This window comes from Burkholderia puraquae, from assembly GCF_002099195.1.
GTDB classification, from domain to species: domain Bacteria; phylum Pseudomonadota; class Gammaproteobacteria; order Burkholderiales; family Burkholderiaceae; genus Burkholderia; species Burkholderia puraquae.
Map to the genome: position 1 here is coordinate 56,856 of NZ_NBYX01000011.1, position 56,593 is coordinate 113,448.

The window sequence follows — 56,593 nt, forward strand, 5'->3', positions numbered from 1 at the left end:
CACGCGATGCGCTGCTCGACCTTCATCGTCGGCCACTCGCCGCGGCCGGCGTCGTACGCGCGTACCGCGGCGTCGAGCGCCGCGTCGCTTTCCGTTTCGCCCATCACCGGGTAGCTGCCGATCTCGACCTGCTCGACGCTGCCGTCCGCTTGTCGCACGCACACGGGCGACAGCACGGTCTTGGTCGCGCCGTCCCACGGCCGCAATTCGCCGTCGACGAGCGACACGCGCTGGTGGATCGGTGAAGCCAGCCGGTACTCGGCGGGAATGTCCTGAAAGGCGGGAAACAGCTGCTGCAGGGAGGCGGAATCGGGCATGACGGTCTCGTTTGACGGGGTGTCCGGGAAGGACGGGCGATGCGAATCCTGAGCTGAATGATCCTCGATCCTGAATCGGCATGATGACGCGCGGACGACGACGCGTCACGCATGAACATGGCTGAATCAATGGATGGAACCAGTTCCATTAAAAAGGAACGCCGACGCGAATGCAAGATTTACCGAACCGTGCCGCAAGCACCGTAAGCATTCAGAAAGACTGTTGCCGAAAGCTTGGTATAACACGCCAACAGCGTTCGCAAACGTTTCCCTGTGGCCGGATTGCGCGGATAATGGCCCAGCGCGGTGAAGAAAAAAATGAAGCGAGCCTGAGAGCATATGTAGTGAAGAACGGAAGAAGGTCCGCCGCGCTGCCGATGCGAGGTCGGCTGCCCGGAGCGCCGGGTCGGGGTTGCCCGGTCCGGCGCGCACCGGACTTTTGTGCCTGTCCCGCCTGCTTCGACGCATGCTTCGCGATCCTCTCCAGTCTGTTCGTCGTCGTCTCCCGAATCCCGCCTTTTGCCTGACCGTCATTGCCAGATGCGATCGATCCATTTCTTTCGTTCTTATTACGTGCATGGCGCGGCGACCCGCAAAACGGAAAGGCATTCGTCAGGAATGCAGAGCGCAGTGCGCATGGCCGTTGCTGGCAGGCGACATGTTAAAAATTAACTAAAAACGCGAATCATTCTCGTTTAATATTTCGCTCCGTTACGAACCGTGACAGGACGTCACGGTTTTTTCGTGCCGGTCGTGCCGGCCGGCATCCACCCGCGCCGGCCGTTTGGCGGCCGGCCCGCGCGACGGGGCGATCCCCCGCGCGCCGCTTCGTCTTCCCGGAAAGGCGTTCGCCAGCCGATTCACCGTGTGATTCACGCGCTGGCCGGACCTGTTTCCGTTCGCCGATTTTCCTCAGCTTCTACTTCAACGATGAAACTCAACAAGCGCGCGTGCCATGCGCTTCTGATCGCCGCGTCGCTGGCCGGCGCACGCACTTCGTTCGCACAGGCGAGCGCCGCCGCGGCGACCTTGCCCGCGATCAATGTCAATGCGGCTGCCGAGCATGCGACGTACGACGGCGGCCACTCGCGCGCGGCGACCAAGACCGACATGTCGCTGATGGACGTGCCGCAAACGGTGAACGTCGTCCCGCACGCGGTGATCGAGGACCAGAACGCAACATCGATGCAGGATGCGTTGCGCAACGTGCCGGGCGTCGGCTTCTCGGTCGGCGATGGCCAGCGCGACCAGATCACGATCCGCGGCTTCAACAGCATCACGGATCAGTACGTCGACGGTATTCGCGACGATGCGCTCTACTATCGCGACCTGTCGAACGTCGATCGCGTCGAAGTGCTGAAGGGGCCGGCGGCCGTGCTGTACGGGCGCGGCTCGGCGGGCGGCATCGTGAATCGCGTGCTGAAGCGGCCGGAGGCGAACCCGGTGCGCGACGTGGGCGTGACGCTCGGCACGCGCGGCGAACGGCGCGGCGAATTCGACCTCGGCTGGAACGCGAACGACGCGGCGCGCTTTCGTATCACCGGCGCGGCCGAGAACTCGAACAGTTTCCGCGACCAGTTCCAGCTTAACCGCCAGGCGATCGCGCCGTCCGCGCAGTTCAAGCTCGACCGCGACACGGTGCTGAACGTCGAATTCGACTACCTGCACGACCGCCGCACGTCCGACCAGGGCCTGCCCGCCTACCGCGGCCGGCCGGTCGACGTGCCGATCAACACGTACTACGGCTCGGCCGACGCGGCGAACAGCTCGTACAACGACATCGCCGCGAAGAGCGCGACGGTGTCGCTCGATCACCGCTTCAGCGATTCGCTGTCGTTCCATGGCGCGATCCGCGCGTACGACTTCTCGCTCGAGCGCAAGAACTACGTGACGTTCGAGCCGATCAAGACCGCCGCGCACCCGGTCGTGACGCTCGACCAGTCGACGCGCCAGCGCACCGACCACGGCATCGACGGGATGTTCGAGCTCACGCAGAAGACGTCGTTGTTCGGCATGCGCCACGAGCTGCTGTACGGGCTCGAACTGTCTCAGCAGCAGAAGTTCGACACGATCTACAGCGTGTCGAAGGTCGCGACCTACGATCTCTTCAATCCGCAGCAGGTGGTCCTGCCCGGTGTGCCGACCGGCGCGCGGGCGAAGACGAACGCGTCGACCGTCGTCGGGCTCGCGGGCGTCTATGCGCAGGACCTGATCTCGCTGACCGAGCACTGGAAGGTGCTCGCGGGGCTGCGATTCGACTACCTGAACCAGATCCGTCACGACTACACGTCGTCGAACGTCAACCTCGACCGTACCGATCACGCGTGGAGCCCGCGCGTCGGCCTGATCTACGAACCGCTCGACTGGCTGACGCTGTACGGGTCGTTCAGCCAGTCGTTCTCGCCGCTCGCCGATACGCTGATCAGTGCCGGCGCGTTCGCGAACGGCGCCGCGCTCGCGCCGCAGAAGACCACCGCGTATGAAATCGGCTCGCGCTTCGACCTCGGCGGCAAGGCGACGGCCAGCGTCGCGCTGTTCGACATGCGCCAGACCAACCAGCAGATCGGCGACCCGGCGAATCCCGGCTATGCGCTGCCGATCGGCACGCAGCACGTGCACGGGATGGAACTGGGCTTCACCGGCGAGATTGCGCCGAAGTGGTCGGTGTATGCGGGCTATGCGTACCTGAACGGGACGGTCGACGGCTCGCCGCAATCGACGGCGGCCGGCGTCGCGGTATCGAGCAACACGCCGGGGCTGATGCCGCGCCACAGCGCAAACCTCTGGCTGAAACGCGAGCTGCCGTACGGCTTCTATGCGGCAGCCGGCATGCAGTTCCAGTCGGCGCGCTATGCGTCGGCGAGCGATCTCGTCACGCTGCCGTCGTTCACCGTGTTCAACCTCGGCGCAGGGTATCGCAGCAAGAAGGTCGACGTGACGCTCACGCTCGACAACCTGTTCGATCGCCGCTACTTCATTGCCGCGCACGGCAATGCGGACCTGTACAACATGCCGGGCGATCCGCGCACGCTCACCGCCACGGTGAAGTGGCACATGTAACGCACGTGATGCACGCGCCAGGCGACAATGCGGGGCTTCGTCACGACGACCTGCACGTTACTGCCCATGATCCGCCAATCGCTTGATGTGTCGAGCATGACCGGCCGCGCTCGCGTGCTGTTTCTATTGTTGCTGGCGTGCGGCCCGGTCGCGGCGGCCGCACAGACGATCCCGGCGGATGCCGAACCCGAATGCCATTCTGTGCATGTCGGCCGTGCGATCACGCTGTCGGGCCGTTACGCGCTCGACTACGGCGACGAAACGATCGGGCCGGAGGTGTGGTTCGAGGAGGACGACGCATCGGCGCGGCGCCTGCCGGACCGTTCGCAACGTGCCGGTGTGATCCGGTTCATGAACCAGCGCGATGCGCGGCGCAGTCTGCGGCTGCCCGCCGCGCAGCCCGACGGCGTGTGCCGGCTCGACGGGCGCGCGACGCTCGTGATTCGCGATCTGGATACGGTGTGCCCGGGGCTGGAGGAGCCCGATCACGCGCGGCTGGTGAAGGTCGTGAAGGCCAGTCCGCCGACGCGACACGCGTGCGAGGCCGCCGCGCCCTGACGCCGCCGCAACCGCGCCGTTATTCGATGTCCTCGTCGTCCTCGTCGTCGTTCATTTCGCCGCCATCCGCATCTGGGTCCGGCGACGCATACGCGCTGGCCTGCTCGAGCAGCCAGCCGCGAAACAGCTCCAGCGGCTTGCTGTGGCTGAACTCCGTCGGATACACGAGGTAGTACGCCGAATCGCCGACGGTTGCCGCGTCGCACGGCACGACCAGCCCGAGCTGCTGCAACTGTTCCTCGACGAAGAATTTCGGCACGAGCGCGACGCCGAGCCCGGCCGCGGCCGCGCTGATCAGCATCGTGTGCAGCTCGTAGCGCACCCCCTGCATCGTGCGGATGTCCTCGACGCCGTGCGTCTCGAACCACTGCGCCCACGCGCCGGGGCGCGTCGTGGAGTGCAGCAGCGGGTACGCGAGCAGATCCTCGACGCGCTCGACGGGCCCGTGGAGCAGCGCGGGCGAGCAGATCGGCACGACTTCCTCGCCGAACAGGTAATCCGACGACGTGCCGGGCCAGGTCGGCTTGCCGTAGTGGATCGCGGCCTCGAAGTGCGTGTCCTCGAACGAGAACAGGTCGGTGCGGCTGCCCATGTTCACGCGCACGTCGGGCGTGCGGTCGTAGAAGCTCTTGATGCGCGGGATCAGCCAGTGCGACGCGAAGGTCGGCAGCACCGCCAGCTCCAGGTAGCCGCCGCCGCTGCCGTGCGCGATGATCGACAGCGTGTCGCGGTCGAGCGCCTCCAGCGCGCGGCGCACCTGCGTGCCGTACAGCTTGCCGGCGCGCGTCAGCACGACGCGCTGCTTCACGCGCGCGAACAGCCGCACGCCGAGGCTGGCTTCCAGCGTCGCGATCTGCCGCGATACCGCGCTTTCGGTCAGGAACAGTTCCTTGGCCGCGTGCGTGAAGCTTTCGTGGCGCGCGGCGGCTTCGAAAGCCACGAGCGCGCCCATGTTGGGAATCTTGAATTTGCGCATGATGTTCGATTCGTCTGACGATCGGTTCCGCACGACACAAGGCGGAGGGCGGAGCAGGGGAGCGGCTGATAATTCCAAAAACTCATCACATATCAATTTAATCTCGCTTTACGCCCCGCTGCAACCCTTTGAATAATGCTCCCCACGCAAGGTCAGGCGCCCGCTGGGCGGCCGGCCGACGAGTTGCCGGCACGTTTGCCGGCGGTCCCCCGAGAGAATCCTGATGCGCAATCCGAATATCGAGAGCTTGCTGACGAAGCTGCTGGGACAGGCGAAGACCGACGCCCTGTTCTCGACCCTGAACATGCCGGCCATCCTCGAAGAATGGGAAGAAGGCGTCGTGACGCGCGCGGAAATCGCGCAGGCGATGAACATGGCGCTGTTCGAAGGGCTGCTCGAACGGTCGGCGAACGGCCGGGCGTATACGGCCGACGCGATCGAAAGCGGCGGCTCGGTCTATTTCGACCACGGCGCGCTGCGCACGGTGCGCTGGCCGCACACGGGCGCGCTGCCGCCGGGCGAGGCCGCGTTCACGCGCATCCTGCGTCCGCTCGGCTTCCGCCTGAACGGCCGCTACCCGCTCGACAAGCTCGGCATGACGGGGCGCGCGTATGCGCATGAAGACGCGCCGGACGAAATCGCGCAGTTCTTCGTGAGCGAACTGCATCCGGAACGTTTCTCGAAGGAATTCCAGCAGGCCGTGACGAACGTTGTGAGCACGTCGCGCGATCCGCTGTCGCCGGCGGCCGTCGCGCTGCTGTGGGAAGTCGAGCGCGAAGGCTGGCTGCCGCTCGACGCCGCGCACGCGCTGCTGCCGGAGATCGTCGGGGCGTTCGCGCGCCAGCACGACCTGCCGAACGAGCTCGACTACGAAACGCTGCTGCTGGAATCGGCGGAAATGGCGTGGATCTCGACCGAAGGCAACGCGTTCAACCATGCGACCGACCGCGTCGCCGACGTGTTCAAGCTGTCCGACGACGAGAAGGCGAAGGGCCGGCCGATGAAGCCGGAAGTCGAGCGTTCGCGCTCGGGCCGCGTGTTCCAGACCGCGTATCGCGCCGATACCGTCGAACGCGAATTCCGCACGCGCGACGGCGGCACGGTGAAGCGCAACGTGCCGGGTTCGTTCTACGAGTTCATCACGCGCAAGCGCACGTTCGACCAGGCGGCGCGCCGCTGGGTGACCGACCTGCGTTTCGATGCGGGTAACGCGCAGGGCATCTTCAAGATGACGGCGAACGCGGCGAAGTAACGCCGAGAACGCAGGGCGCGCCGCTTACGGAAGAAGCGAGCCGATCGGGCAGGATGCATGCGCGTCCTGCCCGATTTGCGTTGGGCGGCTCGTGATACGGCGGAACGCGCGCGGCCGGGCGCACGCCGGGTCACGACGTCGTGGTCGTCGGTGGGATGGGAAGAGGGCGGAAGGAGGCTGGCGCGTGCCGCGCGCCGCACCGTCAGAAGAGGTGCGTGATCAGGTAGAACAGCACCAGCAGCCCGACCGGCACGCCGAGCAGCCAGGCGATCAGGTATTTGCCCATGTCGTTGTCCTGGTGGCCGCGGCGCCGTGGGCGCCGCGGCGGGTGATGTCGATGTGCGATCGCGTCACAGCTCGCGATCGAATTCCTTCAACTGCTTCTCGGCCGCGTCGCGAGCGATCCCGTACCGCTCCTGGATCTTGCCGGCGAGATACTCGCGATTGCCGTCGGCCACCTTCAGGTCGTCGTCGGTCAGCTTGCCCCACTTGGCCTTCAGCTTGCCGGCGAGCTGCTTCCACTGGCCCTTGATCTTGTCCTCGTTCATCGTGTGCTCCTTGTCGTGCAGGGATAAAAGGCGCGGCGGCGGGCCGCGCCGGGAGGTCAGGCCTTCGCCTTCAGGCCGGATGCGTCGACGTGCTTCACGCCCTTGACCGCGCGCGACACGGCGATCGCCTTCTTCACGGCGATCTTCGTGGGCAGCACGCCCGTGAGCGTGACGACGCCGTCGACCGTCTTCACGCTGATGTCGACGCTCTTCAGGCCGTCGATCGTGGCCAGCCGGCCCTTCACCTTCGTCGTGATCCACGTGTCGGTGACGGGCTGGTTCGATTCGGTCTTCATGCCGTTGCCGGCGGATGCGTCCTGCGCAACCGCGTTCGTGAGCGGCGCGGCACTCAGCAGGAAAGCCGCGCTGACGGCGAGCAGCGTCGAAAGATGCGGGGTCTTGTTCATTGATGTTCTCCTTCGATTGGCGTGGTGAATGGATCAATCGCCGAGCACGGATCGTGCCGCGTGTTACCGGGCGATCGGCGTGTCGTAGCCAGGCTCGCGCGGCGGCATGTCCGGGCGCGGCACGTCGGGCGGCAGCGGAACCGGCGGATCGGTGCCGGGCGGCGGTTCGGGCGGGCTGTCCGGAGGCGGTTCGGGCCGCGTCGGATCGGGTGTCTGATGCAGCTTCATCGTGCTTCTCCTCTGCGGTTCGGCAGGCAGCGCATGAGCGCCGATGCAGTACCAGCGTACCGGGGCGAACGCATGCGGACATCGCGCAAATTCACCTGATCGGCTAGTGCGTTTGCACGGGGTGTCGGAACGGGGGAGGAGGCGGGCCCGTGGGCTGCGACGCGCGCAAAGCCGGGGCAGTGAGTGCTTCCGGGATCGGCGGGATGCCGCACGGTGGCGCGCGCCGTGCGAATGTACTATGGCGGATAGTGCATTCGCGCCTGTCGTGCCGCAGCACGGCACGCGATCATCGCCACACGCGCCGGCCGGCGCGTGTGGGGCGCGTGTGGACGAAGCGGCAACCGGGCCGGCGGTCATCCTGACGACATGGACAACCATTCGATGAACGAACAGGTAAACGAACAGGCGCTGAAGTCGCATACCGACCGGCGCCAGCTGCACCAGATCATCGCGGGGCTCACCGAGGGCGTGATCCTGGTCGAGCCCGACCAGCGGATCGTGTGGGCGAACGAGGCCGCGCTCGCGATGCACGGCGTGACCGAGCTGAAGGCGCTCGGCGCGACCGTCACCGATTACCGCGAGCGCTTCCGGCTGCGCTACCGGAACAACCATCCGGTGCGCGACGGCCACTATCCGATGGATCGCGTGATCGCGGGCGAGGAGTTCAGCGACGTGACGGTCGAAGTCGAATCGGCCGCCGACGAAACCGTGAGCTGGGTTCATCGCATCCGCAGCCTCGTGCTGACGAACGCGGCCGGTGAACCCGACTGCCTCGCACTCGTGCTGCACGATGCAACCGAATGGGCGAGCGCGGAGGAGCGCTTCGAGCGCACCTTCAACGCGAACCCGGCGCCTGCCGTGATCTGCCGGCTCGACGACCTGCGCTACGTGAAGGTCAACCAGGGCTTTCTGGACATGACCGGCCACGCGCGCGACGACGTCCTCGGCCGCTCGGTGTACGAGATCGACGTGCTCGAACAGGCCGAGCGGCGCGAACTCGCGATCGAGCGGCTTGGCGAAGGCGCGACGATCCCGCAGATGGAGGCCGTGCTGAAACGCGCGGACGGCAGCGCGAAGGCCGTGGTCGTCGCCGGGCAGCCGATCGACATGAACGACGAGGCGTGCATGCTGTTCACGTTCATGGATCTCGAGCCGCGCAAGCAGGCCGAGCGCGCGCTGCGGCAGAGCGAGGAACGCTTCGCGACGGCATTCCGGATGGCGCCGGTCGCCACCGCGATCGTCACGGCCGACCGCTTCGAGCTGCTCGACGTGAACGGCGCGTTCGCCGAGATGACGGGCCATGCGCAGGACGACCTGCTCGGTAAATCCGCGGACGAGATCGGGCTCTGGGCCGAACGCGGCGCGTGGCAGCGCATCGAGGGCCGGCTCGCGCACGACGGCAACGTGCGCAATGCCGACGTGCAGATCCGCACGCGTGAAGGCGACGTGCGCGATTGCGTCGTGTCGGCCGACCCCGTCGCGATCCACGGGCGCGACTGCCTGCTCGTCGCGCTGCTCGACATCAGCGATCGCAAGCGCACCGAGATGGAGCTCGTCTACGCGATCGAAACGGCGATGCAGGATGCGTCGTGGTTCAGCCGCACGCTGATCGAGAAGCTCGCGAACGTGCGGCGCGCGAATGCGCCGGATGCGGGTGCACAACTGTCGGACCTGACCGCGCGCGAACGCGACGTGTTCGACCTGCTGTGCCATGGCCTGGCCGACAAGGAGATCGCCGGCCGCCTCGGGCTCGCGCCGAACACCGTGCGCAATCACGTCGCGACGATCTACGCGAAGCTCGACGTGCACAGCCGCGGCGAGGCGATCGTATGGGCGCGCGAACGCGGGATCGTCGGCGCGGCCGAAGCGAACGGCGCGCGCGGCGAGAAGGGCGGTGCGAAGGGCAAGGACTGATGCCGTCGGTGCGAATGCACCATGCGCGCTGGTGCATCCGCATCTGCCGCGCGCGGCGCCCGCTTGCGATCCTGTCCACTCGGCGGCGCGGCGCTCGCCGTCACGTCGCCGGTTCTCCCCAACCATCGCAGGAGGCGACCATGGACAGGAATCGCATCGAAGGCAAGCTCAAGCAGGTCAAGGGTTCGGTCAAGGAAGCGCTCGGCAAGGTGACGGGCGACCGCAAGACGGAAGCGGAAGGCGTCGCCGAACAGCAAGCCGGCAAGATGCAGGAGCAGGCCGGCGAGGCGGCCGATGCGGTGCGCAAGCACACGGGCACCGATCGGCACTGACCGATGACGCGGCGCCGCGGGCGTCGCGATGGCCGGCCGGGCCGTCATCGCAACGATGATGCGCCGCCGGCATGACCGCGGCCGGCCTTGATGGACGGGGGCCGGCGCGGCATCCCGTCGAAGCTGTCCGTGCAAGGCTCACCGTTGCACGGGCCGCGGGCCGGCTGCGAACACGGAACTTGATGACAAATCCTCACTACATAATTCCGATATTTCGTTTGCTGCACGGCTATTGGCTACCCACAATCCATTCACCTCTTTCGCGATGAAAGGTTCTTCGGAGACGGAGCCGCGGCGATCGACCAGCCGGCTGGGGGCGTTGCATGACGCCCCGGCGGCGGACGAGATGACCGGCACGCGGGAGGTTGCCGACGCGCGGCCGTCGCGCGTTGCATCCCGGCCCCCAGAACAAGGATTGTCATGACGTTCCGCATTCGTTCGCTTTCCGGCGTCGCATTGACCGCCGCGATCCTCGCGCTCCAGACGGGCGCGGCTCATGCGCAGGAGACGGTTGTCAAGGTCGGCGTGGCCGGCCCGCTGACGGGCGGCGGCGCCGCTTACGGCAAGGACATCGAGAACGGCGTGCGCATGGCCGTCGACGAAGCGAATGCCGCACATACGACGGTGGGCGGCAAGCCCGTGAAGTTCGTCGTCGCGTCGCAGGACGACCAGAGCGATCCGCGCACCGGCGTGCAGGCCGCGCAGCAGCTCGCCGACGCGCAGGTGGCCGTCGTGATCGGCCACTTCAACTCGGGCACGACGCTGCCCGCGTCGAAGATCTACGCGAAGGCCGGCATTCCGATGATCACGCCGTCGGCGACCAATCCCGACATCACGCGCGCCGGGCTCGGCACCGTGTACCGCGTGATCGCCACCGACACGCAGAACGCCGGCAATGCAGGCGCCTATGCGGCGAGCGTGACCAAGGCGAAGCGCATCGCGATCATCGACGACCGCACCGCGTTCGGCCAGGGCGAAGCCGACGAATTCGAGCAGGCCGTGAAGACGAACGGCGGCACGATCGTCGCGCGCGAATTCACGAACGACAAGGCGGTGGACTTCAGCGCGCAGCTCACGAAGATCAAGAGCACCAATGCCGATCTTGTGTTCTTCGGCGGCCTCGACGCACAGGCCGCGATGCTCGTGAAGCGCATGCGCCAGCTCGGCATCCGCGCGCAGTTCCTCGCGGGCGGCGGCGTGATGAACGCGAACTTCATCAGGCTGGCCGGCAACGCGGCGGAAGGCGCGTCCGTGTGGGAATACGGGCAGCCGCTGTCGCGGCTCGCGAAGGGCAAGCAGTTCGAAACGAAATTCAAGCAGAAGTACGGCATCGACATGCTCGCGTACGCGCCGTTCGCGTACGACGCGACGTGGATCGCGATCAACGCGATGCAGAAGGCGAACTCGACGAAGCCGGCCGATTTCAACGGCGCGCTGAAGGGCACGCGCTACGACGGCATCACGGGCACGATCGCGTTCACGAACACGGGCGACCTGAAGAACCCGAGCTCGACGCTGTATGAGGTGAAGAACGCCGCGTGGCAGCCCGTCACGACGAAATCGGCGGATTGAACGCAACAGGCGCGCGCGGACTTTCGCGGCGATGCCGGACGTGCTGAAATGCCATCGGCGATCGGTTGCGATCGCGGCGCACACCGGAGTTGCAGCCGCCCAGGTCTGCCCGCGCGACGCCGCGTGTGACGCGGCACGAACAACCCACGGGCGTGGCCGGCTGGCCGCGCCCAACATGTGCAACTGGAGTCAGTCGTGAGTTCTCAAGTCGTCATCGTCGGCGGTGGTGTGATCGGCAGCTCGATCGCTTATTTCCTGCGCGCCACCGATCCCACGGTATCCGTGACCGTCATCGAGCGCGACCCCACCTATGCGCGATCGTCGTCGGCGTTGTCGGCCGCGTCGATTCGCCAGCAGTTCTCGACGCCGCTGTCGATCGAGATGTCGCTGTTCGGCATCGACTTTCTGCGCACGATCGGCGAACGGCTCGAAGTGGACGGCCACCAGCCGTCGATCGATCTGCACGAAGGCGGCTACCTGTTCCTCGCGACGCCGGCCGGCGATGCGACGCTGCGCGAGAACCATGCGCTGCAGACGCGCCTCGGCGCCGATATCCGGCTGATGGATCGCGATGCGCTGCGCGCGAAGTTTCCGTGGCTGAACGTCGACGATCTCGCGTCGGGCGCGTATGGCGTGAGCGGCGAAGGCTGGTTCGACGGCTACGGGCTCGTGCAGGCACTGCGCAAGAAGGCGCAGGCGCTCGGTGCGCGCTACGTGCCGGCCGATGTGAAGGACGTGGTACGCGACGGCCGCAAGATCACGCATGTCGTGACGGGCGACGGCGAGCGTTATGCGTGCGACACGCTCGTCAACGCGGCGGGTGCATGGACGCGCACGCTGTCGTCGATGATGGGGATCGACATTCCCGTCCATGCGCGCCGCCGCAGCATCTTCAACGTGTCGTCGCCGGCGAAGCTGACGGATTGCCCGCTGCTGATCGATCCGACCGGCGTGTATTTCCGGCCGGAAGGGCGCACATATATCTGCGGGACGTCGCCGAGCCCGGACCGCGACCCGGACGACCTGCCGCTCGACGAAGTCGACCACGACCTGTTCGACGAGGTGATCTGGCCGACGCTCGCGAATCGCGTGCCGGAGTTCGAGGCGCTGCGCGTGGAGAATTGCTGGTCCGGGTACTACGAGTACAACGTGTTCGACCACAACGCGATCATCGGGTATCACCCCGAACTCGACAACGTCGTGTTCGCGAACGGCTACAGCGGCCACGGGCTGCAGCAGGGGCCGGCGACGGGGCGCGGGGTCAGTGAACTCATTCTGGGCGGGCGTTATGACACGCTCGACCTGTCGTCGCTCGGCTGGGCGCGTGTGCTGGAAAACCGGCCGATCGTCGAAAAGAACGTCGTGTAGCACGGCGTAACCGCCCGGCAGTGGGGTGGGCGGGATTCTCCTTGTGTCTCAAACCCATTGGCCCGACTGCGTCGGGCCTTTTTTTGTTGCGCGTGTGGTTGCACGGGTCAGCCGACGCCGTAGACCGCATCGCGCAGGTCCAGCGTGTACGGACCGTTCATCCCTTCGTAAAGCGTATTCGACAGCGATACGACGGTGAGCCCGCGTGCGCGGTCGACGAACCACGAATGACCGTAGACGCCGCCCCAGCGCCAGGTGCCCGGAGACTCCGGCGACAGCGCCGCGCGCGGGTCGCGCAACACGGAAAACCCGATCCCGTAACCCGCACCGGGCAGGTCGGGCAACTCGAGGTTGCCGGTGTGGACGCGGCCCATCTCGTCGACCAGCTCGGCCGGCAGAATTGCGCCGCCACCCGCCCGTAGCGTGTCCAGCACGTTCAGCACATCGCCGGCGGTGCCGACCATGCCGGCGCCGCCCGATGCGAATGCATCCGCGTTGAGTGCGCGCGACGGCGAGTACGTCACGCCGACGGATCCGTCGTAGATGGGTACGGCTTCGTTCTCGGCGAGCCGGTGCGGCTGCGGCGTGTCGTTGACGTAGGGCGTCGCGAGCCGCGCGGGATCGCGTGCGACGAAGCCCGTGTCGCGCGCGCCGAGCGGGCGGAGCACGAGCGCATCGACCGCATCGGCGAGCGGCAGCCCGCTGACGGCCTCGATCACCGCGCCGACCACGTCGATGGCGAGCGAATAGTTCCAGCCGGTGCCGGGCGCGTACTGCAACGGCACGCTCGCGATCCTGCGCATGTTCTCGGCGAGTGTGATCGATGCGCCATCGAGCCCGTCGGAGACGCCCGCACGCGCATACGCGCAAGTCGCGTCGGCTTCCGCGTAGCGATAGCCGAGGCCGGCGGTATGCGTGAGCAGGTGGTACACCTTGATCACCGGCACGCTGCCGTCACGCAGCGCCGGACGGAACTCGGGCAGCCAGCGCGTGACGTCGTCGTCGAGCGACAGCTTGTGCTGTGCAACGAGCGCCATGGCGGCTGCCGCGACGATCGGCTTTGTCACCGACGCGAGCCTGAACAGCGTGTCCTCGCACATCGGCGTGCGCGCTTCGCGGTCGGCGAACCCGGCCGCGCGGCGATAGACGAGTTCGCCGTCGCGTGCGACCAGGACGACCGCACCGACGAGGCGTTGCGTGTCGAGTTGACGGGACAGTACCGCATCGACGCGCTCGGCAAGCGCGGGATCGGCCGACGGCTGCTGTGATGATGCTCGGTTGGGGATCATCGGAGACTCTGTCGTGAGGGGGAGCCGACATGTTAGGCGGCACGTGGCGGACGTGCCATTTATCCATACATGGAGCAGGGCTTCGTGGGCTTAGTGCGCTGCAACGGTCGGCGAAGACGGCCACGGGGCGGGCGATTCAGCCGGGGGCCGCGGCGGCGCTACGTCGCACCTGCGCCGGGTAGCCGGCAAAATATGCGCCAAGCGGCGCGCCGCGTTCGTTAGAATCTGCTTTCGTCGAGGAACTGACGCAGTTGCATGGGTGCAGAGCAGTATCGAGTCGCAGGCGCTGCGCGCCCGGATTCCATCGTTCATCTTTCACCGGAGGCGAGCATGCCAGGATTACTTCCCGATGTTGACCGCGAGGGGCTCCTCGAATATTCGGTGGTGTACACCGATCGCTCGGTCAACCATATGTCGCAGCGCTTTCAGGGCGTCATGCGCGACATCTCCGGCACGCTGAAAAAAGTCTACAACGCGAAGTCGGCCGTGATCGTCCCGGGTAGCGGGACATTCGGCATGGAAGCCGTCGCGCGGCAGTTCGCGACGAACAAGAAGTGCCTCGTCATCCGCAACGGCTGGTTCAGCTTCCGCTGGTCGCAGATTTTCGACATGGGCAGCATTCCGTCCGACACGACGGTGCTGAAGGCGCGCCCGGTCGAAGCGGGCCGGCAGGCTGCCTATGCGCCGGCGCCGATCGACGAAGTGGTCGCCGCGATCAACGAACACAAGCCGGATCTGGTGTTTGCGCCGCACGTCGAAACCGCGTCCGGGATGATGCTGCCCGATGGGTATCTGCGCGCGGTGTCGGATGCCGTGCATGCGGTCGGCGGCATGTTCGTGCTGGATTGCATCGCGTCCGGCACCGTGTGGGTCGACATGCAGGCCAGCGGCGTCGATATCCTGATCAGCGCACCGCAGAAGGGCTGGAGCGCGTCGCCGTGCTGCGCGATGGTCATGCTCGGCGCGCTGGCCCGCGAACGCATCGATTCGACGACCAGCACCAGCTTCGCGTGCGATCTGCGCAAGTGGCTGCAGATCATGGAAGCCTATGAGGACGGAGGGTTTGCGTATCACGCGACGATGCCGACCGATAGCCTTACGACGCTGCGCGACGTGATGAAGGAAACCGAGGCGTACGGCTTCGACAAGGTGAGGGCCGAGCAGCTTGAGCTTGGCGAACGCATTCGTGCGCTGCTGGCCGAGAAGGGGTTCAGGAGCGTGGCGGCGGCGGGGTTCGAAGCGCCGGGTGTCGTGGTCAGCTACACGGACGATGACGGGATTCGAACCGGGAAGAAGTTCGCGGATGTCGGGTTGCAGATCGCGGCGGGCGTGCCGCTGCAATGTGATGAGCCGGACGATTTCAAGACTTTCCGGCTTGGGTTGTTCGGTCTCGACAAGTTGCATGATGTCGATGGCACGGTCGCGCGGTTTGCCGACGCGCTGAATCGGATTCTTTAAAGCGCGTCCCGGACCTGGCGGGGCATTGGAAGGCGGGTGGCTGCCCCCGTGGCCTGCTGCCTTGCCGGCTTCAATGTGAGGGTCTTGTCTGATGCTCGCGGTCGGGTTCCTGGCTCGATGTACGCATGCGCAGCGAGGTCGATCCATCTTCCGGTATGGCTAACCTGAAGGGTTTGCATGGCATACGTCGTTCGACAGGAAGTCCCGTCGGTATCCGCGTATATCGACATTCGTCTTGCCGCGGGGTTGAGCAGAAAGTCGGAGCAGGCCGCGACGATCGGGTTGAAGAATGGCCTTTTCAGTGTCGTCGCCTACTGCGACGGTGTCCCGATCGGAATTGGCCGGGTAATCGGCGACGGCGGTTGCTTCTTCGAGATCGTGGATATCGCGGTGTTGCCGGCTCACCAGAAGAAAGGCGTGGGCGACATGATCATGCGGACACTGATGGGCTACATTCACGAGAATGCGCCGCCGACCGCCTATGTCAGCCTGATGGCGGATCACGGGACGCCGACGTTCTACGAGCGCTACGGTTTTCGACCGTCGCTTTTGCCGGAGAAAGCGGGGATGTTCCTGCGCATTGCGTAATGCGCAGGATGCTGACGCCAGTCGTTAGATGTGCTGATGCACGATCTTGACGCGATGCCCGAGAATCTTGCCGAGTTCGGCGGCGAGACGTGGCGCGATCAGCCAGTTCGTGAACCCGAACCCGAGATTGCCGAATGCCCAGTCGAGCTCGAGGAAGGTCCAGTCGACGATGCGTGCCGCGCGGCCGCATGCAGGGCAGGCCAGCGTGTCATCGGCTTCGTTCGCGTGCCAGGCGCTGACTGCGTCACCCCACGGCACCTCATCGAGTGAATGAGCGGAACTGCAGTGCGGACAACGCACGTCGTTAGGCCCCGGGCCTGAATGAAATACCGTGTGCTCGGTTTCGAGGCCGACACCGCACCAGTCGTTGCCGAGACTGATGTGCTCGGACCACGCCGCGGCATTCGTGCCGGGGCGATAGAAATCGCCGCCGCGCAGCGCATGGTCGCTTTCGGGCACCGATTGCACGATGCCTTGCTCGGCAAGCCATGCGATGCCGCGCTGTGCGAGGATCGGTGCTTCTTCAAGGCTGGCGTCGATATCGACGATCCAGACGATATTGTCACTCATGGCGAATCGGGGTATCGGATCGGATGGTCAGGTATCGATGGCTCAGTCGTTCGATTTCGCTGACCATACGGCCAGTTCATAGCCATCGTGATCAATGAAGTGGAAGCGCTGGCCGCCAGGGAACGAGAAAGTCTGGCGGCTGATGGTGGCCCCCGCCGCCTCGATCCTTCGCTGGGTTTCTACCAGATCGTCAGCGTAGAGGATGACTAGCGGGCCGCCCGGCCGGATGGGCTCGCCGGTTGTAAATCCGCCCGTGATCCGGCCGTCTTGAAACTCGGTGTAGGTCGGGCCGTAATCCGTGAAGGTCCAGCCGAAAACACTGCCATAGAAGGCTTTGCTGCGTGCGATGTCGCCGACATTGAATTCGATGTTGTCGATCTGGCGGTCTTTCCCTCGAATGCTCATGAGTACCCGTTCTCGTGGTTGTGTGCCGGGAGGCAATTATATGCACCGTGACCGCACGTAACGACACGGAATGGTTCCGGAGATCATGTCCTTCAATCATCGCCGATGACCGACAGGTGATGCGAGCCAGGTGACCGGAATCTATCGCATCAAACAATACAAGACATCGGGGCAGCCTTCCTCGTTTCTGCTTCCGTCGCTGTATGCAACGGCAACGAACCCATGCCGCTCATAAAACGCAGCAGCATCGCGATTCATCTGGAACGTATAGAGCTGGAGCCTGCCAACCGTCTGCGCTTTCACCGATTCCAGGAGGGACGAGCCAATCCCGCGTCGTTTGAATTCGGGGCACACATACAACTGGTCAAGCCATGCGACGCCGTCGGCGACCCCGTGTGCGGCCATGCCGACTATGCGGTCATCGTTCACGGCGACGGTAACGTTGCCCGACGGCACAAGTATGTTGGCAACCCAATCCTGGACGGCGGCTTCGGCGTGCGCGAGGGGCGCATAGGATGCCAGCGTGTTGCGCGACCGTAGATAGACGTCAGCGACCTCCGCGGCATCGTCTGCATTCGCTCGACGCAGGATCAAGGGCATGTGTCGGCCGCTCCGGAATCGTCAAGAAGTGCACAACGATAGCAGGACGGAATCGAACTTCCAAGATCGCACAGACTGCGCTGAAACTGGCGAGACCGGACGTTCAGCGTGACGCGTCGAGTGTGCGATACAGCGAATCGGCGGTGAGATATCGTGACCGATGCGCTGCTTCGTTCCGGGATTCCCGGGATCCGACATTCCCGTATCATCTGCCCGATTCGCCGGGATCGCACGACCTGGCGATTCCGCACAAATGAGAGGACGAGCGATGAAGGTCGAAGGGCGCGGCCACGGTAAAGCGATCGGGCAAAACGCGGCGGCAGTTTCGAAGCGGGCCGGTATTGCACGCATCACCAAGAGCACCGACCCGAGCGACTACCAGCATGCACCCGGTATCGCCGCCGTCATGCCGAAGGTATTCCCCGACGGCTTCATCGTCGCGGAGCATCGGCACCCGCGCGCACAACTCGTCTACACCACGACGGGCATCGCCGAAGTCATTGCCTGCCAGTCGCTGTGGATGATCCCGCCGCATCGCGCACTCTGGATTCCACCCGACCTGCCGCACGCGATGCGCGCACACGGGCAACTCGAAATGCGCACCGCCTACGTCGACCCGCGAGCGTACCGATCGGCAACCCCGAATCAGCCGAGCCTGGTCAACGTTTCGCCGCTGCTGCGCGAACTGATCGCGCGCGCGTCGTCCCTCCCGATCGACGCCCATCCCGCCGGACGCGACGATCTCGTCATCCAGCTCATGCTGGCCGAAATCGAATGGTCCCCCGAGCAACCCTTGCGGCTGCCGTCGGGCCAGGACCGGCGCCTTGTCCGAGTCTGCGACGCGATTCTTGAGAATCCGGCCGATCAGCGAACGCTGACCGAATGGGCCGATGAAGTCGGTGCGTCGAGCCGGACGCTGGCCCGGCTGTTCACTGCCGAAACCGGGTTGTCGTTCAGCCAGTGGCGCCAGCAGGCCCGGATTTCGGCCGCGCGCCCGCTGCTGGCATCGGGGCGCTCCGTGATCGCCGTTGCCGCCGAACTCGGCTACGAAACCACGAGTGCCTTTTCGACCGTGTTTCGCCGGTTTGCCGGCATGACGCCCAGCGCCTACGCGAAACTGTCCGATTCCGCGTAGCAAACGTCTTTCCAGCAAACGCGGGGCGCGGCGTGCACGCTTATCGTGTCGGTCATCGAACTCACTGACCGAACGAGGTAAGCCGACATGACACGACACGACATCGAATTCCTGTCCGAAGCCGCCACGCTGCGAGGCTGGTACTACGAGCCGGCGCAGCGCACCGCCGATACGCCGACGTATCCGGCCATCGTGATGGCGCACGGCTTCTCCGGCGTGAAGGAGCAATATCTGGACCGCTACGCCGAGGTGTTCGCCGCCAGCGGCTTTGGCGTGCTGCTCTACGATCACCGGAATTTCGGCGCGAGCGACGGGTACCCGCGTCAGGAGATCGACCCCGTGCAACAGAAGCGCGGCTATCGCGACGCGATCAGCTATCTGCTCACGCGCCCGGACGTCGACGCCGCACGCATCGGCATCTGGGGCACCAGTTACAGCGGCGGTCACGTACTTGAAGTCGCGGCGATCGACCGGCGCGTCAAATGCGTGGTGTCGCAGGTGCCGACGATCAGCGGGTATCAGTCGGCGTTGCGCCGCACGCGGTCCGATCTGGTGCCGGCGATGCTGGCACGCTTCGACGAAGATCGCCGGCAGCGATTCGCGGGCGGGCCGCCGACGATGTTGCCGGCTGTCAGTGCCGATCCCGCGACCGCCTGTGCGATGGCGGGCGCGGATGCGTACCGGTTCTTCACCGAGTCGGCGGCGCGGTGTGCGCCGAACTGGAAAAACGAAGTGACGCTGCGCAGCGCCGAGATGTCGCGCGAGAACGAGCCGGGCCAGTACGTCGATCGCATCTCGCCCACGCCGTTGCTGATGATCGTGGCCGACCAGGACCTGCTGACGCCGACCGACCTGTGCCTCAAGGCGTGGGGAAACGCGCTGGAGCCGAAGCGGCTGCTCCAGATCAAGGGCGGACATTTCACGCCGTATATCGAGCACTTCGACGCAACCAGCCAGGCGGCGGTGGAGTGGTTCACGCTGCATCTGTCCGGCACGCGTTGATCGGGCCTGTTGCAGTGCGTGCGTGTGGTGTCCACGGCTTGTGCGAGTGTCGCCGCCACCGGTTTTGACGACGATTGCGCTTGTCAGGCAAGTGGAAGGTTGATGCGCGACGGCGCCGCGCTACCAACCAGCCTGAAGCGACGCTGGCGAACGACACGCGGCGCCGAGCGGTGACACCGGCTCACTGGCGATGTGTGGCCACTTGGCCGCACGCAACCACGGCCGATGCTTCGTTATATGGAGTAATAGCTGTAATTTGGCGTGAAATTTTCCTTCCGGCGACTCGGGCTAGACTGGTCTCGCCTTGATACCCCCCCAAGGTGTTGTGTGTTCTCGGCTTGGCCCGCGCTTTCAGGTGCGGGCCAATTTTTCGGACGGGTGCCACTGGCGGCCGAATGCTCGCCGACCAAATCCACATTGAAGGAAACGTAGCGCGCCAGTTCCTTTGCCGACCAGGCCGGCGCATGGGTCATCCGGCGCACCGGTTTCGCAGTAGCCGTTTCTTTCCGAATCCTTCCAGGCAAGCCTGTCGATCGACGATCCGTCGCAACGTCGTGCGCGATCGTCGGCTATCGCCAGGATCACGATGACGTCAGGTAGCACGGTGTGGCCGCTCGATGAGGGATGAGCGGGATGTCTCCTTGTATCTCGCTCGTTGGCCCGACTGTGTCGGGCTTTTTTTGTTCGGTCGTGCAGGGGATGCCGGCGGCGGCTACGTGTGGCAACATCGCGGTGATTTCCACATTCCATCCGGGTGCCGGCAGACCCATCTATCCGAGGGGGCGTCATGTTTGACCATGTCAAATTCGGTGTGAGCGACTTTGCAGCCAGCAAGGCGTTTTACCTGAACGCACTTGAGCCGCTTGGCGTCGTGGTGCAGGGGGAGGGCGAGCCGTCGTACGGCATCGAGATTTCTCCGCCGGGCAAGCCTTCGTTGTGCCTGTTCCAGACGACGGAGAAACCGGCGCATCTTCACATCGCGTTCGTGGCCGAGAGCCGGCAGCAAGTCGAGGCGTTCTATCGCGCGGCGCTGGAGGCGGGCGGGAAGGACAATGGCGCGCCGGGGCTGCGGCCGCATTACCACGCGAATTACTACGCGGCGTTTGTCATCGGGCCGGATGGGCACAATATCGAGGTGGTCTGTCATCAGGCGGAGAGGTGATTCCCCGTCCCGCAGAATGGGGAGGCAAGGCCGCTTGCGCCGTCATGCATCGATAGACGGCGGTCGGCCGATGCCTTCGATGCGATGAGCGAACGCGTGCTGCACGCGAGCCACGGAGCTTTCCGCGATGAGTGACATCGCCATTGGCATCCCCTTTCCCGTCATCGTGATTCTCATGGGAGCCATCTACTGGCCCGCGCGCTTTGCGTTGGCGCTGTCTGTCGGTTCATATGTCGGTGTGACACGTCTGCGCGGTATCGGGCGCGTTGTGAGCGTCGTCGTTGCACTCTTGTTCATCGTCGATGCTGGCGCTGGGATCGATGCGCCTGTCCGGCAGGGTTTGAATACTTGATGCCAGCGTATCGAGCGAAGAGTCTCGCACGCGGCCGCGCATCGCATGCGAGCGGTTCCTGAACCGGCGCATTCCGCGTCATGTCAGGAGCGGCGAAGATTGGCCGTTGACATTCCAGTGGAGAAATTCGATGACATATCGCTTCCAGGTGGCTTCGGATGTCCTCCGTGACGGCTTGGGGATTGAACTGACCGACGCAGACGGAAATGTTCTGGCAGAGGTGTTCCGGTGCGACGCCGACAATTCCCTGACCGTTTCGTTGTTTCAGGAAGGACTTCCGTTTCCACAGGTCGAAAAGCTGGTGCTGATGGCGCGGGAATCGCTGGGTTCTTTTGATGACGGGACGCCGCTGCCGATTCGCGTTGAACGTAACCGCGGATAGTGTGACCGCCCCATCGGAATCAAGCGGCCCTTCTTCACCGGCACACTTCAACGGAGATACGAACGATGGCTTCGAAAAGCATCCGCAGAGCAACGGAAGAGGACGTACCCGTTCTCACCGGGATACGAAACGATGCGCATGCGAAGAAGCTCAAGTACGGCGACCATGCATGGGGCAAGGAAGGCGACGGATTTTCCGAGGCGTGGGTACGCAGGAACGTCTCCCAGAAGGACGTGTATGTCGTCGAACTGGACGGCACGTTGGCCGGAACGTTCTCGCTCGGCTTCGACGAGGACGAGCACTGGGGGCCGCAGGAACCGATCGCCGGTTATGTGCACGGGCTTTGCGTACGGGAAGGCTTCAACGGACAGGGGCTCGGCAGCTTCATGCTCGACTGGTGCGCTTGCAAGGCGAGGGCCTTGAACCGGCGTCTGGTTCGGCTCGATTGTGCTGTCCGGAACGAGACGCTGTGTGCGTACTACGAGTCGCTTGGTTTTATCCGCGTGGGACTGAAATCGGACGGCGAAGTCTGGTCGCTGTACGAAAAGCCGGTTTACCCGCTTTCAACCTGAATGCATGAAGGGTTCCACCGCCAGCCTGGTCACGCGACCGGTTGCACGGCGCGCGTCATTGCCGGCTCGCGGGACGGGTGATCTGCGCAAGCGCGTGGAAGACGGCCATCCATGACGCGCGTCACTTGCGCACTCTAGAACCGGCATCGAATCGCGAGCCGCGCCGACGGATTGCATCTCCGCGCGTCACCCGGGCGTCGGGTTCCGGCCATCGTCCGATGTGTGCCGGCCGCCGCGCATCGCCTGGCCGCAACCGTTCATTCGACAGAAGCGGCCGGATCATCGACAATTCGCGGCAATCAAAACATGAGAGAAGAGGGCAGGTGCATGCGCGGGTTCTGTAAAACGCTCGGAGTGATCCTGAGCCTTTCAGTCGTTGGCATCGCAGCGGCTCAAGCCGCTTCCAGCGAACTGGCATTTCCGCGTTTCAACCAGGCGGAGGGCCGGACGGACAGCGACGGCCTCCCGCTATCCGGCGTGACACTCTGCGTGCTCCCCGAACGTGCGCCGTGCTTCGAGATGCCGCCTGCGCCGCTTCCCAATTCGCCGAAGGAGTTTTACCAGTTCGGGCTGAATCCACGGTCCGAACGGTTGCCGATTGCGTCGGGCGGCTCCTGGGTGTTCTTGTCGGGAATGTTCTCCGGCGGTGGCAGCGGGATGCTGGAGCGCGTGGCAGTCTTGCGCTATGGCGCGAACGGCAAGATCGAGAACCTGATGCCGAAGGTCACCCAAACGGAGCTGGCCGATCGCGCGATGTGGAAGGTGCCGGACGTGTCGCCCTATCCGGTGTTCGTTCGGGCCGATTATGTGTGGGGCAAGGGCGAGAGCCATTTCGAAGCGCACTTGTTCGACGTCGATGCGTGGGTGTTCGATCCCGTAACCAGCCAGTACAGGAAGCGGTTTTCCTACCAGACGACCAAGCGTTATGACCGCGGCGAAGGCTCGGATCATGTGCTGACCGCCGAGCGTGCCGAAATTCTGCGACGCCTCGCGGCCAGCAAGTAGCGTGTGGCCGGCACACCGGGTATCCGCCGAGACGCATGACCGTTTTCGGCCGGCCCGGCGAGCCGTTCAACGCAAGACCGGCGCATGAAGCCCTATCGCTGCGCTTCCCCGTAAGTCTCCCTGCATACCTCCCGCAAAGCGTCGACGAGCAGATCCCGCGCCGGCGAGCGTGAATCGGCGGCGCGCGTGAACAGCGCGATGGGCGGGAGCGTCCAGACCAGCGAGTACGGCACGATCGCCACGCCGGCGATCCGCACCAGTTCTTCCGCGATATCGGCGGGCACGATCGATACGGCCTCGTCGCTCGACGCGATCATCTCGCCGATCAGCTTGGACGAGTAACTTTCGACGATCGGGACGGGCGGCGCGATGCCGGCCGACAGGAACAGGTCGGTCACCTGTTCCCGCATCGGCGTATGCGGTGCGCCGAGAATCCAGTCGAGCGCGTGCAGCTTGTGCCAGTCGAGCGCGGTGCGGGCCAGTTTCGCGGCAAGGCGCCGGCTCGCGATCATGCGTGGCTGCTGCTGGTACAGCACGTCGAAGGAGACCTGGCCCAGGTCGATCGCCGATGACGCCCGCCCGATCACGATGTCGACGCTGTGGTCCCTGAGCTGAAGCAGGAGCTGATCGCTGGTGCCTTCGTGAATCGTTACGGTCAGGCGCCGCTCCATGCGCGCTTGCAGCCGCTTGAGCGCCGCCGACAGCATCTGGCCGGAAATGAACGGAATCACGCCGATGTGCAGGTGGGCCGCATGCCCGGCGGCGACGGCCTCCATCTCGCGGGCGAGGTGGTCGAGATCCTTGATCATCGCCTTCGCCCGCTCGAGCACGACCGCGCCGAGCGCGGTAGGCCGCATGCCGCGCGGCGAGCGCTCGAAAAGCGGCGTGCCGAACATGCTCTCCAGCTCGGACAGCGCGTTCGTCACGGCCGGCTGGCTGCTGGCCATGTGCTCCGCGACGCGCGTCAGCGATCCGTGCTGCTGGATCTGCAGCAACAGCACCAGGTGCCGCATCTTCAGACGCGCGCCCAGCCGCCTGACCACGTCGTTTGCATCGAAAGTCATTGACTGGTCACGAGTCCATCATGAAAAAGTGATGGGCCGATATTAAAACAGAATCATCACCTTATGGCGGATCCCTAGAATCCCCTTCATGGATCGCGCCGGGACTGGCCTGGCGCCCGTGCCCGGATCGAAAACATGAAACAGACTGAGACACAGCAGCAGGCAGCGTTCGACTATCACGAATTTCCGACCCCGGGAAAGATCTCGGTTGTCGCCAGCAAGCCGCTCGTGACCCAGCGCGATCTCGCGCTGGCCTACACGCCGGGCGTGGCGGGCGTGTGCGAGGCCATCGCCGCCGATCCGCTGCAGGCGCACCGTTTCACGAGCCGCGGCAACCTGGTCGGCGTGATCACGAACGGCACGGCGGTGCTGGGCCTGGGCAACATCGGCCCGCTCGCGTCCAAGCCGGTCATGGAAGGCAAGGCCGTGCTCTTCAAGAAGTTCGCGGGGATCGACGTCTTCGACATCGAGATCAACGAAACCGATCCGGACAAGCTGGTCGACATCATCGCCGGTCTCGAGCCGACCTTCGGCGGCATCAACCTCGAGGACATCAAGGCGCCCGAGTGCTTCACGGTCGAGCAGAAGCTGCGCGAACGCATGAAGATTCCCGTCTTCCATGACGATCAGCACGGTACCGCCATTACCGTCTCCGCCGCGTTCATCAACGGGCTGAAGGTCGTCGGGAAGTCGATTTCGGAGGTGAAGGTCGTGACGTCGGGGGCCGGGGCGGCCGCGCTGGCCTGCCTGGACCTGCTGGTCGACCTCGGGCTGCCGGTCGAAAACGTCTGGGTGACCGACATCGAAGGCGTTGTCTACCGCGGCCGCACCGTGCTGATGGATCCGGCGAAGTCGCGCTTTGCGCAGGAAACCGATGCGCGCAAGCTGGCCGACGTCATCGGCGGCGCGGACGTGTTCCTGGGCCTGTCGGTCGGCGGCATCCTGACCGCCGACATGCTGAAGGCGATGGCGCCGCGCCCGCTGATTCTCGCGCTGGCCAATCCCACGCCGGAAATTTTCCCGGAACTGGCGCATGCGACGCGCGACGACGTCGTCATCGCGACGGGCCGCTCGGACTATCCGAACCAGGTCAACAACGTCCTCTGCTTCCCGTACATCTTCCGTGGCGCGCTGGACGTGGGGGCGACGACGATCACCCGTGAAATGGAGATCGCCGCGGTTCACGCGATCGCGGGGCTGGCCGAGGAAGAGCAGAACGAAGTCGTTGCGGCGGCCTACGGTGCGTACGACGTGGCGTTCGGCGCGCAATACCTGATTCCGAAGCCGTTCGACCCGCGCCTGATCGTCCGTATCGCGCCGGCCGTGGCCAAGGCGGCGATGGAGGGCGGCGTGGCGAAGCGCCCGCTGACCGATCTCGACGCGTACGTCGAGCAACTGCAGCAATTCGTCTACCATTCCGGCGCGTTCATGAAGCCGCTGTTCGCGACGGCGCGCCAGCTGGTGCGCGACGGCGGCAAGGCGCGGATCGTCTTTACCGAGGGCGAGGACGAGCGCGTGCTCCGCGCGGTGCAGGTGATCGTCGACGAGAAGCTGGCGCGTCCGATCCTGGTCGGGCGCCCGGAGGTGCTGCTGGCGCGCATCGAGCGGTTCGGCTTGCGGATCCGGCTCGGCCAGGATGTCGAGGTGACGAACCCCGAGTATGACGAGCGGTTCCCGCAATACTGGACGACGTATTGGGAACTGCGCTGCCGGGATGGCATCTCGAAGGAGATGGCGCGGGTCGAGATGCGGCGCCGCCTGACGCTGATCGGCGCGATGATGGTGCGGCTCGGCGATGCGGACGGGATGGTCTGCGGGACGGTGGGCGAGTATCACAACCACCTGCGGTTCGTCGACGAAGTGATCGGGAAGAAGCCGGGGGCGTCGACCTATGCGGCGATGAACATCCTGTTGCTCGACCAGCGGACGGTCGCGCTGGTGGATACGCACGTCAACGACAATCCCGATGCGGAGCAGATTGCGGAATTCACGATTGCCGCGGCTCGTCAGATGGAATGGCTGAACCTGACGCCGAAGGCGGCGTTGCTGTCGCGGTCGAACTTCGGGTCGGGGAGTGCGGCGTCGGGCGTGAAGATGCGCCGGGCGCTGGAGATTGTCCGGGAGCAGGCGCCGGATATCGAGGCCGACGGCGAGATGCATGGCGACTGTGCGCTCGACGAAGGCTTGCGGTTGAGGCTTCTGCCGATGTCGCCGCTGAAGGGGGCTGCCAACCTGCTCGTTTGCCCGAACGTCGATGCGGGGAATATCGCGTACAACCTGCTCAAGACCGAGGCGGGCAGCAATGTGGCGGTGGGGCCGTTCCTGCTGGGCGTCAACGCGCCGGTGAACATTCTCACGTCGAGTTCGACGGTGCGGCGGATCGTGAACATGGCGGCGTTGACGGTGATTGAAGCCAATCGCAACGCGCCTGCCTGAGCAGGTAATGGAAGCGGGGCGGTGGCGGCCCCGCACGGCGCCGCGTAGCGGAATCCCGGTCGTGGCGGATTCCGCGATCCGGTCGCCGGGTGAGCCGGCGTCGCTGGCCGACCGGGTCGCGATGCCGCGCGTGTTCGTCGAGGTTGGCGACGGCCCGCTCCGGATCCCGGCAATCGTTTGCATGCAGCCACCCGGACCTCGGCTTTACCCTTAGGCCGATATGTCGCGCCCCCGCCGCCTCCCTGCGCCGACGTTCCGCATCGATGCTGCCGAGCAATCGATTTGATCAGTATCGCGTAACAATTGCTTCGGCACGACCCTCCGAAGGCCTCACTATTGATACCAATCCTAACAATGTTTTGGGGCTCGATACTTTCGATATCATCGGATAATTACCTTTTATTTTCGTCTAAAATCGCGCTTCTTCTTACTTTAAGACGGAAAGTGTTTTGATTAAACTGACGAAAAATCTTTCGCGCACGGCCATCGCCGCATGCGTTGCTTGTGCCGGGCTCATGCCTTTGTCCCGATCCGCCCAGGCTCAGGTCGAACCTCTGAAGAATCCCGTCTATGGCGTGACCCTCGACGACCTGACCAAGCTGGACGCGATCGTCGCGTCGCTGCAGAACCTGCCGTACAAGCCTACCGTGCGTGTGGTGTTCGATCCAGGTACGTCGGCCGCCGACTACTACGCGCCGCTGCTGCGCCTGCATGCAGTCGCGTACGTGATGGGTGAAGTTTACGATTCTTACTATTTCCCGACGGATCTGGCCACGTATCAGGCACGCACGCAGGAACTGGTGTCGCAACTGAAGAACACCGTCGACGTCTGGGAGATCGCCAACGAAATCAATGGCGAATGGCTGCGTAACAACCCGAACGGCACGAACAGCGTGGTCAACTCGCAAGAGCAGCAGATCGGCCAGATGGTGGCGGCAGCCAACCAGATCGTCAAATCGAACGGCGGCAAGACGGCCATCACGCTGTACTACAACGATGACAGCAAGGGCACCAATTGCTGGGAGAAGCCGCAGGATTACTGGAAGACGTGGCCGACCACCTTCCTGTCGTCGACGGTTCGCCAGCAGGCCGACTACGCACTGTTCAGCTACTACCCGTATCAGGATTGCCCGGGGCTGAATCCGACGTGGAAGAACGATTTTGCGGCGCTGGAAAGCATCTTCCCGAACGCGAAGGTCGGCTTCGGCGAAATCGGCACCTCGGACATTTCCGCGCCGGCATCGGTGCAGCAGAACCTGATCAAGACGTACTACCCGATGGTCAACAGCATGAACGATCCGCGTTTCATCGGCGGATTCTTCTGGTGGAACTACGTCGAGCAAATGCTCCCGTATTCGACGAGCTCGTACTTCCAGCTGTTGCGTCAGACGATCATCACGCTCAAGGCGCCCAACTAAGCGAGAAGCGTCATTCAAGTGCAAGCGTCAGCGTCGCTGGTTAGAACCACAATGTCGCGCGTACCACGAGACCACGTGCGCGTGCCGCTGACGTCAGCCCGAACCGGTATTGCACCGTGACATCCAGATAGCTTGCCGGCGCGCTATACCGGCCTTCGCGAAACCAGTACCGAAACTGGATGCCGGGCCCTGCGCCGATCGCCGTCTTGTCCGGCTGCCGATTGTCGTGATCGCCGGCCACCGCGGCGTGCGGGTAGATGGTCAGCCGATCGCTGATCATCGGCAAACGCCAGGTGTGCCCGTAACGCAATTCCGAATAAATGATGTATCGCCCCGCGCTGATGAAGTAAGCGCCTTCGACATACGCCTGCCAGCTGCGCCAGCTCGGTTCAGTGACCCTCAGGTCGGTCCCGCCTTCCGACGAATAGCCCACGCGCATCAGCCAGTCCGTCATCGACAGGCTGCCGACATGGAACAGCCGCTCGGCGGTCAGCACGACGTTCTGGTCGGGTAGCGGCTTGTAGCGCGCGCCCACCGAACCCTGCACGGTCGGCATGCCGGTCGTGTTGCCCGATCCGTCGTAGGCCGTGCCGTATCCGCGCACGAAGAACTGGAAGATGCGGCCGTTCTGATAGCCGATCTTCGGCGGCTGCCAATACACTTCTATACCGGGCTGCAACACGCTGATGGTGCCTTGCGGGCCGAACGCGGCCGACTGGTACGGCGCGCTCAGCACGAAACCCCAGCTGCGCTGAAGCTGCTCGACTTCGCGCCGGTAGCCGAACTTGTGCTGCGCATCGAAGGTGTGTTCGTTTTCATCGGCGTCGAGGCTGTGCTCGAACAGATCGATGGACTCCTGGTTCAGCCCGATCCGCTTGGCGGCGTAGCCCGCGTCCGCGTAGTTCATCGCGTTGCCGGCACCGCTGGAAAATCCCTCCTGAAATGCGTCGAGCGCCTCGCGATCCTTGTGGTCGCGCAGGAGGTCATAGGCCTCCTGCAACTTCTGTTGCGCGGTATTGTCCACCGGCGCCTGAGCGGGCTGATCTTCTTGCCGCGCCTGCGCCGCGATCGACGCGGCCATGTTGCGCTCGCCGTCGGTCGTCGCATCGCCGGCCGCGAAGTCCGCCATGCGGATCGCGGTGTCGCGGTCGCCTGCCTGCAGGCTCATCTGCGCGATACGCAACTGGACCACGGCCAGTTTTTCATCGGCCAGCGGCGCCAGCGCAATGCCGGCTTCATGCGGGAGATTCGCCGCGAGCGCGCTGTCCGCCCAGGCGAGACGCAGGTTGCGCTGCTGTTCCTTGCTCCATTTCCCGGCCGCGACGGCGGCCGCGAAATCGCTGCACGCAACGTCGTAGTGCATCTGCCGCTGGGCCAGGTAGCCGTGCTGCGCGCGTACCGCCGCACTCTTCGGAAAACGAACGATCAGCGATTCCACCATGGCATCCGCTTCGTCGACTTTTCCTTCCCGCCGGTATACGTCGACGAGCAGCAGCCCGAGCTGTTCGCTTCCGGGCTGAATCTTGATGGCGCGCGACGCATACGCTTCCGCGAGGGGCAGGTCGCCGGTATTGATCGCCTTGTAGGCGCTGTCGGCGAGCTTGTAGGCTTTGGGCGTCAGTTGCTGGGCGGCGGATGCCGGCGCCTGCCAGGCCAGCGACACGGCGATCGCCAGTGCGCTCAACCGTGCGCAGCGCTTGAGGCCGGCCGCGATCGGGCGTTTCGAATGCTTCATGCCTGTTCTCCCGATGGTTTTTGCACGGGAGCGCCCTGCTGTACCGCCGGGTCGCCGTCGCGTGCGCGTGCGAGTTCGACGAAGCGCGAGTGCCGGGAGAGTTCGGCGGCAATCTCCGCATCGCAGGCGATGAAGTAGGCGACATTCGATCGGGCTCCCCGCCGCACGACATCCTGTTCGTCCGGCGTGAGCGGCCGCCCGACCGCAACGTTCAACGTGCCGTCGTCCGCGGTCGAAAACGGGATGGCGCGATACGTGTACTGAAGCTCGAATGCCAGCGAATCCGCGAAGTGGCCCACCGCGACATTGCCGAGGCTCACCCGGGGCAGTTCGGCTTGCTCGGCGATCGCGTCCGCCAGCGATTCGGCGGATATCGCGCAGCCTTCGACCAACAGTTCCCCCAGCCGCCTGCCGCAGGTCAGTTGTTTCTCCAGGTTCGCCTGCAATTGCTCCAGTGTGACCACGCCCCAGCCGACCAGGATCTCGCCGACTTTCAGGCGCGCCTTCCCGAGCGCTTCGTTCGACAGGTAGGTATGGCTGGTCTTGTCCCACGCGATGGGCTTGCCGGTCACCAAGTGGCCGATATAGATGCGCCACGCGCGGCAAACCGCGTAGAAGTTGATCAGGTTGTTGACGAACATCCGCGGAATCGAGAGCAGCCCCTGGGTCGGGCCGTTCAGCTTGCTGACGAAATGGAAACGCTGCCCGGCGCGCGCAAACAGCATCGCGGTGTTGATCCACAGCAGCGGCGCGACCCAGTGGCTCGCCATGATGAGCGGGGCGCCGCCCGGGATGACATGGCTGGATCGCTGAAGCGCGCCGAGCAACAGGAAGTTGATCAGCACGCCATAGGCAACGACCGAAAACAGCGAGGTCACGATGCCCTTGCGATCGTGGAAGAACATGTATCGCGTGAGCAGATTGCCTTTCCAGCCGAGTTGCTCCCAGCCCTGGAAGGCAATGCCGAGGATCCAGCGCGTGCGCTGACGGTACGCGGTACGAAACGTTTTCGGAAAATACTCGCGCGTGGCCAGCAGGTTTCGATTGACGGCGCCACCGTGTTCGCGCCTGTCCGCTGCATCACGCGTGATCCCCGTCAGTGGAATGCACGCAAAGGTTTCCTTCATCCCCAGGTCTCTCAACCGGAAGCTGAAGTCATAATCCTCGGTCAGCGAACTGGTGTTGAACGGAGAGCCATTGCGTTCCTTCATCGCCGCTTCGATCGAGCGCCTGCTGTAGCACGACGCCACGCCCGCGCCCGGGACGACGCCGGTCAGCCGGGCGCGCACCGGCACGTCTTTCTGGTGCGTCTCGCTGAAATCGTCCAGGTAGCATCCGGCGACGAACTCGTTCCATTTCCGCGGCAAGGACAGCACGGGAAGCTGGACCAGGTCGCTATCCGCAACCGCGTGGTTGAGGTACTTGAGTTCGACCGGATGAATGACATCCTCGCAGTCGTGCATGACGACGCCCGCGAACTGAATGTGATGGACCGATTCGTAACGCAGGATGGCTTCGATGATCCAGTTCAGGCAGTCCGCCTTGCAGGTCGGCCCGTCGTTCATCACCGTCGCGCGCGTGACCCTGCCCGGATACCGGCGGACCATCCGTTCGACCTCGGCCGTGGTTTCGGCATCGTTGTGATAGGTGCCGACGAATATCACGTATCGCTCGTACTCGAGGGTCGCCAACGTGTTTTCGATCATCTTGGCGATCACGTCGTATTCCTTCCACGCCGGCACCATCAGCGCCAGATGCCGCTCCTCGAGCGCGCGCAGCATGCCGATATCAACCGTTTGCGATTTTTCACGACGCAGGATGCGCCGGATTTCGAAGGACCAGTAACAGGCATCCAGCGTGAGGTCATCCAGTGTGCTCACCAGGATGACGATTGCGGTCACAATGGCGACAAGGTTAAGTGCATATAAATATGCACTCCAAATCATGTTATCCATCATATTTTCCGCGATTTTATCTTTTAATTGATTATTCCCCTTCGTGCCGACGCAAGACGAAACTTTCCCCGTCCTCGTCGCCCCCGTCACGTCCACTCCGTTGCGTGTGCCACGCGAACGCCCGCCGCTCGAAAAAAGCCCTGTCAGCACGCGAGCTTTTGCGATGTGGCCACGTCACATCGCGAACGATGCAACGTGTTCAGTGGATGACTTTTCGACAGCCCGTTTCCCGCTTGCCTGACTCCGTCCCTGCATTCTTCAACGCGTGCAGCCGTTCTCCACCCGACGCACGCGCAGTGCCCCCGCGCACCAACTTCGCAACACACAGCACATGTAGCAAGTCGTGCGCCATCGCTGCGCGACCCTTGAGCCTGCGGGCGTCGCGCAGCGCCGCACAGGATCGGCCCGCCGAATCCGAGCCAAATGTTTCAGTGCTGAAACACGTGGTTGATCGACTGGATGACACATCGTTTCCAGACCCTCTGCCGGGCCCCGGCAGCGGCCCGCGGGAAATCATCACGCGATTGCAGCGGCCGCTGGCCGGACGGATTGGCGTTGAACCCGAAAATCCGGTGCGTCAGCCGTCATTGCGCATGAGTGTCGCAGTCGGCGATCGCCGTGTCGCGATCTGTGAAGCGCGGGGCGCAAACAGGTTTTCCCGGGGGAGCGTACGAACGGGTTTCGCGCGTTTGTCCGATTAAATTCGTGACACCGCCGCGTTGCACGAGTGAAACGTTTTATCGACGCAATTTTGAGCTGCATCGATGCGGCAATTTCGGTGCCTTGGCGCTATGCCCATTTGCGACGGATGGTACGGTTCTAGCTTGAATGTAAAACCATCTCCTCCCGGATTTATTTGTCTGGTTTCAATTGCGCATCAAAACTTCACAACATAGCGACCCGATTCCGGATGGTGATTCGTTGTACTCGTTTTCGTTAGCGAGATGAACTTATTTTGCATATCAAAGGATGAAAATCATGCCTTCGCATCGCAATCAATCTTTTCGGAACGGGTTGAGCGCCGCCGGATCACTCGTCGCAATAGTCACCACGCTTGTCTTCGCCGTCGGCGTCCAGGACGTGAGTGCGCAGCAGACGAGCAATTCCTCTGCCCAGAAGATCAAGCCGCCTCCGCTGCCGAACGGCTCGGCGCACGTCAACGTGAAAGCCGGCATGGCCGACGAGGATTGGGAGAAGGCGTACAAGGAAACGGGCCGCCCGAAGTTCAGCAAGAAGTCTGTCCAGAAACTCAATGGCAATGTGGAACGCGAATAGGGAGAAACGGCCATGAAAAAGATCTTGCTCGTCATCGCCCTGCTTGCGGGACTCGCGCAAATGACATTGCCGGGCACCGCACACGCGCAGGCCACTACCGCCCATACGCTCATCCTGTACGACAATCCGGCCAACGATCCGTTTTCGAAGCTGGGCCTGATGTACAGCATCATGCTGAGGAACCTGCTGGGCCACTTCAATACGACGGTCGATCTGGTTCCGATCCAGAATTACACGGCCGGCATGGTCGGGAATCACGATGCGACGTTCTATATCGGCGACTACTACAACAACCCGATTCCGACGGCGTTCATGAGCGACGTGATGACCACCAAGAAGACGGTGGTCTGGTTCAAGTACAACCTGTGGCAGCTGGCCTGGAACACGGCCTACACGTTCAACCAGACCTTCGGGTTCAGCTTCGTGGGCCTTGCCGGGATGAATGCGACGCCGTCGTCGAGCAATCCGAGCCCCGGCTTCTACGACACGGTCACGTACAAGAACCTGTCGATGGCCAAGTACTACGCGTATAACGCGTCAACCGGCGTCATCAGTGCGGATCCGGATATCGGCGTGACCCAGGTCGTCGATTCCACCAAGGCGCAGGCGCTCGTCACCATCAAGAACAGCAAGAGCGGCGCAACCGCGCCGTACATCATGCGTTCGGGCAACTTCTGGTACTTCGCCGACATGCCGTTTTCCTACATCGGCCCGACGGATCGTTACCTGGTGATATGCGACATCCTGCACGACATCCTGCAGACCAATGCACCGGTGAATCACCGTGCGCTCGTCCGCCTGGAGGATCTCGACGCGTATACGACGACGAGTTCGATGCAGCTGCTGACGAACTACATGTACTCGAAGAGGATCCCGTTCACGATGGCAACCATCCCGCTGTACACGGACCCGAACGGCTATTACAACGGCGGCGTGCCGGAGACGATCCATCTGGCGCAGGCAACGGGCCTCAAGAGAGCGCTGAATTACGCGCTCTTGCGCGGCGGCTCGATCGTGATGCACGGCTATACGCACCAGTACGACTCGACGCCGAACCTGCTGACTGCAGTCAGCGGCAGCGACTACGAGTTCTGGTACGCAGTGCAGAACCGGCCGGTCGACGAGGACTCCGTCCCATGGGCGGAAGGCAGAATGGCCGATGGCCTGCTCGAGTTCACGACCAACGGCTACAAGGTCGTCGGCTGGGCCGCGCCGCAGTACCAGATGTCGCCGGCCGCCTCGTCAGCGACAGCCCTCACGTTCCCGGTCACGTTCCAGCGGGCCGTGTACTACACGTCGGCCAAGCCGCAGATCGGAACGGGTGCCGCCAACCAGGATTTCTCGGCCGGGCAGTTTTTCCCGTACATCATCAACTCCGATTACTACGGGCAGCGGATCATTCCGGAGAACCTGGGCAGCGTGCAGTACAACATCTGCAATGTCGACCCGTTCTCGTGCATCACGTACACGTGGCAGCAAATCGTGACCAATGCCCAGTATGGCTTGGCAGTGCGGGACGGTTTCGCGTCGTTCTTCTTCCATCCGTACTGGCTTGAGCCCGATCTCGGATTGCCGGCGTATCAGGACTTCCAGAGCATGATCACCGGCATTACGAATCTCGGCTACACGTGGGTGGACGGCACGACGGCCAAGTGACGCAGGCGTAGCGACAGCCCCGTCGACCCGCATTGGCAATGCGGGTCGCACGTTTGCGTTTGATCGGCTACGATGACGCGCAGGCATGTCTCCGGGGAGCCAGCGATGACCACGTACGCGATCCCGGCCTTGCGCAGGATTCAACAGCGCATGGGCCGGTTTCGGCTCGCAGCGCGAGCAGGCTCGGGCCCGCTCGCCGCCGCGCCGCGCTCGCCCCGGGCGGCGACGCTCGCGGCGATCGGCGCATCGCTCGTCGTGGCCGCCTGCAGCTGGTCCGCGCACGACGTGCACGCCGACGGCATCGTCTGGCAGGTGGACAACTCGACGACGAATCCGGTCGGCAACTGGCAGATGCTCGGCGTACACGACCTGCTGATCCAGTGGGCCGTCGTCGACGATACCGCGTACATCGCCAACACCCACATCCCGCCTGCTGCGCACCTTCCCGACTGGGAACGTATCAGTCGTGAGCCCTGGGCCAGAAACGTGATCCTGGGGCTGGCCGGCTACCAGGACGAAAAACGTGCGCGCACCCATCTGTCGACGCTCGCCGACCAGTCCCTGGAGGTGGCGCGCGCACCGGTCCCGCTGCATGTCACCGGCTACTACTTCCCGGTCGAGATCGATCCGACCTGGCAGGATGCGCCCAGGCTCGCCGTGATCCTGCAGCGGCTGCCTCGTCCGCTTTGGGTCAGCGTGTATGACCAGACCAATATCGGCGGAAAGGCATTGGCCGACTGGCTCGCAGCGTGGCTGCCTGCGGACGTCGGCGTGTTCTTCCAGGACGGTTGCGGCGTCTATGCCCGCGAACCCTACGTCGCGCGCAGCTACCTCGACGAGCTGGTTGCAAAACTGGGCAAGCGCCGCGTGCGGGTCATCGCCGAGGCGTTCCGGCCCGCCGAGCGGGGCGGGTTCCGTTCGGCCAGCGCCGACGAGTTGAGCAAGCAACTGCTGGCGTATCGCGGCTATACGGTCTATCTGTTCGATGGTCCGCACTATGTGTCGGACGATCTCATGCGCGCGCTCTCGACGTGGAAGCCCACGCCGACGCCGGCCGTGCCAGCGGGGACGCCGCGCTGATTCGGTTCGATCCCCGGCAGGCGGGGCGGGCAGGGTGAGCGTGTGGCGCAACAGTCGTCGGGATTGGTTTTCTGCCGGCAACACGCGTCCGGAACCCGGTGCCGACACGCCGGCATACAGCGCGTTTCGCGTTTCCCGCCCAACCCCCATGTGATGACCAAACCGCAAGACCTAGTGCATAGATATCGTTTGCCGCGGCGTTAATGACTATCGACAATCGTGGCTCGATTTCACCGCCGCGGCGCCAGAAGCGCCGCGGCGGCCGGTACCTGGCGGCTATCCCGGCCGTCCGCGCCATCCAGCTCACGACGACATGTACGCGTTCACTCCCTCATTCCAGAATCCCGCCGGCTCGCCGATCCGCGAACTGTTCAAGTACCTGTCCGAACCGGGCATGATTTCTTTCGCGGGCGGCTATCCGGCCAGCGACCTGTTCGACGTCGACGGCCTGAACGCAGCTGCCGAGCGTGCGTACGCGCAGCCCGTGCGCTGCCTGCAATACGGCCCGACCGACGGCCTCGCGGAACTGAAACAGCAACTGATCGCGCTGATGGCGCGTCGCGGCGTGGCCTGCACGGCGGCGGAACTGCTCGTCACGACCGGTTCGCAGCAGGGCCTCGACCTGCTGCTGCGCGTGATGGTGTCGCCGGGCGACGTCGTGCTGACCGAGCAGCCGGCCTATCCGGCGACGCTGCAGGCGATGCGTCTGCAGCAGGCGCGCATCGTGACGATTCCGGTCGACGGCGCAGGCCTCGATGTCGATCGTCTCGGCGACCAGCTCGCGTCCGGTGCGATTGCGCAGCCGAAGCTGCTCTACACGGTTCCGACCTTCGCGAACCCGACGGGCGCGACGCTCACGCGCGAGCGCCGGCTGAAGCTGCTGCGTCTCGCGGTGCAGTACCGTTTCCTGATCGTCGAGGACGATCCGTACGGCGACCTGCGTTTCGCGGGCGAAGCCGTGCCGTCGATGCTGGCACTCGCCGATGAAGTGCGCGGCGCGCGCGACTGGATCGTGCATTTCGCGAGCCTGTCGAAGATCGTCGCGCCGGGGCTGCGCGTGGGCTGGACGATCGCGCCGGCCGAGATCGCGCGGCGCTGCGTGATCGCGAAGCAGACGGTCGATCTGTGCAGCACGCCGTGGACGCAGGCGGCCGCGGCCGAATATCTGGCCGACGGCGCGCTCGAACGCCATCTGCCGCGCATCACGGCCGCCTACCAGCGCAAATGCGAGGCGATGTGCGACGCGTTGCGCGACGGCCTCGGCGATGCGATCGAATTCCATCGTCCCGAAGGCGGGATGTTCGTGTGGGCGCGGATCGGCGCTGTATCGTCGGACGTGCTGCTGCAACGGGCGATCGCGAACAAGGTCGTGTTCGTGCCGGGCAAGGCGTTCTTCGCGGACAACGTCGACGCGGCCTCGCTGCGCCTGTCGTTTGCCGCGCCGGACGTCGACGCGATCCGGGAAGGCGTCGCGCGCCTTGTGCGCGCGTATGGTGCGGCGCTGGCCGCGTGAGGAGACATCAACATGAATATCACCGTCAACGACACCGTATCGATGGGCGCAGCGCCAGGCGGGGGCGATAACCGGCCGGTTGCGCACCGGTCGTCGCAGATCAGCGCGGGGCCGCAGTATGTGGCCGACGTGCTCGGCCGCTTCGGCGCGGAGCCGGCGGCCGACATCGGCGACGCGGCACCGGCGATACTCGGCTACAACTGAGCCGCACGGCGACGGCCGGCGCGCTGCGCGCGTGCCGCCACCGCCGCAAACGGTTAAGCTGGCGCGATCGCAACCCGCACGATCGCCGCTCCGTCATGCCCGACGCAATTTCCGAATCGCTCGCGGAAACGTATGAGCGCCTGTGGTCCTGCCTCGAATCCGGCGTGAGCGCGCAGCGCTCGCCGTTCACGATGCTGCAGGCCGCGACGCTCGGCGTCGACGGTGCGCCGAAGGTACGCACGATCGTGTTGCGGCACGTGAATCGCGCCGGTCGTGCGCTGTCGTTTCATACCGATGCGCGTTCGGAAAAGGTCGCGGAGCTGCGCCGCGATCCGCGCATCGCGCTTGTCGCCAACGATCTCGATGCGCTCGTGCAGATTCGCGTGGAAGGCGTTGCATCGATCTGCGACGACGAAGCGCAACGGCGCGTGGTCTGGCAATCGAGCCGTCCGCATACGCTGCTGCTGTATCGCGCACCGTTGCCGCCGGGCACGCCGGTCGAGTCGCCTGAAGCCGCGCATGTTTCGGCGAGCCAACGTGCAAGGCTTGTCGACGACGGCTATCAAAACTTCTGCCTGCTTCACGTGACCGTGACGCGTATCGACTGGCTCGAACTCGCGCGTACCGGCCATCGCCGCGCGGTATTCGACCTGCACGAAGGCGGCCACGCAGGCCGCTGGATCGCGCCCTGACCTTGCCAGGGCCTGCTCAAGGGCGCCCGTCCGACACGGCCTGTGTGGCCATCCACTCGCGCATCACGACGATTGCGTCGTCGTCGCGCCGCTCGGCCGGATACACGAGATAAAACCCCACCGACAGCGGAAACGCGAAATCGAACGGCTTGCACAGCCTGCCCGCGGCGATGTCGCGCTCGACGAGCGGATCGGTGGCGAGCGCAATGCCCTGGCCGGCGACGGCCGCATCGATCGCGAGCGACGTCTGGTTGAAGCGCAGCCCCTTGTGCGGATCGATGTCGACGGGCTCGGGCATTGCGGCGAGGAACTCGGGCCACAGGTCGTGCGCGTCGTGCAGCAGCACATGGCCCGCGAGCGCGCGCGGCGACGCGGGCGCGGCCAGCAGCGCGGGACTGCACACCGCACACACATCGAGCGGGAACAGCGCATGCGTGGCGAGATGCTTGCCGAACGGCGGCTTGCCGTAACGGATCGCGAGATCGACACCGTCGTGGCGGAACGTCGCGATCTGCGGATCGGCGATCACGCGCACGTCGTAGTCGGGATGCGCATCGGTGAACCGCGCGAGCCGCGGGATCAGCCATTTCGACGCGAACGACGGCGTCGTGCTGATCGTCAGCGCGGCGCGCCGCTTCACGAGCTTGTCGGTCGCGTCGGCGATCGCGTGCAGCGCGCGCTGCACGTCGGAGAAATACGCGGCGCCGTCGTGCGTCAGCGCGAGGCCGCGCGACAGGCGTTCGAACAGCTTCAGGCCGAGCACGTCCTCGAGGTGGCGCACCTGCTGCGCGACGGCGCCCTGCGTGACGCCGATCTCGTCGGCGGCGGCGCGGAAATTGAGGTGCCGCGCGGACACTTCGAACGCGCGGAGCGCATTCAGCGGCGGCAGGCGGGAGGGGCGAGGCGGCATCGTCAGGCTGTAGAAAAACTATCGGCTGGAGGCAGAAATACTGGTTCGACAGTCGTTATCGATGCGCCTACATTACCACCATGGCGCGCCGAACGGCGGCTGCGCGACGGCAGGAATCGAACGAGGAGCAAATCGTGACTGTAGAAAAAGTAGCGTTGATCACGGCGGCGGGCAAGGGCATGGGCGCTGCGATCGCGCGCGAACTGGCGGCGACGGGCTATCGTGTCGCACTGATGTCGCCGTCGGGCAGCGCAGTGGCGCTCGGCGAGGAACTGGGCGGCTTCGGCATCCAGGGCTCGGTGACGGAAGAAGCCGACATCGACCGGCTCGTGCAGGAAACGGTCGCGCGTTACGGCCGCATCGATGCGGTCGTCAACAACACCGGGCATCCGCCCAAGGGCGATCTGCTGGCGATCACCGACGACAACTGGCACGCAGGGCTCGACCTGATCCTGTTGAACGTGGTGCGCGTGATGCGCCGCGTGACGCCGATCTTCCAGAAGCAGGGCGGCGGCGCGGTGGTCAACATCTCGAGCTTCGCCGCGGACGCGCCCGAGCAGCCGATGCCCGTTTCGTCGGCGCTGCGCGCGGCGCTGAGCGCGTGGACGCGGCTTTACGCGGAACGCTATGCGGCCGAGAACATCCGGATGAACGCGGTGCTGCCGGGCTTCATCGACAGCTGGCCGGAAACGCCGGAGATCGTTGCGCGCATCCCGGCCGGCCGCTTCGGCAAGACCGGCGAGATCGCGAAAACGGTCGCGTTCCTGCTGTCCGACGGCGCGGGCTACATCACCGGGCAGAACATTCGCGTCGACGGCGCGATCGTCAAGGCGCTCTGAGCGTCGCGCCGGCGAGCGGCCGCACCGGCCGGCCTGCTCGCCGCGCAGCCACTACAAACGCGTACAAATCAGACAAATCCCGGATACATCAGACCTTTCAAATGGGCGACGCCGCGTGACGAGGGCGCGCCGGATTGAACGCGAAGGCGTGTTTCCCGCGCGCGGCATGTTCACTTTCCATTTCACGAAAGGAGATGCCGAACGATGTCTTCCACACCGTTTTCCCCGATGCGCCGCCACCTGCTGGCCACGTCCGTGGCCGCCGGGGTCTCGGCGATGCTGCCCACCGCGCTGCATGCGGCGGCCGGCGCCAGCGGCATACGCCCGTTCACCGCGCACATTCCCGATGAAGCCGTGGCCGACCTGCGCCGCCGCATTGCCGCGACGCGCTGGCCGGGCCGCGAGACCGTCGCCGACGAATCGCAGGGCGTGCGGCTCGCACGCATGCAGGCGCTGCTGCGTTACTGGGGTACCGACTACGACTGGCGCAAGGGCGAGGCGCGCCTGAACGGCTTTCCGATGTTCATCACGGAAATCGACGGGCTCGACATTCATTTCATTCACGTGCGTTCGCGGCACGATAACGCGATGCCGATGATCATGACGCACGGCTGGCCGGGTTCGATCTTCGAGTTGCTGAAGGCGATCGGCCCGCTGACCGACCCGACCGCGCACGGCGCGAGCGCGGACGATGCGTTCCATGTCGTCGTACCGTCGTTGCCGGGTTTCGGCTTCTCGGGCCGGCCGACGCAGACCGGCTGGGGTTCCGACCACATCGCGCGCGCGTGGGGCGAACTGATGGCCCGGCTCGGCTACACGCGCTTCGTGTCGCAGGGCGGCGATTGCGGCTCGGTGATCTCGCACCGGATGGCGATGCAGCGCGTGCAGGGCCTGGCCGGGATTCACGTGAACATGCCGGCGACGGTGCCGCCGGATATCGCGACGCTGCTCGCCACCGATTCGCCCGCACCGGCTTCGCTGTCGCCGAAGGAGAAGGCGGCGTACGAGAAGCTCGCGACGTTCTATCGCGACAACTGCGGCTACTCGGCGATGATGGTCACGCGCCCGCAGACGGTCGGCTATGCACTCGCCGATTCGCCTTCCGGGCAGGCTGCGTGGATGTTCGACAAGATCTCGCAGTGGACGTACAGCGGCGGCGTGCCCGAGCGCTCGATTCCGCGCGACGAGATTCTCGACGACATCTCGCTGTACTGGCTGACGAACACCGCGACGTCCGCCGCGCAGATCTACTGGGAGGATCACTCGAACAACTTCAACGCGGTGGATATCTCGCTGCCGGCCGCGATCACGGTGTTTCCGGGCGAGATCTACCAGGCGCCGCGCAGCTGGGCCGAGCGCAGTTATCACAACCTGATCTACTTCAACGAAGTCGACAAGGGCGGCCATTTCGCGGCATGGGAGGAGCCTGACCTGTTTGCTCGTGAAGTGCGTGCCGGGTTCCGGCCGCTGCGGCGCGTGTAAGCGAGGGAGGACTGGCGGACGCGGGCCGGCGCAGTCATGCGGCTCGCGTTCGTTTCTGTTTCATGGCGAACACACCGGCGATTTCATTTCTGTCTGCGGAAGCAATACACGCTTTCGCACACGATTGAATGACATATCGATGAAATACGCGGTTCCCGATCGAAACATTCCATCGTAATTATTTGATTTCAAAGCGATTTTGATAAAAGTCAAAAATGTCTCGCACAAATGATCTGATGTATTGAAACCCTCAATACAATGATTCGCGACCGCACATGTGTGCGGATCGATCATCCTGTCTATTGGCTCGCGGCAGAAAAGTAAATCGGCCTTTACACAGTTTCGCCCGGTGAAAAATACGACCCGAGGTTTCGCGATGACGAATGACGACGTGCGCGAGTCAGGTGTGTCTTGCAATGGCATGCGGCCGCTTGAAGGTCGAAGGGGAATCATCGTCGGATTGGCGAACGAGCAGAGCATCGCCTGGGGATGTGCGCGTGCATTTCGTGCAGCGGGTGCCGAGCTGGCCGTGACCTGGCAATCCGACCGGGCATTCCCGTACGTCGAGCCGCTGCTGGAACAGCTGAAGCCGGCGATTGCGATGCCCGTCGACGTGAGCCGGGCCGACCAGATGCGCGAGGTGTTCGACACGATCGGCGAGCAGTGGGGCGGCCTCGATTTTCTGCTGCATGCCGTTGCCTATGCTCCCAGGGACGATCTGCACGGGCGGGTCGTCGACAGTTCGCCGGAAGGGTTTGCACGCGCGATGGATACCTCCTGCCACTCGTTCATCAGGATGGCAAAACTTGCCGAGCCGTTGATGACGTCCGGCGGCAGCCTGATGGCGATGACCTACATCGGCGCCGACCAGGTCATCGCGGAGTACGGCGTGATGGGGCCGGTCAAGGCGGCGCTGGAAGCCGCCGTTCGCTACCTGGCCGTCGAACTGGGGCCGGCAGGCATTCGCGTGCATGCGGTTTCGCCCGGCGCGCTGCCCACGCGGGCGGCATCCGGGCTGCCGAACTTCGAGCATCTGCTCGACGACACAGCACGGCGCGCGCCATTGCGCCGGCCGCTCGACATCGACGACGTCGGCGCGCTGTGCACCTTTCTCGCCAGCGATGCCGCACGTGCGATGACCGGCGGCATTCACTACATCGACGCGGGGATGCACGTGCTCGGCTGACGCGAGGCGGCCGCTCCCGAAATGCGTCGAGATTCACCTTGCCCCTCTGGAGAACAGTGTTATGGATGCTGCCACGCAACTGGCGCGCAGTCATGAGATCGCCGCGGAGATTGTCCACGTCCTGCAAAAGCGCACGCAGCACGCGCTGGAACAGTACGGGAAACGGTTGAGCGAAACATTCGACGGCAGCGACGGCCACGCCCCGGGCGCCACGCCGTTCTCGCCGCTGAGCGCATGGCATTACGCGGTCGATGCCGTACAGCGCTCGCTGCTGTTCTGGGACACGCTGCGCGAGCGCGGCACGCAATACGTCGAGCGCACGGCCCAGGGGCTCAAGCCGGTGCTTCATTTCGACTACGACGTCGTGCTCGACGGCAGGCAGTTCGCACGGCCCGTCAATTACGCGCTCGTTCACATCCAGCCGCCGGACGGCGTGATCGTCGACACCGCCAAGCGGCCTTACCTGATCATCGATCCGCGTGCGGGGCATGGCCCCGGTATCGGCGGCTTCAAGGACGATTCGCAAGTCGGCGTGGCGTTGCGCGCGGGGCATCCCGTGTACTTCGTCGTGTTCTTCCAGGAGCCCGAACCCGGCCAGACGTTGCTCGACGTATGTGCGGCGGAACAGGCGTTCGTCCGCAAAGTGCGGGAGCTGCATCCGGACAGCCTCAAGCCGGCCATCGTCGGCAACTGCCAGGGCGGCTGGGCAGCCATGATGCTCGCGAGCTCGTCGGCGGACGATACGGGCCCGATCGTCATCAACGGCGCCCCGATGTCGTACTGGAGCGGTGCGTGGAGCGACGGGCCCGGCGACAACCCGATGCGCTATGCGGGCGGCATCCTCGGCGGCACCTGGCTCGCGTCGTTCTCGTCGGACCTGGGCAACGGCAAGTTCGACGGCGCCTATCTCGTGCAGAACTTCGAGAACCTGAACCCGGCGAATACGCTGTGGGACAAGTATTACCACGTGTACGACAACATCGACATCGAACCGCCGCGCTTCCTCGAGTTCGAGCGCTGGTGGGGCGGCTACTACCTGATGAACCGCGAAGAGATCGAGTGGATCACGCGCAACCTGTTCATCGGCAACAAGCTCTGGTCCGGCGAGGTGCGGGACGGGGCGGGCAAGGCGTTCGACCTGCGCGAGATCCGCTCGCCGATCATCCTGTTCGCGTCGATGGGCGACAACATCACGCCGCCGCAACAGGCGTTCAACTGGGTCGCGGACATCTACGGCAGCACGGAGGAGATCAAGTCGCGCGGGCAGGTCATCATCGGGTTGATGGAAGAGGATGTGGGGCATCTCGGCATCTTCGTGTCCGGCAAGGTCGCGAAGAAGGAGCACGCACAGATCGTCAGCGTGCTGGATGCCGTCGAAACGCTGCCGCCCGGGCTCTATGCGATGTCGATCGAGGAGGTGAAAGGCGCCGACGGGAAGGTCGCGTACGACGTCGCTTTCGCCGAGCACCGTCTCGAAGAGATCGCGCAATACTTCAACCGCTTCGGGCGCAAGGACGAACATGCGTTCGGGGCCGTCGCCGAGCTGTCCGAATTCACGCAGCGCGCGTATGAACTGTTCATGCAGCCGTTCGTGCAGCAGGCATCGAACGAGACCGCGGCGCGCCTGTTGCGCGATTGTCATCCGCTGCGCGTTCAGCGCTGGGCGTTCTCGGACCTGAATCCCTGGCTGCGCTGGCTGAAGCCGGCCGCCGATACGATCCGGGCCTATCGCCAGCCGGCTGACGATATCGAGCCGTGGCGCGCGCTCGAACGCCGCGGCTCGGACATCGTCAGCGCGTCGCTCGACTATTTCCGCGCCGTGCGCGATGCAGGCATCGAGTCGCTGTTCTTCACGCTGTACACCCAGCCGTTCATGCTTCATTTCGCGGAGCAGTATCGCGACCGTCATGCTGCTTCTTCGGTGGCGACGGATCCCCGCGACTTGCCGTTCGTGAAGGAAGCGCTCGCGTCGGTCGACCGGGGCGGCTACACCGAAGCGGTGGCGCGCGCAGCGTTTCTGCTCGAGCGCAGCGGCGAACCGTTTCCGCTCGCGCAGCTCGCGACCGAGCGTGAACTTGCCGAAACCTACGCCGAGTACCTGCCGAACCTCCCGAACGACCAGTGGCGGCGCATCTACGGCGAGCAGGAAATCATCGCGACTTACGCGCCGCAACAGGCCGTCGCCACGCTGCCGGCATTGCTTGCCCGGCCGGAAGACCGCCAGCGGCTGCTGACGTTGCTGGACAAGCTGCTGGGCGATCCGCGCGTGCAAAGCGCATCGGTGAGCGAGCACCAGTGGGCGGCCCTGCAACGCATCCGCGCGGTGCTGGGCGCGCCGCCCGCGCGGCGGCCGGCGAAGGGGCCGGCGGCGGCACTCGATCGTGTGCAGTGACGGACAGCAAGGAACCGCGATGGAAACCAGACACGAGAAATATCGCCGGCTCATCGAACACTGCCGGACGCTGGCGCCGATGCCGACGGCCGTCGCGCATCCGTGTGATCGGAGCGCGCTCGAGGGGGCGCTGGAGGCGGCGCGCAAGGGGCTGATCGAACCGATCCTGGTCGGCCCGCGTGCACGTATCGAAGCGATCGCCACGGAGTGCGGGCTGTCGATCCGCGATCATGAGATCGTCGATACGCCGTACAGCGAGGCGTCGGCAGCCGCGGCGGTGCGACTCGTCCGCGACGGCCGGGCGTGCGCACTGATGAAGGGCAGCCTGCACACCGACGAACTCATGGCCGAAGTGGTGCGGCACGATGCCGGATTGCGCACGGGCCGGCGCATCAGCCATTGCTTCGTCATGGACGTGCCCGCGCATGCCGATCCGCTGATCGTGACCGACGCGGCGATCAATATCGCGCCGACGCTCGAGGAAAAGGCCGACATCCTGCAGAACGCGATCGATCTTGCGCATGCGCTGGCATTTCCGCAGGTCTACGTGGCGATCCTGTCGGCCATGGAGACGGTCAACCCGAAAGTGCCGTCGACGCTCGAAGCCGCCGCGCTGTGCAAGATGGTGGACCGGCGGCAGATTACCGGTGCGCTCGTCGACGGTCCCCTTGCGCTCGACAACGCAATCGATCCCGAGGCCGCGCGCATCAAGCAGATCGATTCGCCGGTGGCCGGGCACGCGAACGTGCTGATGGTGCCGAACCTCGAAGCGGGCAACATGCTCGCCAAGAGCCTGTCGTTCCTGGCCGGTGCGGACGCGGCGGGGATCGTGCTCGGCGCGCGCGTGCCGGTCATCCTGACGAGTCGTGCCGATTCGTTGATCACCCGGCTGGCTTCATGCGCGGTCGCGATGCTCGTCGCGAACGCGCAGCGCGAAGCGGCCACGCGGGCAGGGTGACGCCATGGCAGACGTGATTCTGGTGTTGAATGCAGGCTCGTCGAGCATCAAGTTTTCCGCATTCGACGTGCAGGGCGACACGCTCGGGCTGATCGTGCACGGTGAGGTCGACGGCCTGTATACGGCCGCCGCGCACTTCAGCGCCGTCGACCATCACGCGGAACGTCACGAGCGGCAATGGGCCGGCGGCGATACGTTCGGCCATCGCGAAGGGCTCGAGCAGATCGCCGCGTTCCTGGAGGATCACCGGGAAGGGCACCGTCTCGCGGCGGTGGGCCATCGCGTCGTGCACGGCGGGCAACGCTTCAGCGGCCCGGTGCGCGTCACGCCCGAGATCGTGGCCGAGCTGGAGAAGCTCACCCCGCTCGCGCCGTTGCATCAACCGCACAACCTGACGCCCATTCGCATCCTCGAAGCGGTGCAGCCCGGTATCGAGCAGGTGGCCTGCTTCGACACGGCGTTCCATTGCACGCAGCCCGCGGTGAGCCAGGCGTTCGCGCTGCCCGCGTCGATCACCAGCCGGGGCGTGCGCCGCTACGGCTTCCACGGGCTCTCGTACGAGTACATCGCGAGCGTGCTGCCCGACGTCGCGCCACCGGCGGCGCGCGGGCGCACGGTCGTCGCCCACCTCGGCAACGGCGCGAGCATGTGTGCGCTCGTGGCAGGCAGGAGCGTCGCGAGCACGATGGGGTTCACGGCGGTCGACGGACTGCCGATGGGCACGCGATGCGGCAACCTGGATCCGGGCGTCGTGATCTACCTGATGGAAGAACTCGGGATGGACGTGCGCGCCGTCGAGGATCTGCTGTATCGCCGCTCCGGGTTGCTCGGGGTGTCCGGCATATCGAGCGACATGCGGACTTTGCTCGCGAGCGACGACCCGCACGCACGCTTCGCGATCGAGCTGTACATCTACCGCATATCGCGCGAGCTCGGTTCGCTCGCCGCCGCCATGGAGGGCATCGACGCCATCGTTTTCACGGCGGGGATCGGCGAGCATGCGGCGGCGATTCGTGAGGGCGTGCTGCGCCGTGCGGCCTGGCTCGGCGCCGAGATCGACGTCGAAGCGAACGGTGCCGGCGGGCCGCTGATCACGACGGCATCGAGCCGCGTACCGGCGTGGGTGATCCCGACCAACGAAGAACTGATGATCGCGCACCATACGCGCCGGCTGATCCGGTGACGGACGGACGAACAAGGAAAGGAGCCGCCATGGCCGAACTGTTGCTGATCAATGTCGAGGAACACGCACGCGACGACGAGGTCGGTGCGTTCCTGAATCAGTATGGATTCCCGCTGTTCGATTCGATCGAGCGCGTGCCGGCCGGAATTGGCAATCCCGTCGCGTTGCTCAGGTTCACTACGCTGTCGTCGGTGGCGCTCTACTCGCTGCGCGCGCGGATCGACCACATATCGTGGCGGGGCCGGTCGATCCGTGCGCATATCCTGCCCGATCGGAAGGATTGAACGGCGTCGTGCGTCAGCGTGGGGCGAGCGGTGAATGCGGGCTGGCTCCCCTGCAAATACGCGTCTCCAGCCCGTTTTTTGAATCGCCGTGTGTCGTGTTCGCACACGGATACGTTGGGATACAAAGCCTCCTGAGGGTTCGGGTATAAATCCGGTGAAGCGATTCACACGGCGGCGCGGTGCCAAGCGCCGCCGCTGCGAACGGTGGTACCCGTCTGCCCGCACGTGCCGCGGGCCCCTTCCTTAGCGACCGACAATGGAGAACGAGTCATGCCTGATACCGTGAACACCCGCCGCCGCCTGATCCTGGGTACGACGCTGGCGAGCCTGAGCCTCGCCGACCTCGGATTCAGCGCCCTGGCGCATGCGCAATCGGCGCCCGATGCACTGGCGGCGAAACGCGCGGCCGGCTTCGCGTCGCTGGGCACGATCCACCAGATCGACGCGGGCGTGCTCAACGTCGGGTATGCGGACCTCGGGCCGAAGAACGGCCCCGTCGTGTTCCTGCTGCACGGCTGGCCGTACGACATCTACAGCTATGCGGAAGTCGCGCCGCTGCTCGTCGCGGCCGGCTATCGCGTGATCGTGCCGTACCTGCGCGGTTACGGGTCGACGACGTTCCGCTCGGCCGACACGGTGCGCAACGGCCAGCAGGCGGTGACGGCCGTCGACATCGTCGCGCTGATGGATGCGCTGAAGATCGACCGCGCGGTGTTCGGCGGCTACGACTGGGGCGCGCGCACGGCCGACATCATCGCGGCGCTGTGGCCGCAGCGCGTGAAGGCGCTGGTGTCGGTGAGCGGCTACCTGATCGGCAGCCAGGCGGCGAACGCCAAGCCGCTGCCGCCGCAGGCCGAATTCCAGTGGTGGTATCAGTTCTACTTCACGACCGAGCGCGGCGCGCTGGGCTACGCGGCGAACCGCGATGCATTCAACAAGCTGATCTGGCAACTCGCGTCGCCGAAGTGGCAGTTCTCCGACGAAACCTATGCACGCTCGGCCGCGTCGTTCCAGAACCCCGATCACGTGGCCGTCGTGATCCACAACTATCGCTGGCGCCTCGGGCTCGCGAAGGGCGAGGCGCAATACGACGACATCGAGCGGCGCCTGGCCGCCGGGCCCGCGATCACGGTGCCGACGATCACGATGGAAGGCGACGCGAACGGTGCGCCGCATCCGGAGCCGGCCGCGTACGCGAAGAAGTTCACCGGCAAGTACCAGCACCGGACGATTACCGGCGGCATCGGCCACAACCTGCCGCAGGAAGCACCGCAGGCGTTCGCGGATGCGATCCTGCAAGTGGAGCACCTGTGATGCGGGCTCGCGTGGATGGGGTGCGCCGCGGTGCGAGCCGTGCGTTCGTCGCGGGCGTGCTGCTGGCCGGCGCGTGGTCGGCGAGCGGCCCGGCCGCGTTCGCGGAGCAGTCGAAGCCGGCCGCGGCCGCGTCGCCGATCTACGGCGTGACGATCCCGCCCGGCTACCGGAAGTGGGAAATGGTGGCGCCGGCAGAGGAAGCCGCGCCGCTCGATGAACTACGTGTGGTGCTCGGCAACCCTGTCGCGATCCGTGCGCTCGAAAAGGCGACGCTGCCGTTCCCGGACGGCACGATCCTCGTGAAGCTTGCGTACAAGCGCAAGCAGTCCGACGAGTTCGCGCCGGCGACGGTGCCGGGCCAGGCGACGACCGTGCAGGTGATGGTGAAGGACTCGCGCCGCTATGCGTCGACGGGCGGCTGGGGTTTCGGGCGCTTCGTCAACGGCGTGCCGGCCGATATCGGCCAGCATCAGACGTGCTTTGCGTGCCACCAGGCGCGTGTGAAGAATCACGACTACGTGTTCACGCGGCTCGCGCCGTGACGTGCGCGGTTCGATGTGTCCGACGCAAAGGCGTGCCGTGTGTGGCACGCCTTTTTTCATGATGGGGGGGCTTCGGGGGAGCACTTCGGCGGACAGGTCGTGAACGATGCGGTAGCCGGGTGTGTATCGCACTGTATCTGCGGCCGTTCCTGAAAAACTGGCATGCAGAAAGTACCGATTCTGGAAACATGGCAGATACGTGCACGGGTTCTACTGTCGACATGCAGGAAACGTTCGATGCCAGACGATCTGGATCGGATGCCGAATGATCGACCGACCTACTTCCTTCAAGGAGAACCTTCATGAAAGCCGCTCGAATCCTCGCCGTTGCCGTCCTCGCCGCTGTTCCCGCATTGTCGTTCGCCGATACCGGCCATGGCCTGACGCGTGCCGACGTGCGCGCCGAACTCGCCCGCCTGGAACAGGCCGGCTACAACCCGGCCCGCAGCGAGCCGCACTACCCGGAAGACATCGCCGCCGCGCTGCAGGTCGCGCGATCCGACCAGAACGGCCCGTCGAAGTCGCAAGGCGACAACGTGGCCGATGCGTCGACGCCCGCCAGCCATCGTGGCGCCGCACAAGGACGCGCCGCGCAGAACGCCGCCGACGACCTGTACGCCCATTCGTGATCCGGTGCCGCGCCTGCTGCATGGAGGCGCGGCCGCCAATGCAGCACTTCATTTGAACAACACAGCAAGGAGCATGACGATGGCCGGTTTGATGAAACGCGTTCTGGTGTCCGCCGCGGTGATCGGCGGACTGTTCGGTGCGGTCGCGGCGCAGGCCGCGCCGAAGGACGACCTCAAGGGCACGAACGTCGTGCTCGTGCACGGCGCGTTCGCCGACGGGTCGAGCTGGAACCGCGTGATTCCGCTGCTCGAGGCGCGCGGGCTGCACGTGGTGTCGGTGCAGAATCCGCTGAGCTCGCTCGCCGACGACGCGGCCGCGACGAAGCGCGCGATCGACGAGCAGAAGGGGCCGGTCGTGCTGGTCGGCCATTCGTGGGCCGGCGTCGTGATCAGCGATGCGGGTAACGACGACAAGGTGAAGTCGCTCGTGTACGTCGCCGCGTTCGCGCCCGACAACGGCCAGTCGATCGCCGACGTCACGCAGGGGCTGCCGGCGCCCGCCTGGGCCGGTGAACTGCGCAAGGACGCGGGCGGTTTCGCCACGCTGTCGGACAAGGCGATCGCGCAGGATTTCGCGCCGGACCTGCCGCCTGCGCAGCAGCGCATCGTTGCGGCGACCCAGGGGCCGTGGTACGGCGGTTGCATCTCGGAGAAGGTCACGCAGGCCGCATGGCATGCGAAGCCGTCGACGTTCGTTGTCGCGACGCAGGACAAGATGATCGACCCGACGCTGCAGGAAGCGATGGCGAAGCGGATCGGCGCGACGGTCACGCGCGTGAACGGCAGCCATGTCGCGATGCTGAGCCAGCCGAAGGCGGTGGCCGACGCGATCATCGCAGCGGCCGAACGCGCGAAGCAGGACGCGCAGTGAGTGAACGCGGCGCCGTGCGGCGCCGCGAATCGCGCACCTGCGCGACGTCGACGGTCAGCAGCTCAACTGAATCGTGGCTACCGTCGGAATGTTGGTATTCCCGTCCGAAACACCAGGCATGACGGAAATGTGACCTGGGTGGACGTTGGCGACGCACGAGAAACCGACACTCGTGTTGTCGAGATTGAGTCGGGCGACTTGTCCCGACGTGCAGCACGTCATGTCGCGATCATCCTGATTCCCCATCCGCTATCTCGCGCTCCGTGCGACGGTCTCCGGCCGTCGCGAAGCGCGACGAATCCATTCGCTCGTTCACGCTCCTCCGCCATTGCATTCCTCCCTCCGCTGATTAGGAAATGAATTTTTATTGGTTCTGCTTGCGTGGCCGCACTCGCATAGTGGCGCTGACGGCTATAGACAGCACGCAAGCTGCAACGGCCGCATTCCCGGTGTTTTTTGATCATACGAATCAACGAAAACAAGGACGTGTCATGACGGTTGCATTGGAAGAACGAACCGCCGCGCAGCAGGCGCTCGACGACGCGCGTGCGGCTGCGGCAGCGGCCGGCACGCCCTACGCGGGCGGCGTCGCGCCGCAAGCCGCGTGGGCGCTGTTCTCGTCCGGCGATGCGTTGCTGGTGGACGTGCGCACGGCCGAGGAGCGGAAATTCGTCGGCCACGTGCCGGCGTCGCTGCATGTGCCGTGGGCGACGGGCACGAGCCTGACGCGCAACCCGCGCTTCGTGCGGGAGCTGGAAGCGAAGACCGGCAAGGACGCCGTCGTGCTGCTGCTGTGCCGTAGCGGCAACCGCTCCGCGCAGGCGGCGGAAGCCGCGGCGAAGGGCGGCTTCACGCAGGTATTCAACGTGCTCGAAGGGTTCGAGGGCGACCTCGACGAACGGCAGCATCGCGGCGGCAGCAATGGCTGGCGCTTTCGCGGCCTGCCGTGGGCACAGGACTGATTCACGGCCGTTACAGGGAGAAAGCAGCATGGCCGCATTCGACATCGACGACATCGTTCAATCGCTGCAAAGCGTGCGCCGCGCGTGGCGCGAGAAGCAGCGGCGCTCGCTCGAACCGGGCGGGCGCGACCTGCCGGCGCGCGAGGCACTCGCCCAGATCGTCGGCGCGCTGAAGGGCGTGCTGTTCCCGATGCGGCTCGGGCCGCCCGACCTGCGCCAGGAGAGCGAGAATTTCCACGTGGCCCATGCGCTCGATACGGCGCTGAACGCGCTGCTCGCGCAGGTGAAGCTGGAATTGCGCTACGCGGCGCGGCAGCGCAATGCCGACGGGCTGGTCGACAACGTCGATGACGTCGCGTCGACGGCCGTGCAGGCATTCGCCGCACGCTTGCCCGAGATCCGCCGGCTGCTCGACAGCGACGTGCTGGCCGCATTCCACGGCGATCCGGCGGCCGGCAGCGTCGACGAGGTGCTGCTGTGCTACCCGGGCATCCTCGCGATGATCCACCACCGGCTCGCACACGAACTGTACGGGCTCGGCCTGCCGCTGCTCGCGCGGATCATCGCCGAGCAGGCGCACGCGGAGACGGGCATCGATATTCATCCGGGGGCGCGCATCGGCGCGGGCTTCTTCATCGACCATGGCACCGGCGTCGTGATCGGCGAGACGGCAATCATCGGCGAGCGCGTGCGCGTGTACCAGGCCGTCACGCTCGGCGCGAAGCGCTTTCCGCGCGATGCGGCCGGCCATCTGGAGAAGGGGCTCGCCCGCCATCCGATCGTCGAGGACGACGTGGTGATCTATGCAGGCGCAACGATCCTCGGCCGCGTGACGATCGGGCGCGGCGCGGTGATCGGCGGCAACGTTTGGCTCACGCAGGACGTGCCGGCCGGCGCAAACATCACGCAGGCCGTGCTGCGCAGCGAAGCGAACGTTGCGCCGCGCGCGGCGGCTTCCGTCGCATAGGGGGCGTGATGAGTGACCTCATCCATCACTTCGGCGCCAACGTGCGCAAGCTGCGCGAAGCGCGCACGTGGTCGCAGGAGCAGCTGGCCGAGCATGCGGGGCTGAACCGTTCGTATGTCGGCGAGATCGAGCGCGGCGAGGCGATCGCGTCGATCGTCACGGCCGACAAGATCGCACGCGCATTCGACGTGTCGATCTCGACGCTGCTGCCGGGCGCGTACGTCACCTGAGGCCGCTTCGTTTCGTTTCCTTTCCTTTTCGATTGCACGCGACATGACGGCTATAGCATGTTGAGCCGGCAGGTGCGTGCTTCCGATAATCACCGAGCGTCATAAGCAATCCCGTTTTTCATCTTAAGAACCCGGAGCCACACATGTCGACCGTTGCAAGCGGCACGGCCGCGCTGAGCGATCACGCCGCCCGCCAACTAGCGAACGCTACCAAGACCGTCCCCCAGCTTTCCACGATCACGCCGCGCTGGCTGACCCATCTGCTGCAATGGGTGCCGGTCGAGGCCGGCATCTATCGCCTGAACCAGGTGAAGAACCCGGAAGCCGTGCGCGCCGCGTGCACGCAGCTCGAGGACGAAAGCGTGCTGCCGCAGACTTTCGTGCCGTATGAGGAACAGCCGCGCGAGTATTTCCTGAACGCGGTGAGTACGGTGCTCGACGTGCATACGCGGATCTCCGATCTTTACAGCAGTCCTCACGACCAGATCAAGGAACAGCTGCGCCTGACGATCGAGACGATCAAGGAGCTGCAGGAAAGCCAGCTGATCAACAACCCCGACTACGGGCTGCTGGCCAATGTGACCGACGACCAGCGGATCTTCCCGCTGACGGGCGCGCCGACGCCGGACGATCTCGACGAGTTGCTGACCAAGGTGTGGAAGGAACCCGCGTTCTTCCTCACGCACCCGCTCGCGATCGCCGCATTCGGCCGCGAATGCACGCGGCGCGGCGTGCCGCCGCCGACGGTCAGCCTGTTCGGCTCGCAGTTCCTCACGTGGCGCGGCATTCCGTTGATCCCGTCGGACAAGGTGCCGGTCGCGGACGGCAAGACCAAGATCCTGCTGCTGCGCGTCGGCGACAAGCGGCAGGGCGTCGTCGGTCTCTATCAGCCGGGCGTCGCGGGTGAGCAGGGCCCGGGCCTGTCGGTGCGCTTCATGGGGATCAACAACCAGGCGATCGCGTCGTACCTGATCTCGCTGTATTGCTCGCTCGCGGTCCATTCGCCGGATGCGCTGGCTGTCCTCGATGACGTCGAAATCGCCAAGTTCCATGACTATCCCGACACCTACCGTTAATCCCGGCCTGGCCGGCGGCGACGCGCACGCGCTGCCGCACGCGCCGCTGCCGGCCGGCTTGCCCGATCCCGCGACGCTTGCGCGGCTCGCGTCCGAATTCTTCTCGACGCCGCCCGGGCAGGCCACCGCGCCCGGGGTGTCGGCAGGCAGCGGTGCAGTGGGCGGCGTGCCGTCGGCATTGCCGGCCGCCGCGCCGATCCTCGCGTCGGTGAGCAACCCGGTACCGGGCGGTTCGCCGCTCGCGGGGCCGGGCGGCGCGGGTACCGGCGTGCCGGGCCTCGCGCTCCCGCAAGGGAAAGTGCCCGGCGCGAACCTTGCGCCGTCCGCACCGACGCACGTGCTGTCGCTCGGCAACCGCGCACCCGCGCTCGCACCGCATGCAGCCGCGCAGAACGGGCTGCCCGACCAGGTCGTGTCGATTGCACCTGCGCTCGAACCGCGCGTCGGCGGCGCGGCGCTCGGCGTGCCGCAGGTGAATGCGCCGGCACCGGAAGGCGCGGCGAAGGCCGCGCCGTACTACTTCACCGACGGTTCGCTGCAGGGCTGGCAGGCGACGCCGCAGGACATCGTCGTGCCGTCGAACGGCCTCGCATCGCCGGAAGCGTTCGGGCTGCCGGGCGACGAGGCGTTGCGCGAACTGCTCGCCGTGCATCGCGATGTGCCGGTGTCGCGCGCGCCGGGCACCGACGTGCCGCGCTACTTCATCGACGATGCGCACGCAGCCGAGCCGCAAGGCCAGGTGCATCGCGGCGCGCACCCGCCGTTCGACGTGAACGCGATCCGCCGCGATTTCCCGATCCTGCAGGAGCGCGTGAACGGCAAGCAGCTCGTGTGGTTCGACAATGCGGCGACGACGCACAAGCCGCAGGCCGTGATCGATCGGCTCGCATATTTCTATGCGCACGAGAACTCGAACATCCACCGCGCCGCGCATGCGCTGGCCGGCCGCGCGACGGATGCGTACGAGCACGCACGGGACACCGTGCGGCGCTTCATCGGCGCATCGTCGCCCGATGAAATCGTGTTCGTGCGCGGCACGACCGAGGCGATCAACCTGATCGCGAAGACGTGGGGCGTGCAGAACGTCGGCGAAGGCGACGAGATCGTCGTGTCGCATCTCGAGCATCACGCGAACATCGTGCCGTGGCAGCAGCTTGCCGCGCAGAAAGGCGCGAAGCTGCGCGTGATTCCGGTCGACGATTCGGGGCAGGTGCTGCTCGACGAATACCGGAAGCTGCTCAACGACCGCACGAAGATCGTGTCCGTCACGCAGGTGTCGAACGCGCTCGGCACGGTCGTGCCGGTGAAGGAGATCGTCGAGCTCGCGCATCGCGCCGGCGCGAAGGCGCTCGTCGACGGCGCGCAGTCGATCTCGCACATGCGCGTGGACGTGCAGGCGCTCGATGCGGATTTCTTCGTGTTCTCCGGGCACAAGATCTACGGGCCGACCGGGATCGGCGTCGTGTACGGCAAGCGCGCGATCCTCGACGACATGCCGCCCTGGCAGGGCGGCGGCAACATGATCGCGGACGTGACGTTCGAGCGCACGGTGTTCCAGCCGCCGCCGAACCGGTTCGAGGCCGGCACCGGCAACATCGCGGATGCGGTGGGGTTGGGGGCTGCGCTCGACTACGTGAACCGGGTCGGCATCGAGAACATCGCGCGCTACGAGCACGACCTGCTCGCGTATGCGACGAGCGTGCTCGCGCCGGTGCCGGGCGTGCGGCTCGTCGGCACCGCGCGAGACAAGGCCAGCGTGCTGTCGTTCGTGCTGAAGGGTTACGAGACCGAAGAAGTCGGGCAGGCGCTGAACGAAGAGGGTATCGCGGTGCGCTCGGGGCATCACTGCGCGCAGCCGATCCTGCGGCGTTTCGGGCTCGAGGCCACGGTGCGGCCGTCGCTCGCGTTCTACAACACGTGCGACGAAGTCGATGCGCTGGTGAGCGTCGTGCGGCGGCTGGCGACGCGGCGCTGACGTCGTTCGCTTGCGGCGGCCCTGGCGGGTCGCCGCAAGCGTTCCATTGCCGCAAAAGTCAGAACCGCACGACCTGCTTCTGCTCGACGTTGAAACCGTCGCGCAGCACGCTCGCCGAATCCGCGAAGTAGCGGCGGGTTTCCGACAGCAGGTCGGTGTTGCCACGGCGGCAGAACACCACACCCGACCCTTCCTCCGTCAGCAGTTCGTCGATCAGCGATTCGGGTTGCCCGATATCGGCGAGATGGACGTTCTGCACGCCGTGCGCGAGCGCATCGAGCGCTTCCCGGACGCAGGGCGCCGCGGTGGCGGCCGGGTGCTCGGCGAGCCATTGCTCGAGTTCCGTGATGCCGTAGAGCCCGGCGAGCTCGCCGAGTTCGCGCAGCAGCGTGCTTTCGACCATCATCACCAGCGTGACGGCGCCCGTGCGCTGCGCGAAGAGGCTGCCGAGCCGTTCAGGGCGCAGCAGGCGATCGTGGCCTGCGTCGTCCGGCGCGACGGGCATCACGACGGGCACGAGTCCGTTTTCGAGAAGTGCGTTCAACGCGGCCCCGTCGAATTGAGCGACCGTGCTCGTGCTTGCGCGGTCGGGTTCCGCGCCGGCAACCAGCAGGCCGCCGTCGTGACCGTCGATGCCGATTGCCCTGGCGCCGTGACTGCCGATCAGGCGTACCAGTTCATGGTTGATGCCGGCCATGGCTGCGTGCGTGGTG

General features: G+C 65.2%; 54 protein-coding genes (2 of these 54 only partly in view). 40 read left to right on the forward strand and 14 right to left on the reverse strand.

Going from position 1 to position 56,593, the window contains the following annotated elements; translation table 11 throughout:
• Nucleotides 1-317, reverse strand: the start of a protein-coding gene (locus tag B7G54_RS21130; RefSeq protein ID WP_085040846.1) for an NADP-dependent glyceraldehyde-3-phosphate dehydrogenase. The gene continues 1,312 nt to the left of window position 1, outside the view; only the first 317 of its 1,629 coding nucleotides appear in the window; its start codon is at nt 315-317; its stop codon lies beyond the left edge, outside the window.
• A gap of 930 nt (nt 318-1,247) precedes the next feature.
• On the opposite strand from B7G54_RS21130, the gene B7G54_RS21135 reads away from it, so the two are divergent.
• Both B7G54_RS21135 and B7G54_RS21140 read left to right on the forward strand, forming a co-directional pair.
• Nucleotides 1,248-3,377, forward strand: coding sequence for a TonB-dependent receptor (locus B7G54_RS21135; protein WP_085040847.1), 2,130 nt, complete (start codon nt 1,248-1,250; stop codon nt 3,375-3,377).
• A gap of 96 nt (nt 3,378-3,473) precedes the next feature.
• A complete protein-coding gene (locus B7G54_RS21140) occupies nt 3,474-3,935 on the forward strand; it encodes a hypothetical protein (RefSeq protein WP_085041015.1) in 462 nt (153 codons plus the stop codon).
• 19 nt (nt 3,936-3,954) lie between these two features.
• On the opposite strand, the gene B7G54_RS21145 is transcribed toward B7G54_RS21140, so the two are convergent.
• Nucleotides 3,955-4,911 (reverse strand): LysR family transcriptional regulator, encoded by a 957-nt coding sequence (locus tag B7G54_RS21145; RefSeq protein ID WP_085040848.1) that lies wholly within the window; start codon nt 4,909-4,911, stop codon nt 3,955-3,957.
• Between the two features lie 223 nt (nt 4,912-5,134).
• On the opposite strand from B7G54_RS21145, the gene B7G54_RS21150 reads away from it, so the two are divergent.
• A complete protein-coding gene (locus B7G54_RS21150; RefSeq protein WP_085040849.1) occupies nt 5,135-6,163 on the forward strand; it encodes a DUF1338 domain-containing protein in 1,029 nt (342 codons plus the stop codon).
• A 350-nt stretch (nt 6,164-6,513) separates the two neighbouring features.
• Here the strand turns inward: B7G54_RS21150 and B7G54_RS21155 are convergent, their stop codons facing one another.
• The 3 genes from B7G54_RS21155 to B7G54_RS39100 all read right to left on the reverse strand — a co-directional run bounded on the left by B7G54_RS21155 (nt 6,514) and on the right by B7G54_RS39100 (nt 7,346).
• Complete coding sequence (locus B7G54_RS21155) at nt 6,514-6,711, reverse strand: CsbD family protein (RefSeq protein ID WP_085040850.1); 198 nt, start codon at nt 6,709-6,711, stop codon at nt 6,514-6,516.
• Between the two features lie 56 nt (nt 6,712-6,767).
• The gene (locus tag B7G54_RS21160) at nt 6,768-7,118 is read right to left on the reverse strand and encodes a BON domain-containing protein (RefSeq protein ID WP_085040851.1); all 351 of its coding nucleotides are present in this window, start codon (nt 7,116-7,118) and stop codon (nt 6,768-6,770) included.
• Nucleotides 7,119-7,181: 63 nt separating this feature from the next.
• Complete coding sequence (locus B7G54_RS39100; RefSeq protein WP_165765596.1) at nt 7,182-7,346, reverse strand: hypothetical protein; 165 nt, start codon at nt 7,344-7,346, stop codon at nt 7,182-7,184.
• 381 nt (nt 7,347-7,727) lie between these two features.
• Between B7G54_RS39100 and B7G54_RS21165 the strand changes: the two genes are divergently transcribed.
• From B7G54_RS21165 to B7G54_RS21180, 4 genes are all read left to right on the forward strand, one after another.
• The gene (locus B7G54_RS21165) at nt 7,728-9,260 is read left to right on the forward strand and encodes a helix-turn-helix transcriptional regulator (protein ID WP_085041016.1); all 1,533 of its coding nucleotides are present in this window, start codon (nt 7,728-7,730) and stop codon (nt 9,258-9,260) included.
• A gap of 140 nt (nt 9,261-9,400) precedes the next feature.
• Nucleotides 9,401-9,592, forward strand: a complete 192-nt coding sequence (locus tag B7G54_RS21170) for a CsbD family protein (RefSeq protein WP_085040852.1) — start codon at nt 9,401-9,403, stop codon at nt 9,590-9,592.
• A 420-nt stretch (nt 9,593-10,012) separates the two neighbouring features.
• A complete protein-coding gene (locus tag B7G54_RS21175) occupies nt 10,013-11,164 on the forward strand; it encodes a branched-chain amino acid ABC transporter substrate-binding protein (RefSeq protein ID WP_085040853.1) in 1,152 nt (383 codons plus the stop codon).
• A 195-nt stretch (nt 11,165-11,359) separates the two neighbouring features.
• The gene (locus B7G54_RS21180) at nt 11,360-12,532 is read left to right on the forward strand and encodes an NAD(P)/FAD-dependent oxidoreductase (RefSeq protein WP_085040854.1); all 1,173 of its coding nucleotides are present in this window, start codon (nt 11,360-11,362) and stop codon (nt 12,530-12,532) included.
• Nucleotides 12,533-12,639: 107 nt separating this feature from the next.
• On the opposite strand, the gene B7G54_RS21185 is transcribed toward B7G54_RS21180, so the two are convergent.
• Nucleotides 12,640-13,821: a serine hydrolase domain-containing protein gene (locus tag B7G54_RS21185; RefSeq protein ID WP_085040855.1), complete on the reverse strand. Its 1,182-nt coding sequence runs from the start codon at nt 13,819-13,821 to the stop codon at nt 12,640-12,642.
• A 330-nt stretch (nt 13,822-14,151) separates the two neighbouring features.
• Between B7G54_RS21185 and B7G54_RS21190 the strand changes: the two genes are divergently transcribed.
• On the forward strand, nt 14,152-15,279 hold the full coding sequence (locus B7G54_RS21190; RefSeq protein WP_085040856.1) for an aminotransferase class V-fold PLP-dependent enzyme: 1,128 nt from the start codon (nt 14,152-14,154) through the stop codon (nt 15,277-15,279).
• 177 nt (nt 15,280-15,456) lie between these two features.
• Nucleotides 15,457-15,867, forward strand: coding sequence for a GNAT family N-acetyltransferase (locus B7G54_RS21195; protein ID WP_085040857.1), 411 nt, complete (start codon nt 15,457-15,459; stop codon nt 15,865-15,867).
• Nucleotides 15,868-15,891: 24 nt separating this feature from the next.
• On the opposite strand, the gene B7G54_RS21200 is transcribed toward B7G54_RS21195, so the two are convergent.
• From B7G54_RS21200 to B7G54_RS21210, 3 genes are all read right to left on the reverse strand, one after another.
• A complete protein-coding gene (locus B7G54_RS21200; RefSeq protein ID WP_085040858.1) occupies nt 15,892-16,437 on the reverse strand; it encodes a serine/threonine protein kinase in 546 nt (181 codons plus the stop codon).
• Between the two features lie 42 nt (nt 16,438-16,479).
• Nucleotides 16,480-16,842: a VOC family protein gene (locus B7G54_RS21205; protein WP_085040859.1), complete on the reverse strand. Its 363-nt coding sequence runs from the start codon at nt 16,840-16,842 to the stop codon at nt 16,480-16,482.
• Nucleotides 16,843-16,983: 141 nt separating this feature from the next.
• Nucleotides 16,984-17,442, reverse strand: a complete 459-nt coding sequence (locus tag B7G54_RS21210) for a GNAT family N-acetyltransferase (protein WP_085040860.1) — start codon at nt 17,440-17,442, stop codon at nt 16,984-16,986.
• A gap of 268 nt (nt 17,443-17,710) precedes the next feature.
• On the opposite strand from B7G54_RS21210, the gene B7G54_RS21215 reads away from it, so the two are divergent.
• The 7 genes from B7G54_RS21215 to B7G54_RS21245 all read left to right on the forward strand — a co-directional run bounded on the left by B7G54_RS21215 (nt 17,711) and on the right by B7G54_RS21245 (nt 23,052).
• A complete protein-coding gene (locus B7G54_RS21215; protein WP_085040861.1) occupies nt 17,711-18,577 on the forward strand; it encodes an AraC family transcriptional regulator in 867 nt (288 codons plus the stop codon).
• Between the two features lie 87 nt (nt 18,578-18,664).
• Nucleotides 18,665-19,579 (forward strand): alpha/beta hydrolase, encoded by a 915-nt coding sequence (locus tag B7G54_RS21220; RefSeq protein ID WP_085040862.1) that lies wholly within the window; start codon nt 18,665-18,667, stop codon nt 19,577-19,579.
• Between the two features lie 787 nt (nt 19,580-20,366).
• The gene (locus tag B7G54_RS21225; RefSeq protein ID WP_085040863.1) at nt 20,367-20,741 is read left to right on the forward strand and encodes a VOC family protein; all 375 of its coding nucleotides are present in this window, start codon (nt 20,367-20,369) and stop codon (nt 20,739-20,741) included.
• A 127-nt stretch (nt 20,742-20,868) separates the two neighbouring features.
• Nucleotides 20,869-21,093 carry a hypothetical protein gene (locus B7G54_RS21230; RefSeq protein ID WP_085040864.1) on the forward strand — a complete coding sequence of 75 codons (225 nt, stop codon included), beginning with the start codon at nt 20,869-20,871 and terminating at the stop codon, nt 21,091-21,093.
• Between the two features lie 130 nt (nt 21,094-21,223).
• Nucleotides 21,224-21,475, forward strand: coding sequence for a hypothetical protein (locus B7G54_RS21235; protein ID WP_085040865.1), 252 nt, complete (start codon nt 21,224-21,226; stop codon nt 21,473-21,475).
• 65 nt (nt 21,476-21,540) lie between these two features.
• The gene (locus B7G54_RS21240) at nt 21,541-22,047 is read left to right on the forward strand and encodes a GNAT family N-acetyltransferase (RefSeq protein ID WP_085040866.1); all 507 of its coding nucleotides are present in this window, start codon (nt 21,541-21,543) and stop codon (nt 22,045-22,047) included.
• A gap of 327 nt (nt 22,048-22,374) precedes the next feature.
• On the forward strand, nt 22,375-23,052 hold the full coding sequence (locus B7G54_RS21245) for a hypothetical protein (RefSeq protein WP_085040867.1): 678 nt from the start codon (nt 22,375-22,377) through the stop codon (nt 23,050-23,052).
• A 92-nt stretch (nt 23,053-23,144) separates the two neighbouring features.
• On the opposite strand, the gene B7G54_RS21250 is transcribed toward B7G54_RS21245, so the two are convergent.
• A complete protein-coding gene (locus tag B7G54_RS21250) occupies nt 23,145-24,116 on the reverse strand; it encodes a LysR substrate-binding domain-containing protein (RefSeq protein WP_085040868.1) in 972 nt (323 codons plus the stop codon).
• Nucleotides 24,117-24,251: 135 nt separating this feature from the next.
• Between B7G54_RS21250 and B7G54_RS21255 the strand changes: the two genes are divergently transcribed.
• Complete coding sequence (locus B7G54_RS21255) at nt 24,252-26,552, forward strand: NADP-dependent malic enzyme (RefSeq protein ID WP_085040869.1); 2,301 nt, start codon at nt 24,252-24,254, stop codon at nt 26,550-26,552.
• A gap of 515 nt (nt 26,553-27,067) precedes the next feature.
• The gene (locus B7G54_RS21265; protein ID WP_244289397.1) at nt 27,068-27,970 is read left to right on the forward strand and encodes a hypothetical protein; all 903 of its coding nucleotides are present in this window, start codon (nt 27,068-27,070) and stop codon (nt 27,968-27,970) included.
• A 40-nt stretch (nt 27,971-28,010) separates the two neighbouring features.
• Here B7G54_RS21265 and B7G54_RS21270 read toward each other — a convergent pair whose 3' ends face one another.
• Nucleotides 28,011-29,705, reverse strand: a complete 1,695-nt coding sequence (locus tag B7G54_RS21270; protein ID WP_085040872.1) for an NfrA family protein — start codon at nt 29,703-29,705, stop codon at nt 28,011-28,013.
• Entirely contained in the window at nt 29,702-31,660 is a 1,959-nt protein-coding gene (locus tag B7G54_RS21275) for a glycosyl transferase family protein (RefSeq protein ID WP_425266514.1), read from the reverse strand. Before B7G54_RS21275 ends, B7G54_RS21270 begins: the two co-directional genes overlap by 4 nt.
• Before the next feature lie 969 nt (nt 31,661-32,629).
• Here B7G54_RS21275 and B7G54_RS21280 point away from each other — a divergent pair.
• The 6 genes from B7G54_RS21280 (at nt 32,630) to B7G54_RS21305 (ending at nt 38,080) form a co-directional block, all read left to right on the forward strand.
• Nucleotides 32,630-32,935, forward strand: coding sequence for a hypothetical protein (locus B7G54_RS21280; RefSeq protein WP_085040874.1), 306 nt, complete (start codon nt 32,630-32,632; stop codon nt 32,933-32,935).
• A 12-nt stretch (nt 32,936-32,947) separates the two neighbouring features.
• Nucleotides 32,948-34,591: a DUF2334 domain-containing protein gene (locus tag B7G54_RS21285; protein ID WP_085040875.1), complete on the forward strand. Its 1,644-nt coding sequence runs from the start codon at nt 32,948-32,950 to the stop codon at nt 34,589-34,591.
• A 105-nt stretch (nt 34,592-34,696) separates the two neighbouring features.
• Nucleotides 34,697-35,671 (forward strand): alpha-amylase family protein, encoded by a 975-nt coding sequence (locus B7G54_RS21290; protein ID WP_085040876.1) that lies wholly within the window; start codon nt 34,697-34,699, stop codon nt 35,669-35,671.
• Between the two features lie 313 nt (nt 35,672-35,984).
• Nucleotides 35,985-37,184, forward strand: a complete 1,200-nt coding sequence (locus B7G54_RS21295; RefSeq protein ID WP_085040877.1) for an aminotransferase-like domain-containing protein — start codon at nt 35,985-35,987, stop codon at nt 37,182-37,184.
• Between the two features lie 12 nt (nt 37,185-37,196).
• A complete protein-coding gene (locus B7G54_RS21300; protein ID WP_085040878.1) occupies nt 37,197-37,388 on the forward strand; it encodes a hypothetical protein in 192 nt (63 codons plus the stop codon).
• Nucleotides 37,389-37,483: 95 nt separating this feature from the next.
• Nucleotides 37,484-38,080: a pyridoxamine 5'-phosphate oxidase family protein gene (locus tag B7G54_RS21305; RefSeq protein ID WP_085040879.1), complete on the forward strand. Its 597-nt coding sequence runs from the start codon at nt 37,484-37,486 to the stop codon at nt 38,078-38,080.
• A 16-nt stretch (nt 38,081-38,096) separates the two neighbouring features.
• On the opposite strand, the gene gcvA is transcribed toward B7G54_RS21305, so the two are convergent.
• On the reverse strand, nt 38,097-38,990 hold the full coding sequence (gcvA, locus tag B7G54_RS21310; RefSeq protein WP_085040880.1) for a transcriptional regulator GcvA: 894 nt from the start codon (nt 38,988-38,990) through the stop codon (nt 38,097-38,099).
• A 134-nt stretch (nt 38,991-39,124) separates the two neighbouring features.
• On the opposite strand from gcvA, the gene B7G54_RS21315 reads away from it, so the two are divergent.
• From B7G54_RS21315 to B7G54_RS21390, 16 genes are all read left to right on the forward strand, one after another.
• Complete coding sequence (locus tag B7G54_RS21315) at nt 39,125-39,829, forward strand: SDR family oxidoreductase (RefSeq protein WP_034188601.1); 705 nt, start codon at nt 39,125-39,127, stop codon at nt 39,827-39,829.
• Between the two features lie 204 nt (nt 39,830-40,033).
• Entirely contained in the window at nt 40,034-41,311 is a 1,278-nt protein-coding gene (locus tag B7G54_RS21320) for an epoxide hydrolase family protein (protein ID WP_085040881.1), read from the forward strand.
• A 421-nt stretch (nt 41,312-41,732) separates the two neighbouring features.
• The gene (fabI, locus tag B7G54_RS21325; RefSeq protein WP_085040882.1) at nt 41,733-42,497 is read left to right on the forward strand and encodes an enoyl-ACP reductase FabI; all 765 of its coding nucleotides are present in this window, start codon (nt 41,733-41,735) and stop codon (nt 42,495-42,497) included.
• A gap of 61 nt (nt 42,498-42,558) precedes the next feature.
• The gene (locus B7G54_RS21330) at nt 42,559-44,889 is read left to right on the forward strand and encodes a DUF3141 domain-containing protein (protein WP_085040883.1); all 2,331 of its coding nucleotides are present in this window, start codon (nt 42,559-42,561) and stop codon (nt 44,887-44,889) included.
• 19 nt (nt 44,890-44,908) lie between these two features.
• Nucleotides 44,909-45,847 carry a phosphate acetyltransferase gene (locus B7G54_RS21335; protein WP_085040884.1) on the forward strand — a complete coding sequence of 313 codons (939 nt, stop codon included), beginning with the start codon at nt 44,909-44,911 and terminating at the stop codon, nt 45,845-45,847.
• Between the two features lie 4 nt (nt 45,848-45,851).
• Nucleotides 45,852-47,030, forward strand: a complete 1,179-nt coding sequence (locus tag B7G54_RS21340; RefSeq protein WP_085040885.1) for an acetate/propionate family kinase — start codon at nt 45,852-45,854, stop codon at nt 47,028-47,030.
• A 29-nt stretch (nt 47,031-47,059) separates the two neighbouring features.
• Nucleotides 47,060-47,314, forward strand: coding sequence for a hypothetical protein (locus B7G54_RS39105; protein WP_085040886.1), 255 nt, complete (start codon nt 47,060-47,062; stop codon nt 47,312-47,314).
• 270 nt (nt 47,315-47,584) lie between these two features.
• The gene (locus B7G54_RS21350) at nt 47,585-48,628 is read left to right on the forward strand and encodes an alpha/beta fold hydrolase (protein ID WP_085040887.1); all 1,044 of its coding nucleotides are present in this window, start codon (nt 47,585-47,587) and stop codon (nt 48,626-48,628) included.
• Nucleotides 48,628-49,170: a cytochrome P460 family protein gene (locus B7G54_RS21355; RefSeq protein ID WP_085040888.1), complete on the forward strand. Its 543-nt coding sequence runs from the start codon at nt 48,628-48,630 to the stop codon at nt 49,168-49,170. Before B7G54_RS21350 ends, B7G54_RS21355 begins: the two co-directional genes overlap by 1 nt.
• A gap of 302 nt (nt 49,171-49,472) precedes the next feature.
• Complete coding sequence (locus B7G54_RS21360; protein ID WP_085040889.1) at nt 49,473-49,799, forward strand: DUF4148 domain-containing protein; 327 nt, start codon at nt 49,473-49,475, stop codon at nt 49,797-49,799.
• A 79-nt stretch (nt 49,800-49,878) separates the two neighbouring features.
• On the forward strand, nt 49,879-50,670 hold the full coding sequence (locus tag B7G54_RS21365; RefSeq protein ID WP_085041017.1) for an alpha/beta fold hydrolase: 792 nt from the start codon (nt 49,879-49,881) through the stop codon (nt 50,668-50,670).
• A gap of 491 nt (nt 50,671-51,161) precedes the next feature.
• Nucleotides 51,162-51,632 carry a rhodanese-like domain-containing protein gene (locus B7G54_RS21370; RefSeq protein ID WP_085040890.1) on the forward strand — a complete coding sequence of 157 codons (471 nt, stop codon included), beginning with the start codon at nt 51,162-51,164 and terminating at the stop codon, nt 51,630-51,632.
• 28 nt (nt 51,633-51,660) lie between these two features.
• Nucleotides 51,661-52,599, forward strand: a complete 939-nt coding sequence (gene epsC, locus B7G54_RS21375; protein ID WP_085040891.1) for a serine O-acetyltransferase EpsC — start codon at nt 51,661-51,663, stop codon at nt 52,597-52,599.
• 8 nt (nt 52,600-52,607) lie between these two features.
• Entirely contained in the window at nt 52,608-52,829 is a 222-nt protein-coding gene (locus B7G54_RS21380; RefSeq protein ID WP_011356215.1) for a helix-turn-helix domain-containing protein, read from the forward strand.
• A gap of 143 nt (nt 52,830-52,972) precedes the next feature.
• Complete coding sequence (locus tag B7G54_RS21385; protein WP_021156739.1) at nt 52,973-53,905, forward strand: family 2A encapsulin nanocompartment shell protein; 933 nt, start codon at nt 52,973-52,975, stop codon at nt 53,903-53,905.
• Nucleotides 53,880-55,880 carry a family 2A encapsulin nanocompartment cargo protein cysteine desulfurase gene (locus B7G54_RS21390; RefSeq protein ID WP_085040892.1) on the forward strand — a complete coding sequence of 667 codons (2,001 nt, stop codon included), beginning with the start codon at nt 53,880-53,882 and terminating at the stop codon, nt 55,878-55,880. Before B7G54_RS21385 ends, B7G54_RS21390 begins: the two co-directional genes overlap by 26 nt.
• A gap of 58 nt (nt 55,881-55,938) precedes the next feature.
• Here the strand turns inward: B7G54_RS21390 and B7G54_RS21395 are convergent, their stop codons facing one another.
• Nucleotides 55,939-56,593: the 3' portion of an amino acid kinase family protein gene (locus B7G54_RS21395; protein WP_085040893.1), read on the reverse strand. It continues 239 nt past the right edge of the window; only the last 655 of its 894 coding nucleotides appear in the window; the start codon falls outside the window, past its right edge; the stop codon is at nt 55,939-55,941.

Excerpts from the sequence above, each read along its gene's own strand:
- B7G54_RS21135 (WP_085040847.1), top strand. The coding sequence starts at position 1,248 with ATGAAACTCAACAAGCGCGCGTGCCATGCGCTTCTGATCGCCGCGTCG.
- B7G54_RS21140 (WP_085041015.1), top strand. The coding sequence starts at position 3,474 with ATGACCGGCCGCGCTCGCGTGCTGTTTCTATTGTTGCTGGCGTGCGGC.
- B7G54_RS21145 (WP_085040848.1), bottom strand. The coding sequence starts at position 4,911 with ATGCGCAAATTCAAGATTCCCAACATGGGCGCGCTCGTGGCTTTCGAA.
- B7G54_RS21150 (WP_085040849.1), top strand. The coding sequence starts at position 5,135 with ATGCGCAATCCGAATATCGAGAGCTTGCTGACGAAGCTGCTGGGACAG.
- B7G54_RS21155 (WP_085040850.1), bottom strand. The coding sequence starts at position 6,711 with ATGAACGAGGACAAGATCAAGGGCCAGTGGAAGCAGCTCGCCGGCAAG.
- B7G54_RS21160 (WP_085040851.1), bottom strand. The coding sequence starts at position 7,118 with ATGAACAAGACCCCGCATCTTTCGACGCTGCTCGCCGTCAGCGCGGCT.
- B7G54_RS39100 (WP_165765596.1), bottom strand. The coding sequence starts at position 7,346 with ATGAAGCTGCATCAGACACCCGATCCGACGCGGCCCGAACCGCCTCCG.
- B7G54_RS21165 (WP_085041016.1), top strand. The coding sequence starts at position 7,728 with ATGAACGAACAGGTAAACGAACAGGCGCTGAAGTCGCATACCGACCGG.
- B7G54_RS21170 (WP_085040852.1), top strand. The coding sequence starts at position 9,401 with ATGGACAGGAATCGCATCGAAGGCAAGCTCAAGCAGGTCAAGGGTTCG.
- B7G54_RS21175 (WP_085040853.1), top strand. The coding sequence starts at position 10,013 with ATGACGTTCCGCATTCGTTCGCTTTCCGGCGTCGCATTGACCGCCGCG.
- B7G54_RS21185 (WP_085040855.1), bottom strand. The coding sequence starts at position 13,821 with ATGATCCCCAACCGAGCATCATCACAGCAGCCGTCGGCCGATCCCGCG.
- B7G54_RS21190 (WP_085040856.1), top strand. The coding sequence starts at position 14,152 with ATGCCAGGATTACTTCCCGATGTTGACCGCGAGGGGCTCCTCGAATAT.
- B7G54_RS21195 (WP_085040857.1), top strand. The coding sequence starts at position 15,457 with ATGGCATACGTCGTTCGACAGGAAGTCCCGTCGGTATCCGCGTATATC.
- B7G54_RS21200 (WP_085040858.1), bottom strand. The coding sequence starts at position 16,437 with ATGAGTGACAATATCGTCTGGATCGTCGATATCGACGCCAGCCTTGAA.
- B7G54_RS21205 (WP_085040859.1), bottom strand. The coding sequence starts at position 16,842 with ATGAGCATTCGAGGGAAAGACCGCCAGATCGACAACATCGAATTCAAT.
- B7G54_RS21210 (WP_085040860.1), bottom strand. The coding sequence starts at position 17,442 with ATGCCCTTGATCCTGCGTCGAGCGAATGCAGACGATGCCGCGGAGGTC.
- B7G54_RS21215 (WP_085040861.1), top strand. The coding sequence starts at position 17,711 with ATGAAGGTCGAAGGGCGCGGCCACGGTAAAGCGATCGGGCAAAACGCG.
- B7G54_RS21220 (WP_085040862.1), top strand. The coding sequence starts at position 18,665 with ATGACACGACACGACATCGAATTCCTGTCCGAAGCCGCCACGCTGCGA.
- B7G54_RS21225 (WP_085040863.1), top strand. The coding sequence starts at position 20,367 with ATGTTTGACCATGTCAAATTCGGTGTGAGCGACTTTGCAGCCAGCAAG.
- B7G54_RS21230 (WP_085040864.1), top strand. The coding sequence starts at position 20,869 with ATGAGTGACATCGCCATTGGCATCCCCTTTCCCGTCATCGTGATTCTC.
- B7G54_RS21235 (WP_085040865.1), top strand. The coding sequence starts at position 21,224 with ATGACATATCGCTTCCAGGTGGCTTCGGATGTCCTCCGTGACGGCTTG.
- B7G54_RS21240 (WP_085040866.1), top strand. The coding sequence starts at position 21,541 with ATGGCTTCGAAAAGCATCCGCAGAGCAACGGAAGAGGACGTACCCGTT.
- B7G54_RS21245 (WP_085040867.1), top strand. The coding sequence starts at position 22,375 with ATGCGCGGGTTCTGTAAAACGCTCGGAGTGATCCTGAGCCTTTCAGTC.
- B7G54_RS21250 (WP_085040868.1), bottom strand. The coding sequence starts at position 24,116 with ATGACTTTCGATGCAAACGACGTGGTCAGGCGGCTGGGCGCGCGTCTG.
- B7G54_RS21255 (WP_085040869.1), top strand. The coding sequence starts at position 24,252 with ATGAAACAGACTGAGACACAGCAGCAGGCAGCGTTCGACTATCACGAA.
- B7G54_RS21265 (WP_244289397.1), top strand. The coding sequence starts at position 27,068 with ATGCCTTTGTCCCGATCCGCCCAGGCTCAGGTCGAACCTCTGAAGAAT.
- B7G54_RS21270 (WP_085040872.1), bottom strand. The coding sequence starts at position 29,705 with ATGAAGCATTCGAAACGCCCGATCGCGGCCGGCCTCAAGCGCTGCGCA.
- B7G54_RS21275 (WP_425266514.1), bottom strand. The coding sequence starts at position 31,660 with ATGGATAACATGATTTGGAGTGCATATTTATATGCACTTAACCTTGTC.
- B7G54_RS21280 (WP_085040874.1), top strand. The coding sequence starts at position 32,630 with ATGAAAATCATGCCTTCGCATCGCAATCAATCTTTTCGGAACGGGTTG.
- B7G54_RS21285 (WP_085040875.1), top strand. The coding sequence starts at position 32,948 with ATGAAAAAGATCTTGCTCGTCATCGCCCTGCTTGCGGGACTCGCGCAA.
- B7G54_RS21290 (WP_085040876.1), top strand. The coding sequence starts at position 34,697 with ATGACCACGTACGCGATCCCGGCCTTGCGCAGGATTCAACAGCGCATG.
- B7G54_RS21295 (WP_085040877.1), top strand. The coding sequence starts at position 35,985 with ATGTACGCGTTCACTCCCTCATTCCAGAATCCCGCCGGCTCGCCGATC.
- B7G54_RS21300 (WP_085040878.1), top strand. The coding sequence starts at position 37,197 with ATGAATATCACCGTCAACGACACCGTATCGATGGGCGCAGCGCCAGGC.
- B7G54_RS21305 (WP_085040879.1), top strand. The coding sequence starts at position 37,484 with ATGCCCGACGCAATTTCCGAATCGCTCGCGGAAACGTATGAGCGCCTG.
- gcvA (WP_085040880.1), bottom strand. The coding sequence starts at position 38,990 with ATGCCGCCTCGCCCCTCCCGCCTGCCGCCGCTGAATGCGCTCCGCGCG.
- B7G54_RS21320 (WP_085040881.1), top strand. The coding sequence starts at position 40,034 with ATGTCTTCCACACCGTTTTCCCCGATGCGCCGCCACCTGCTGGCCACG.
- fabI (WP_085040882.1), top strand. The coding sequence starts at position 41,733 with ATGCGGCCGCTTGAAGGTCGAAGGGGAATCATCGTCGGATTGGCGAAC.
- B7G54_RS21330 (WP_085040883.1), top strand. The coding sequence starts at position 42,559 with ATGGATGCTGCCACGCAACTGGCGCGCAGTCATGAGATCGCCGCGGAG.
- B7G54_RS21335 (WP_085040884.1), top strand. The coding sequence starts at position 44,909 with ATGGAAACCAGACACGAGAAATATCGCCGGCTCATCGAACACTGCCGG.
- B7G54_RS21340 (WP_085040885.1), top strand. The coding sequence starts at position 45,852 with ATGGCAGACGTGATTCTGGTGTTGAATGCAGGCTCGTCGAGCATCAAG.
- B7G54_RS39105 (WP_085040886.1), top strand. The coding sequence starts at position 47,060 with ATGGCCGAACTGTTGCTGATCAATGTCGAGGAACACGCACGCGACGAC.
- B7G54_RS21350 (WP_085040887.1), top strand. The coding sequence starts at position 47,585 with ATGCCTGATACCGTGAACACCCGCCGCCGCCTGATCCTGGGTACGACG.
- B7G54_RS21355 (WP_085040888.1), top strand. The coding sequence starts at position 48,628 with ATGCGGGCTCGCGTGGATGGGGTGCGCCGCGGTGCGAGCCGTGCGTTC.
- B7G54_RS21360 (WP_085040889.1), top strand. The coding sequence starts at position 49,473 with ATGAAAGCCGCTCGAATCCTCGCCGTTGCCGTCCTCGCCGCTGTTCCC.
- B7G54_RS21365 (WP_085041017.1), top strand. The coding sequence starts at position 49,879 with ATGGCCGGTTTGATGAAACGCGTTCTGGTGTCCGCCGCGGTGATCGGC.
- B7G54_RS21370 (WP_085040890.1), top strand. The coding sequence starts at position 51,162 with ATGACGGTTGCATTGGAAGAACGAACCGCCGCGCAGCAGGCGCTCGAC.
- epsC (WP_085040891.1), top strand. The coding sequence starts at position 51,661 with ATGGCCGCATTCGACATCGACGACATCGTTCAATCGCTGCAAAGCGTG.
- B7G54_RS21380 (WP_011356215.1), top strand. The coding sequence starts at position 52,608 with ATGAGTGACCTCATCCATCACTTCGGCGCCAACGTGCGCAAGCTGCGC.
- B7G54_RS21385 (WP_021156739.1), top strand. The coding sequence starts at position 52,973 with ATGTCGACCGTTGCAAGCGGCACGGCCGCGCTGAGCGATCACGCCGCC.
- B7G54_RS21390 (WP_085040892.1), top strand. The coding sequence starts at position 53,880 with ATGACTATCCCGACACCTACCGTTAATCCCGGCCTGGCCGGCGGCGAC.